The sequence below is a fragment of the Streptomyces sp. R-74717 genome (assembly GCF_047305335.1).
GTDB lineage: Bacteria > Actinomycetota > Actinomycetes > Streptomycetales > Streptomycetaceae > Streptomyces > Streptomyces atratus.
Genome location: NZ_CP102361.1, coordinates 3,902,755 through 3,957,827, shown reverse-complemented (window position 1 = coordinate 3,957,827; position 55,073 = coordinate 3,902,755). Strand labels below are relative to the sequence as shown.

Annotated in this window: 57 protein-coding genes and 3 pseudogenes (2 of these 60 only partly in view); 27 read left to right on the top strand and 33 right to left on the bottom strand. The window is 70.3% G+C overall.

The window, feature by feature from the left end; translation table 11 throughout:
* Window positions 1-285, bottom strand: partial view of a S8 family peptidase gene (locus NRF20_RS17825; RefSeq protein WP_413752878.1) — the beginning only. 3,009 nt of this gene lie to the left of the window's left edge; only the first 285 of its 3,294 coding nucleotides appear in the window; it begins with the start codon at window positions 283-285; its stop codon lies beyond the left edge, outside the window.
* Between the two features lie 328 nt (window positions 286-613).
* Here NRF20_RS17825 and NRF20_RS17820 point away from each other — a divergent pair, with 328 nt between their 5' ends.
* Window positions 614-982 (top strand): STAS domain-containing protein, encoded by a 369-nt coding sequence (locus NRF20_RS17820; protein ID WP_398632082.1) that lies wholly within the window; start codon window positions 614-616, stop codon window positions 980-982.
* A 55-nt stretch (window positions 983-1,037) separates the two neighbouring features.
* Here the strand turns inward: NRF20_RS17820 and NRF20_RS17815 are convergent, their stop codons facing one another.
* The 4 genes from NRF20_RS17815 to NRF20_RS17800 form a co-directional block, all read right to left on the bottom strand.
* Complete coding sequence (locus tag NRF20_RS17815) at window positions 1,038-1,343, bottom strand: hypothetical protein (RefSeq protein WP_398632083.1); 306 nt, start codon at window positions 1,341-1,343, stop codon at window positions 1,038-1,040.
* On the bottom strand, window positions 1,340-2,329 hold the full coding sequence (locus tag NRF20_RS17810) for a sigma-70 family RNA polymerase sigma factor (protein ID WP_398632084.1): 990 nt from the start codon (window positions 2,327-2,329) through the stop codon (window positions 1,340-1,342). Before NRF20_RS17810 ends, NRF20_RS17815 begins: the two co-directional genes overlap by 4 nt.
* Window positions 2,330-2,435: 106 nt before the next feature.
* Window positions 2,436-3,152: a L,D-transpeptidase family protein gene (locus tag NRF20_RS17805; protein WP_398632085.1), complete on the bottom strand. Its 717-nt coding sequence runs from the start codon at window positions 3,150-3,152 to the stop codon at window positions 2,436-2,438.
* Window positions 3,153-3,260: 108 nt separating this feature from the next.
* A complete protein-coding gene (locus tag NRF20_RS17800; RefSeq protein WP_398632086.1) occupies window positions 3,261-4,583 on the bottom strand; it encodes an MFS transporter in 1,323 nt (440 codons plus the stop codon).
* A 62-nt stretch (window positions 4,584-4,645) separates the two neighbouring features.
* Between NRF20_RS17800 and NRF20_RS17795 the strand changes: the two genes are divergently transcribed.
* Window positions 4,646-5,599, top strand: a complete 954-nt coding sequence (locus tag NRF20_RS17795; protein WP_398632087.1) for a LysR family transcriptional regulator — start codon at window positions 4,646-4,648, stop codon at window positions 5,597-5,599.
* Between the two features lie 84 nt (window positions 5,600-5,683).
* On the opposite strand, the gene NRF20_RS17790 is transcribed toward NRF20_RS17795, so the two are convergent.
* The 3 genes from NRF20_RS17790 to NRF20_RS17780 all read right to left on the bottom strand — a co-directional run bounded on the left by NRF20_RS17790 (window position 5,684) and on the right by NRF20_RS17780 (window position 9,798).
* On the bottom strand, window positions 5,684-7,456 hold the full coding sequence (locus NRF20_RS17790) for an RICIN domain-containing protein (protein ID WP_398632088.1): 1,773 nt from the start codon (window positions 7,454-7,456) through the stop codon (window positions 5,684-5,686).
* 283 nt (window positions 7,457-7,739) lie between these two features.
* Window positions 7,740-8,714 (bottom strand): helix-turn-helix domain-containing protein, encoded by a 975-nt coding sequence (locus NRF20_RS17785; protein WP_413754570.1) that lies wholly within the window; start codon window positions 8,712-8,714, stop codon window positions 7,740-7,742.
* A 322-nt stretch (window positions 8,715-9,036) separates the two neighbouring features.
* Entirely contained in the window at window positions 9,037-9,798 is a 762-nt protein-coding gene (locus NRF20_RS17780) for an alpha/beta hydrolase family protein (protein ID WP_398632089.1), read from the bottom strand.
* A 103-nt stretch (window positions 9,799-9,901) separates the two neighbouring features.
* Between NRF20_RS17780 and NRF20_RS17775 the strand changes: the two genes are divergently transcribed.
* Together NRF20_RS17775 and NRF20_RS17770 are read left to right on the top strand one after the other, a co-directional pair.
* Window positions 9,902-11,056, top strand: coding sequence for an adenosine deaminase (locus NRF20_RS17775; protein WP_398632090.1), 1,155 nt, complete (start codon window positions 9,902-9,904; stop codon window positions 11,054-11,056).
* Window positions 11,057-11,192: 136 nt separating this feature from the next.
* Window positions 11,193-11,510, top strand: coding sequence for a hypothetical protein (locus NRF20_RS17770; protein WP_398632091.1), 318 nt, complete (start codon window positions 11,193-11,195; stop codon window positions 11,508-11,510).
* Window positions 11,511-11,585: 75 nt separating this feature from the next.
* Here NRF20_RS17770 and NRF20_RS17765 read toward each other — a convergent pair whose 3' ends face one another.
* The 5 genes from NRF20_RS17765 to afsQ1 form a co-directional block, all read right to left on the bottom strand.
* The gene (locus NRF20_RS17765; protein ID WP_114246256.1) at window positions 11,586-11,786 is read right to left on the bottom strand and encodes a PspC domain-containing protein; all 201 of its coding nucleotides are present in this window, start codon (window positions 11,784-11,786) and stop codon (window positions 11,586-11,588) included.
* A 94-nt stretch (window positions 11,787-11,880) separates the two neighbouring features.
* Window positions 11,881-12,429 (bottom strand): VanZ family protein, encoded by a 549-nt coding sequence (locus NRF20_RS17760; RefSeq protein ID WP_398632092.1) that lies wholly within the window; start codon window positions 12,427-12,429, stop codon window positions 11,881-11,883.
* Between the two features lie 128 nt (window positions 12,430-12,557).
* Window positions 12,558-13,175: a hypothetical protein gene (locus NRF20_RS17755; RefSeq protein WP_398632093.1), complete on the bottom strand. Its 618-nt coding sequence runs from the start codon at window positions 13,173-13,175 to the stop codon at window positions 12,558-12,560.
* Entirely contained in the window at window positions 13,172-14,710 is a 1,539-nt protein-coding gene (locus tag NRF20_RS17750) for an ATP-binding protein (protein WP_398632094.1), read from the bottom strand. Before NRF20_RS17750 ends, NRF20_RS17755 begins: the two co-directional genes overlap by 4 nt.
* Window positions 14,707-15,384, bottom strand: a complete 678-nt coding sequence (gene afsQ1, locus NRF20_RS17745) for a two-component system response regulator AfsQ1 (protein WP_176729344.1) — start codon at window positions 15,382-15,384, stop codon at window positions 14,707-14,709. Before afsQ1 ends, NRF20_RS17750 begins: the two co-directional genes overlap by 4 nt.
* 192 nt (window positions 15,385-15,576) lie before the next feature.
* On the opposite strand from afsQ1, the gene NRF20_RS17740 reads away from it, so the two are divergent.
* The gene (locus NRF20_RS17740; protein ID WP_413752877.1) at window positions 15,577-16,377 is read left to right on the top strand and encodes a SigE family RNA polymerase sigma factor; all 801 of its coding nucleotides are present in this window, start codon (window positions 15,577-15,579) and stop codon (window positions 16,375-16,377) included.
* 197 nt (window positions 16,378-16,574) lie between these two features.
* On the opposite strand, the gene NRF20_RS17735 is transcribed toward NRF20_RS17740, so the two are convergent.
* Window positions 16,575-17,282 carry a uridine kinase gene (locus NRF20_RS17735; RefSeq protein WP_398632096.1) on the bottom strand — a complete coding sequence of 236 codons (708 nt, stop codon included), beginning with the start codon at window positions 17,280-17,282 and terminating at the stop codon, window positions 16,575-16,577.
* A gap of 63 nt (window positions 17,283-17,345) precedes the next feature.
* On the opposite strand from NRF20_RS17735, the gene NRF20_RS17730 reads away from it, so the two are divergent.
* Window positions 17,346-17,762: a hypothetical protein gene (locus NRF20_RS17730; protein WP_398632097.1), complete on the top strand. Its 417-nt coding sequence runs from the start codon at window positions 17,346-17,348 to the stop codon at window positions 17,760-17,762.
* Between the two features lie 86 nt (window positions 17,763-17,848).
* Here NRF20_RS17730 and NRF20_RS17725 read toward each other — a convergent pair whose 3' ends face one another.
* The 3 genes from NRF20_RS17725 to deoC are packed head-to-tail and all read right to left on the bottom strand — an operon-like array spanning window position 17,849 to window position 21,151.
* Complete coding sequence (locus NRF20_RS17725) at window positions 17,849-18,754, bottom strand: aldehyde dehydrogenase family protein (protein ID WP_413752876.1); 906 nt, start codon at window positions 18,752-18,754, stop codon at window positions 17,849-17,851.
* Window positions 18,744-20,183 (bottom strand): aldehyde dehydrogenase family protein, encoded by a 1,440-nt coding sequence (locus NRF20_RS17720; protein WP_382299892.1) that lies wholly within the window; start codon window positions 20,181-20,183, stop codon window positions 18,744-18,746. The genes NRF20_RS17725 and NRF20_RS17720 overlap by 11 nt, the downstream gene beginning before the upstream one ends.
* A 5-nt stretch (window positions 20,184-20,188) precedes the next feature.
* The gene (gene deoC, locus NRF20_RS17715) at window positions 20,189-21,151 is read right to left on the bottom strand and encodes a deoxyribose-phosphate aldolase (protein ID WP_413754569.1); all 963 of its coding nucleotides are present in this window, start codon (window positions 21,149-21,151) and stop codon (window positions 20,189-20,191) included.
* 124 nt (window positions 21,152-21,275) lie between these two features.
* Between deoC and NRF20_RS17710 the strand changes: the two genes are divergently transcribed.
* Window positions 21,276-21,950 carry a PH domain-containing protein gene (locus tag NRF20_RS17710; RefSeq protein ID WP_398632099.1) on the top strand — a complete coding sequence of 225 codons (675 nt, stop codon included), beginning with the start codon at window positions 21,276-21,278 and terminating at the stop codon, window positions 21,948-21,950.
* 34 nt (window positions 21,951-21,984) lie between these two features.
* Here NRF20_RS17710 and NRF20_RS17705 read toward each other — a convergent pair whose 3' ends face one another.
* Complete coding sequence (locus tag NRF20_RS17705) at window positions 21,985-22,581, bottom strand: dihydrofolate reductase family protein (RefSeq protein WP_398632100.1); 597 nt, start codon at window positions 22,579-22,581, stop codon at window positions 21,985-21,987.
* Window positions 22,582-22,706: 125 nt separating this feature from the next.
* Window positions 22,707-22,814: pseudogene (locus NRF20_RS17700) on the bottom strand (N-acetyltransferase); the annotation flags it as partial.
* Between the two features lie 162 nt (window positions 22,815-22,976).
* Here NRF20_RS17700 and NRF20_RS17695 point away from each other — a divergent pair.
* Both NRF20_RS17695 and NRF20_RS17690 read left to right on the top strand, forming a co-directional pair.
* Window positions 22,977-23,570 (top strand): hypothetical protein, encoded by a 594-nt coding sequence (locus NRF20_RS17695; RefSeq protein WP_398632101.1) that lies wholly within the window; start codon window positions 22,977-22,979, stop codon window positions 23,568-23,570.
* A 110-nt stretch (window positions 23,571-23,680) separates the two neighbouring features.
* Window positions 23,681-23,989: pseudogene (locus NRF20_RS17690) on the top strand (TetR family transcriptional regulator); the annotation flags it as partial.
* A gap of 106 nt (window positions 23,990-24,095) precedes the next feature.
* Here NRF20_RS17690 and NRF20_RS17685 read toward each other — a convergent pair.
* Window positions 24,096-24,812 (bottom strand): XRE family transcriptional regulator, encoded by a 717-nt coding sequence (locus tag NRF20_RS17685; RefSeq protein ID WP_413752875.1) that lies wholly within the window; start codon window positions 24,810-24,812, stop codon window positions 24,096-24,098.
* 449 nt (window positions 24,813-25,261) lie between these two features.
* Window positions 25,262-26,056, bottom strand: coding sequence for an AAA family ATPase (locus NRF20_RS17680; protein WP_413752874.1), 795 nt, complete (start codon window positions 26,054-26,056; stop codon window positions 25,262-25,264).
* On the opposite strand from NRF20_RS17680, the gene NRF20_RS17675 reads away from it, so the two are divergent.
* The 3 genes from NRF20_RS17675 to NRF20_RS17665 all read left to right on the top strand — a co-directional run bounded on the left by NRF20_RS17675 (window position 26,010) and on the right by NRF20_RS17665 (window position 27,831).
* Window positions 26,010-26,762: a sensor histidine kinase gene (locus NRF20_RS17675; protein ID WP_413752873.1), complete on the top strand. Its 753-nt coding sequence runs from the start codon at window positions 26,010-26,012 to the stop codon at window positions 26,760-26,762. The genes NRF20_RS17680 and NRF20_RS17675 overlap by 47 nt on opposite strands.
* Entirely contained in the window at window positions 26,759-27,415 is a 657-nt protein-coding gene (locus NRF20_RS17670) for a response regulator (protein WP_413752872.1), read from the top strand. Before NRF20_RS17675 ends, NRF20_RS17670 begins: the two co-directional genes overlap by 4 nt.
* Window positions 27,416-27,594: 179 nt before the next feature.
* A complete protein-coding gene (locus tag NRF20_RS17665; protein ID WP_413752871.1) occupies window positions 27,595-27,831 on the top strand; it encodes a hypothetical protein in 237 nt (78 codons plus the stop codon).
* Window positions 27,832-27,850: 19 nt separating this feature from the next.
* Here the strand turns inward: NRF20_RS17665 and NRF20_RS17660 are convergent, their stop codons facing one another.
* From NRF20_RS17660 to NRF20_RS17650, 3 genes are all read right to left on the bottom strand, one after another.
* Complete coding sequence (locus NRF20_RS17660) at window positions 27,851-29,491, bottom strand: phospho-sugar mutase (protein ID WP_398632106.1); 1,641 nt, start codon at window positions 29,489-29,491, stop codon at window positions 27,851-27,853.
* A gap of 215 nt (window positions 29,492-29,706) precedes the next feature.
* Complete coding sequence (locus tag NRF20_RS17655; RefSeq protein WP_266358490.1) at window positions 29,707-30,531, bottom strand: purine-nucleoside phosphorylase; 825 nt, start codon at window positions 30,529-30,531, stop codon at window positions 29,707-29,709.
* A gap of 102 nt (window positions 30,532-30,633) precedes the next feature.
* Complete coding sequence (locus NRF20_RS17650) at window positions 30,634-31,071, bottom strand: gamma-glutamylcyclotransferase (protein WP_072486709.1); 438 nt, start codon at window positions 31,069-31,071, stop codon at window positions 30,634-30,636.
* A gap of 260 nt (window positions 31,072-31,331) precedes the next feature.
* Here NRF20_RS17650 and NRF20_RS17645 point away from each other — a divergent pair, with 260 nt between their 5' ends.
* Window positions 31,332-32,771 (top strand): NAD(P)H-quinone dehydrogenase, encoded by a 1,440-nt coding sequence (locus tag NRF20_RS17645; RefSeq protein ID WP_398632107.1) that lies wholly within the window; start codon window positions 31,332-31,334, stop codon window positions 32,769-32,771.
* Between the two features lie 186 nt (window positions 32,772-32,957).
* Complete coding sequence (locus NRF20_RS17640) at window positions 32,958-33,932, top strand: DeoR/GlpR family DNA-binding transcription regulator (protein ID WP_189275286.1); 975 nt, start codon at window positions 32,958-32,960, stop codon at window positions 33,930-33,932.
* Window positions 33,933-34,126: 194 nt separating this feature from the next.
* On the opposite strand, the gene NRF20_RS17635 is transcribed toward NRF20_RS17640, so the two are convergent.
* On the bottom strand, window positions 34,127-34,726 hold the full coding sequence (locus NRF20_RS17635; protein WP_413752870.1) for a TetR/AcrR family transcriptional regulator: 600 nt from the start codon (window positions 34,724-34,726) through the stop codon (window positions 34,127-34,129).
* Between the two features lie 115 nt (window positions 34,727-34,841).
* On the opposite strand from NRF20_RS17635, the pseudogene NRF20_RS17630 reads away from it, so the two are divergent.
* Window positions 34,842-35,087: pseudogene (locus NRF20_RS17630) on the top strand (MFS transporter); the annotation flags it as partial.
* Window positions 35,027-36,268, top strand: coding sequence for an MFS transporter (locus NRF20_RS17625; protein ID WP_413754568.1), 1,242 nt, complete (start codon window positions 35,027-35,029; stop codon window positions 36,266-36,268). The pseudogene NRF20_RS17630 and the gene NRF20_RS17625, both read left to right, overlap by 61 nt.
* A gap of 86 nt (window positions 36,269-36,354) precedes the next feature.
* Here the strand turns inward: NRF20_RS17625 and NRF20_RS17620 are convergent, their stop codons facing one another.
* Window positions 36,355-38,109 (bottom strand): acetyl/propionyl/methylcrotonyl-CoA carboxylase subunit alpha, encoded by a 1,755-nt coding sequence (locus tag NRF20_RS17620; protein WP_398632110.1) that lies wholly within the window; start codon window positions 38,107-38,109, stop codon window positions 36,355-36,357.
* A 411-nt stretch (window positions 38,110-38,520) separates the two neighbouring features.
* Between NRF20_RS17620 and NRF20_RS17615 the strand changes: the two genes are divergently transcribed.
* Complete coding sequence (locus NRF20_RS17615; RefSeq protein ID WP_398632111.1) at window positions 38,521-38,970, top strand: hypothetical protein; 450 nt, start codon at window positions 38,521-38,523, stop codon at window positions 38,968-38,970.
* A 17-nt stretch (window positions 38,971-38,987) separates the two neighbouring features.
* On the opposite strand, the gene NRF20_RS17610 is transcribed toward NRF20_RS17615, so the two are convergent.
* The 4 genes from NRF20_RS17610 to NRF20_RS17595 all read right to left on the bottom strand — a co-directional run bounded on the left by NRF20_RS17610 (window position 38,988) and on the right by NRF20_RS17595 (window position 41,819).
* A complete protein-coding gene (locus NRF20_RS17610; RefSeq protein ID WP_398632112.1) occupies window positions 38,988-39,599 on the bottom strand; it encodes a nucleoside triphosphate pyrophosphatase in 612 nt (203 codons plus the stop codon).
* A gap of 126 nt (window positions 39,600-39,725) precedes the next feature.
* The gene (gene mmpB / locus NRF20_RS17605; RefSeq protein WP_413752869.1) at window positions 39,726-39,854 is read right to left on the bottom strand and encodes a morphogenic membrane protein MmpB; all 129 of its coding nucleotides are present in this window, start codon (window positions 39,852-39,854) and stop codon (window positions 39,726-39,728) included.
* Window positions 39,855-40,011: 157 nt separating this feature from the next.
* Window positions 40,012-40,221 (bottom strand): acyl-CoA carboxylase epsilon subunit, encoded by a 210-nt coding sequence (locus NRF20_RS17600; RefSeq protein WP_266358479.1) that lies wholly within the window; start codon window positions 40,219-40,221, stop codon window positions 40,012-40,014.
* Between the two features lie 14 nt (window positions 40,222-40,235).
* A complete protein-coding gene (locus tag NRF20_RS17595; protein ID WP_398632113.1) occupies window positions 40,236-41,819 on the bottom strand; it encodes an acyl-CoA carboxylase subunit beta in 1,584 nt (527 codons plus the stop codon).
* 134 nt (window positions 41,820-41,953) lie between these two features.
* On the opposite strand from NRF20_RS17595, the gene NRF20_RS17590 reads away from it, so the two are divergent.
* From NRF20_RS17590 to hutH, 5 genes are all read left to right on the top strand, one after another.
* Window positions 41,954-42,856 carry a biotin--[acetyl-CoA-carboxylase] ligase gene (locus NRF20_RS17590; RefSeq protein WP_398632114.1) on the top strand — a complete coding sequence of 301 codons (903 nt, stop codon included), beginning with the start codon at window positions 41,954-41,956 and terminating at the stop codon, window positions 42,854-42,856.
* Between the two features lie 612 nt (window positions 42,857-43,468).
* The gene (locus NRF20_RS17585; protein WP_398632115.1) at window positions 43,469-44,641 is read left to right on the top strand and encodes an adenylate/guanylate cyclase domain-containing protein; all 1,173 of its coding nucleotides are present in this window, start codon (window positions 43,469-43,471) and stop codon (window positions 44,639-44,641) included.
* A gap of 75 nt (window positions 44,642-44,716) precedes the next feature.
* Window positions 44,717-45,529, top strand: a complete 813-nt coding sequence (locus NRF20_RS17580; protein WP_413752868.1) for an enoyl-CoA hydratase/isomerase family protein — start codon at window positions 44,717-44,719, stop codon at window positions 45,527-45,529.
* 85 nt (window positions 45,530-45,614) lie between these two features.
* Entirely contained in the window at window positions 45,615-46,784 is a 1,170-nt protein-coding gene (locus tag NRF20_RS17575) for a diguanylate cyclase domain-containing protein (RefSeq protein ID WP_398632116.1), read from the top strand.
* 78 nt (window positions 46,785-46,862) lie between these two features.
* Window positions 46,863-48,413, top strand: coding sequence for a histidine ammonia-lyase (gene hutH / locus NRF20_RS17570; RefSeq protein ID WP_398632117.1), 1,551 nt, complete (start codon window positions 46,863-46,865; stop codon window positions 48,411-48,413).
* A gap of 13 nt (window positions 48,414-48,426) precedes the next feature.
* On the opposite strand, the gene NRF20_RS17565 is transcribed toward hutH, so the two are convergent.
* Window positions 48,427-48,714: a hypothetical protein gene (locus NRF20_RS17565; protein WP_266358468.1), complete on the bottom strand. Its 288-nt coding sequence runs from the start codon at window positions 48,712-48,714 to the stop codon at window positions 48,427-48,429.
* A gap of 108 nt (window positions 48,715-48,822) precedes the next feature.
* On the opposite strand from NRF20_RS17565, the gene NRF20_RS17560 reads away from it, so the two are divergent.
* Both NRF20_RS17560 and NRF20_RS17555 read left to right on the top strand, forming a co-directional pair.
* A complete protein-coding gene (locus NRF20_RS17560) occupies window positions 48,823-49,239 on the top strand; it encodes a hypothetical protein (RefSeq protein ID WP_398632118.1) in 417 nt (138 codons plus the stop codon).
* A gap of 237 nt (window positions 49,240-49,476) precedes the next feature.
* Window positions 49,477-50,736, top strand: coding sequence for a L,D-transpeptidase (locus NRF20_RS17555; protein ID WP_413752867.1), 1,260 nt, complete (start codon window positions 49,477-49,479; stop codon window positions 50,734-50,736).
* 349 nt (window positions 50,737-51,085) lie between these two features.
* Here NRF20_RS17555 and NRF20_RS17550 read toward each other — a convergent pair whose 3' ends face one another.
* On the bottom strand, window positions 51,086-51,544 hold the full coding sequence (locus tag NRF20_RS17550; RefSeq protein WP_398632211.1) for an RDD family protein: 459 nt from the start codon (window positions 51,542-51,544) through the stop codon (window positions 51,086-51,088).
* Between the two features lie 260 nt (window positions 51,545-51,804).
* Between NRF20_RS17550 and NRF20_RS17545 the strand changes: the two genes are divergently transcribed.
* Window positions 51,805-52,317: a hypothetical protein gene (locus NRF20_RS17545; protein ID WP_398632120.1), complete on the top strand. Its 513-nt coding sequence runs from the start codon at window positions 51,805-51,807 to the stop codon at window positions 52,315-52,317.
* Here the strand turns inward: NRF20_RS17545 and NRF20_RS17540 are convergent.
* Window positions 52,307-54,043 carry a hypothetical protein gene (locus NRF20_RS17540; protein WP_413752866.1) on the bottom strand — a complete coding sequence of 579 codons (1,737 nt, stop codon included), beginning with the start codon at window positions 54,041-54,043 and terminating at the stop codon, window positions 52,307-52,309. The two genes, NRF20_RS17545 and NRF20_RS17540, sit on opposite strands and share 11 nt — an antisense overlap.
* A 139-nt stretch (window positions 54,044-54,182) precedes the next feature.
* On the opposite strand from NRF20_RS17540, the gene NRF20_RS17535 reads away from it, so the two are divergent.
* The gene (locus NRF20_RS17535; RefSeq protein ID WP_398632121.1) at window positions 54,183-54,353 is read left to right on the top strand and encodes a hypothetical protein; all 171 of its coding nucleotides are present in this window, start codon (window positions 54,183-54,185) and stop codon (window positions 54,351-54,353) included.
* 203 nt (window positions 54,354-54,556) lie between these two features.
* Window positions 54,557-55,073: the start of an NADP-specific glutamate dehydrogenase gene (gene gdhA / locus NRF20_RS17530; protein ID WP_398632122.1), read on the top strand. It continues 821 nt past the right edge of the window; 517 of the gene's 1,338 nt are visible here — the first part of the coding sequence; its start codon is at window positions 54,557-54,559; its stop codon lies off the right edge, out of view.

Sequence of the window (55,073 nt, the reverse complement as noted above, 5' to 3'; positions counted from 1 at the left end):
CTCGGTGACGTCGAACAGCCGGCGGTCCAGCTTTCCGGAGCTGATCAGCCGGTGTGCGTCGGCCGGGACGAGCAGGGTGTGCCCGTCGCGTATCTGCCGTTGCACGGGTATGTGTTCGCGCCCCTTGGCGGGACGGAAGTTCAGGACCCGGCCCTTGGCGTCGACCGTGACGCGGTCGCCGGTGATGAGCGTCAGCCGGTGCTGGGACAGGGACTTGGCGCCTGTCGGCCGGGCGGTGCCGGGCTGTGCCACGGCCGGGGTGGTCATCCCGGCTGCGAGCGCCACGGCGGCCGCCGTGGCAATGGTCGAAACACACGCGTTTCTCACGTGTCTGCGCAACTCTCCCCCTGGAGAATCAGGCGGCCCCCTGAGGGGCCACTGGTCAGTCGGTACCGATGGGACGCCGGTACCGACCGGTTCACGTACCTAGAGGGGGAATTGAGCGAAAGGGTTCACAGAAACCGCACAGATCAAGGGAGTTGACGGAAGTTGATCCATTGGCTCCTTACCGGCCGGGCGGCCGAGGGGCGGGTGGGAGCAGCTACTGGGCGGGTACGGGAGTGCACCGGGCCGGGGCGCCGGTCGGGCGGCGAGAGTGCGGATGCGGGCAGCGATGAGTTTCGGCCGCCGCTCCGGTCTCCCTGATGTGGAAGCCATGACCCCGATCGTTCTCGTCGTCACCGGCCGCGTCACGCTGGCCGCCGTGCCGGGACTCTGTGCCGAGCTGGAGTCACTGCTCTACGACCCCGTGGGCGCCGTCCGCGACCCGGGCGCCGGGGTGGACTGTGACGTGGGCGGGGTCGTACAGGCGGATCTGGTCCTGGTCGAGGCGATCGCGCGGCTGGGGCTCGTCGCACGCCGTGCGGGCGGCAGGCGGCTGCGGCTGCGCAATGTGCCACCCGAACTGCAGAGCCTGCTCGACCTGGTGGGGCTGGCCGATGTGGTGGACGTGGGGTGCGGGGCTGCGGGGAACGAGGCCTGAAGGGGCGGTGTTTCGGGGAGCGCGCGCCCCCGTCCGTTCCTGCCCCGCCCGACGTTCAGTCCCCGCTCGGGCCCGCCGGGCTCCGTCCCTTCAACCGTGCGCAGACCGATTGTCTGACCACGCCGATGTCCGGGACCGCCGTCGCTGTGGGGAACGGTGACGCCCTGAAGGACAAGGTCGCGTCGTCGCAGCCGTTCTCCGGCTGCGGTCCCGGCTCACCGCCGGGCGCTGTGGTCCGGACGGTCCCGGGCGTGGGCCCGTCGATGGCGACGGGCTCACCCAGCCACTGGGTCAGCCCCCAGCCACCGGCCGCGAGCACCACCCAGCCCGTCACCAGCACGTTCCGTACGCCGCGCCTCATGCCGCGTCGGCGTCGAGATGATCCGGCAGACCGAACAGCGGGAACCAGCGGGGTGTGTCCAGGAAGCAGTGCATCCCCGTGATGGAGCCCTCCGAGACGTCGATGACCTGCACCGCCCACGGCACGAACCCCGGCCCGTCCGGATCCGGCTTGTAGTGCGCGAACGCCGGGGTGCCGTTCGCCGCCGTCGCCACCAGCCGTGAGCCTTCGCAGCTCGCACCGATGGTCCGCATGAAGCCGGTGATGTCGTCGTGCCCCTGGAGCCAGAGGTCGAACGGCGGCATGGTCATCACGGCGTCCTCATGGAGCAGCGCGGTCAGCGCCGCCATGTCGTACCCCTCGAAGGCCGCGACGTACCGATCGAGGAGCTTGCGCTGCTCCTCGTCGAGCGGATCGGCGGTGTCGGCGGTCAGACCTTCATGGTCCGCGAGGGTCGCGCGCGCCCGCTGGAGGGCGCTGTTCACCGAGGCGACCGACGTTTCGAGCAGCTCGGCGACCTCGCTCGCCTTCCAGGCCAGCACCTCGCGCAGGATCAGTACGGCCCGCTGCTTGGGCGGCAGATGCTGCAACGCGGCGACGAACGCGAGTCGCACCGACTCCCGGGCCACCGCGGCCTCCGCCGGGTCGGCCACCGACGGCAGGATCCGCCCGTCCGGCATCGGCTCCAGCCAGGTGTTCTCCGGCAACGGGTTGAGCGCCGCCTGGGCGAGCGGCGTCGGGCCCGTCAGATCGACGGGACGGGCCCGCTTGTTGCCCGCGTTCAGCATGTCCAGACAGACGTTGGTGGCGATGCGGTACAACCAGGACCGCAACGAGGAACGCCCCTCGAACTTCTCGAAGTTGCGCCAGGCACGCACCAGCGTGTCCTGTACCGCGTCCTCCGCCTCGAAGGCCGAGCCGAGCATCCGGTAGCAGTAGCCGGTCAGCTCGACCCGGTGTCCCTCCAGCCGGCTGTCGAGGTCCGCCGTCGCTGTCTGATCACTCATCGCTCCACCCCTGTTGCGCTGTGACGCCACTCATTTCAGCACTTCGGAAGCTACAGCAGGGCACTGACAACGGGGGCGGGAAGTGCCGTAGCGGCACACCTTCCGGTCACGTTCCGGGCTTGCGTCCGTACACGTACACGTCGTCGCCGTTCTTCAGCAGATTCCAGTACGACTTCGCGTCGGCGCCGCGCATGTTGACGCAGCCGTGCGACCCCGGCGGGTTCCACATCTTCAGGCCCACCGAGTGGAACGCCTGTCCGCCGTCGAAGAACTGGGCGTACGGCATCGACACGTGGTAGATCGACGAAACGTGGTTGATGTGCCGCATGTAGATCTTCTTGGACCCGGTGCGGGTCTCGTATCCGTTGCGGCCGCTGCGGATCGGCACCGGACCGAACTTCAGCTTGCTGCCGTCCTGGATCCAGCTCAGCTGCCGGGTCAGGTCCACACACGCGATGCGCCCCTTGTTGGTGGGGCACTTCTTGTCCTTGTTCGGGTTCTTGCCGGCCGCTTTCTGGGCCGTGAGCGTCTTCATCGTGCGCCAGGTGACCGGCCCCGCGTAACCGATGTCCGGGGTGACCCCGTAGGTGCGCTGGAACGACCGGATCGCCTTGCAGTCGGCGGCCGACTGCTTGCCGTCGACCGGCCGGTGCAGATACTTCTCGACCTGCTTCTGGTACGGCCCGGTGGACGTCGTGCAGGACGCCGCCTGCGCGGATCCGCCGGTGCCCAGGACGAGGGCGGGCGCCGCCATCAGACCGGCGACGGACAGCGCGAGTGCGCGCCGCGTCCGGACCCCTCGTATGTTCCCTGCGACTCTCATGTACGCCAACTCCCCTTCGCGCGCCGTGAGGTGCTTCCGCCTGCTAGACGCGCGTCGGGGAGTGGATGGTTGTGCGTCGTATGTCTCAGTTCTGTACGGGCGCCCGGCTCAGTTCTGTACGGACGCCACCGGCACGAGCCGGCGACGCTCGGCGCGTGCGGCTCGCGTGCCGTACAGCGTGATCGAGACGACGCCGAGGACCGCGAGCAGCCCCAGCGATACGGTCCCGGCCCACCCCCCGGCGTGGAAGGCGACCGCGCCGAGCGTGCCGCCCGCGCTGGAGCCCAGGTAGTACGCGGACTGGTAGAGCGCCGACGCCTGGGCACGTCCCTTCGTCGCCGTACGGCTCACGGACGAGGAGGCGACCGCGTGCCCGGCGAAGAAGCCCGCCGTGATCAGGACCAGGCCGAGGAGTACGGCGGCCAGCTGGTCGGCGAGCGAGAGCAGCAGACCGGCGGCCGTGGTGGAGACGGCCAGGTACAGCGCGCCCCGTCGGCCGAGCCGGGCGACCAGCCGGCCGGCCGCGGCGGAGGAGACAGTACCGACGAGATAGACCAGGAAGATCGAGCCGACGACCCCCTGCGGGAGGTTGAACGGCGCCTCCACCAGGCGGTAGCCGATCACCGTGTAGACCGCGCCGAACACCGTCATGAACAGTGCGCCGATCGCGTACAGCCGGCGCAGCAGCGGATCGGCGAGGTGCCCGCCCACGGTCTTCGCGAGTGCCTTCGGGTTCAGCGAACCGGGGGTGAAGTGCCGGGCCCGGGGGATCATGAAGTGGAAGACGACCGCGCAGGCCGCGGCCAGCAGCCCGACCGCGCCGAGCGCCGCCCGCCAGCCCCACAGCTGGGCGACCCAGCCGGTGAGGATACGGCCGCTCATCCCGCCGATGCTGTTGCCCGCCACGAACAGTCCGATCGCGGCGACCAGCGCCTTCGGCCGTACCTCCTCCGCCAGATACGCCATCGCGGATGCGGGCAGTCCGGCCAGCGCCGCGCCCTGGACGGCGCGCAGCGCGATCAGCCAGCCCAGCGAGGGCGCGAACGGCACAAGCAGCCCGACCAGTACGGCGACCGTCAGCGAGGCGGTCATCATCTGCCGCCGCCCGAACCGCTCGGAGAGCGCGCTCATCGGCAGCACACACAGCGCCAGCGCGCCCGTCGCGGCGGAGACCGTCCAGCTGGCCTGTCCGGCCGTGGCGCCGAGGGAGGCGGAGACGGCGGGCAGCAGGGCCTGGGTGGAGTAGAGGAGAGCGAAGGTCGCGACACCGGCGGCGAAGAGCGCGAAGCTCATCCGGCGGTAGCCGGGGCGGCCGGGTTCGAGACGGTCCGGCGCGGCAGGGGCGGCGGTGGGGACAGCGGCGGCGACGGGGGACGGCTGGGGCGAGGCGGCCACGGTGAGGGTGGACGCCCCGGTACTGGCAGGAGGCATGGTTCAAAAGTAGGACTCCCGGTTTCATGCGTCCAATGCATGAACTCGTCATAATCGTTCCCATGGTGCATGAACGCAGCTCACAGCCACGGCTGTCACCCAGTAGTTACGAAGAAGACATTCGCGCAGTCCTCGCGCCGCGGCTGGCACACTTCGAGGCGGTGGCCCGCCACGAGCACGTCACCCGCGCCGCGCACGAGCTCGGCGTCCCGCAGTCGACGCTCTCGCGGTCGATGGTCAGGCTCGAACAGGACCTGGGAGTCGCCCTGTTCGCCCGCAAGGGCCGAACCGTCTCCCTCACCCCCGCGGGCCGCACCTTTCTGGGCTCCGCCGAGCGGGCCCTCGCCGAGGTCGAGAAGGCCGCCGACTCGGTACGGGCAGACGCCGACCCGGCCACCGGCAAGGTCGCCTTCGGCTTTCTGCACACCATGGGGTCCGAGACCGTGCCCGCCCTGATCCGAGCCTTCCGCGTCGACCACCCCCGGGTCCGCTTCCAGCTGGTGCAGAACTACGGCGAGGCGATGATCGAACGCCTCCGGTCCGGCGGCCTCGACCTCTGCCTCACCTCACCCGTCCCGGACGCCCCCGATCTGGTCGCCCGCCGCCTCGACGAACAGCGGCTGCGCCTCGTCGTCCCCGAGGACCACCGCCTCGCCTCGCGCCGCCGCATCCGACTGGCGGAGGCCGCCGACGAAAAGTTCGTCACCCTCGAACCCGGGTACGGCCTGCGGCGGATCACCGACGACCTGTGCGCGGAGGCGGGCTTCGCGCCACGTGTCGCCTTCGAGGGTGAGGAGGCGGAGACCTTGCGCGGCCTGGTCGCGGCCGGCCTCGGCGTGGCCCTGCTGCCACCACCCGCGGTGGCCCGCCCCGGTGTCGTGGAACTCACCGTCACGGCACCGAGGGCGGCCCGCGAGATCGGCGTCGCCTGGCTGGACGGCCACCCGGACACCCCGCCGGTGGCCGCCTTCAAACGCTTTCTGCTGTCGCGCCGGGGCCATCTGCTGCCGGACTGAACGGGGCGGGGCGCTGTACACCATCTCCGGGAACGCGACGGCCCGCCGGGTTTCCCGGCGGGCCGTCAGAGGCGAGTGTTCAAGTCACACGTTGGGGGCGGTCCTGGAGATGGTCCAGCGCTCGTCCTGTGAGCCGTTGCAGGTCCACTGGATGAGCTGGCTGCCCTTTTGGGCAGCGGAGCCCAGGCCCAGGCACTTGCCCGAGTAGACGTTCCGCAGCTCGTGGGTGTCCTGGTCGTACCACCACTTCTCGTCCACCTTGGTATTGCAGGTGTACTGGATCATGCCCTTGCCGTCGGCCAGGCTGTTGCCGGTGCCCAGGCACTTGCCGGAGTGCGTGTTCTGGATGAAGTAGGCGGGGTTGCCGTTGTTGTCCTTGGTCTCCTCGAACACCCAGCGCTCGTCCTGGGCGTTGTTGCAGCCCCACTGGATGACCGGCCTGCTGTTCTCGATCTTGCTGCCGACGCCCGAGCACAGCTTGCTGTAGTCGTTGTACAGGTACTGGTAGTTGTCGGCCATCCGTGGCAGCAGGGAGAAGACGACGCGCTTGCCGTTGCGCTCGTTCATGCCCCACAGGCGGCCCGAGGAGAACGAGAAGGACAGGTTCTGGGTGAGGGGCGGCGTGCGGGTGAGGATCGATACGGGGCCGTTCGGCTTGGCCTGCCAGATGCAGTAGTAGGCGTCTTTGCTCGCGGGGTTGGTGACTCCCATGTGGCCCGTGTCGCACATGGCTGACATGTAGTAGTACGTGCCGTCGGTGGCCACGCCCTGCAAGCCGTGGACAGGAGCGGCGTAGGCGGCCTCCGCCTTGACGGGGGACGTACCGCCCTCACCGAGGTGTTCGATCGGCCAGCGGATCACGTCCACAGGGGGGGTACGTTCGGCATTCCCGTACCGCCCGGAGACCAAGCGCGGCGGTGACGTGCTGCGGTCCAGGCTCAAGGAGCTCAGACACGCTATGGCTCCGTCGCAGTTCATATCGGAGCGATCGGCCGGCTCGGCCGCGTCCTGCTGGGCCTTGGTGCGGTTCGAGTAGCGGGCGACCATGGGCAGGGCCCACTGGTGGTATTCGGCCGAGGACGTGCCGCCCGAGATGCCCGACTTATCGGAGAGGGAGTTCACCTTCCACAGGTGGTCGAGGTCGTAGATCTGCAGTTCGCCGCCGTTGGCCACGAACAGCCTGTTCCCGTACCAGACCATGCCGTCGGCGTGGATGTCGTCGACCGAGGTGAACTGGGGGTTGGCCCGGCTGCCGGTGGGCTGGACGAGCAGGACGTGCCCGTAGGTCCGCTCCGTGCCGGTCGATTCGAGGATGGAGACGCGGGCCTTCTTGTTGCGGTCGTTGTCCCCGTCCCCGACGCCGTAGTACCAGGTCGCCATGTACAGGTGGTGGCCGTCGACCGTGCCGCTCGGGTCCGCGTCGTGGGAGGCGGTGAAGCCCTGCGGATGCCAGCCATTGGCCCAGGCATTGGTCTTGTCGTCCGTCTCGTCCCAGCAGAAGCCGTTGTACTTGAACGTGCCGTTGATGCCGGTCGTGTGGCAGAGGGAGCGGCCGATGTGCTGCTTCGACTGGGCGACGCTCAGCGGGGAGACCCGCGTCACGACGCCCTTCGCCTCGGCCCCCTCGATCACCGAGCGTGCCGTCTGGCCCTCGTCAACACCTGGCATCTCCCGCGGATGGAGAGCGAAGCCGGACGCGTCCTCGCTCTTGAACGGCCTGCCCGCGTCCTCGATCTTGGCGGGGTCGTTGGCGGCGACCGCCTGCTGGGCGCCCGATATCAGCGCCGCCAACGAGGACAGGGCGACCAGCGCCGCTGTGATCCGTCCTCTGCGACGGTCCCGTTGCTTGGCAATCATGTGGCCGTACCCCGATTCATCGGTGAAATCGATGCAAAGTGTGATCGATTTTTCTTGAGTGGATATGTGGTGATAGTTCGTCAGGTCGCGGGATGGTTTGGGGTAAAGGGTGACCGGTGCGGGCTGGGCGGGGTGAACAGTCCGGGTTCGGGTTCGGGCCAGAACGGGTTCGACAACCCAGCGGGACGACCGGGCCCACTTTCCGTCACGGACGTCCTCCAGGATGCCTACGTGAGGCGGCCAGGTCGTTAGCACTGAGTGCACAACTGCGTTCGCAATGGGTTCACTCGCGGTCGTGGAGGGCTTGGTGCCGGTGGTCCTTGGGCGTGGTGCCGTAGGCCGCGCGGTAAGCGCGGCTGAAGTCGGCTGCGCGGGGGAATCCCCAGCGGGCGGCGATGGCGTGGATGGGGGTGGTGCGGAGCGCGGGGTCGGTGAGGTCGCGGTGGGCCGCCTCCAGGCGCAGGCGGCGTATCCACGCGGCGACTGTGGCGTCTGCGTCCTGGAAGAGGCGGTGCAGGTAGCCGGTGGAGATGTGGTGTGCGGCGGCAATGGTGCTCGGGGTGAGATGCGGGTCGTGCAGGTGCTCTCGGATGAACGCCTGGATGCGAAAGGTGAGGGCCCGCTGGTGCGTCTCCGGGGGCAGGCAGTCGTCGGCTTCGAGCAGATGGGCGAAGAGCGCGGCGACCAGCGGGGTCGCGATGGAGGCCAGCCGCGACCGGTCGGAGGGCTGGTACGCGGCCGAGTCCGCGATCAACCGGGTGAGGAACTGTGCCAGCAGGGCACCCATGCCTTCCCGGGCCGACACCGGCGCTCCGACGATCCGGCCGGCCATGTCGCGAGGCAGTGGCAGCAGGGCCTTGGGAACCTCCAGCGCCACAGTCTGGACCAGGTCGCCGGTGCTGTAGACGTCGTTCGGCAGCGACGACGAGTTGATGAACAGGTCGTACGGCTTGTACTCGGTCTCCCGGTGCCGCCACACGCCCGCCCCGCTCCCGCGTACGACGAGTGACAAGTGGTATGCCTCGGGGTCGGACTGCCGGATCAGCTTCGGCGTGCGCCGGAACACCAGCGGCTGGAACGTGGCAGACCACACGGTGACGGCACCGAGGTCCAGCACGCGCTGGGAGGCCTGGAAGTCGTCGGTGTGGTCGCTGCGCAGGTCCATGGGCGCATGGGTACGGCCCAAGAGCTCGGTCCAGTAGTTGAACCGGTCCGCCGCCGACACGTCTTCGCTGCGGAACACCATCTCGTCCAACAACTGTCGTCTCACCGTTCCTGAAACCGCAGGTCAAATGCTCTCCGGGGGATGACGGGGCAGCTGAACGCCCCGGTTCCACTCGCGCCGGGCGGGTGCCGAAGGGTCGCTCACTCACACGACCTGCGGGACACGGCCTGGTGGCTGCCGACATCAGCAGCCCGCCCCACCCCCGTTAGCTGAGCGCAGGTCACGAGTGAGCAGGCCCAGACAGTGCTGCACTGCCTGGGCTCAGCCGACGGGCTGCCGGACAGGCGGTCGCCGTCCAGCCGTCCTTGCGATCACCGCGCACCCGCTCCACGGGCCGGTACCCGCCCCGGCCTCTTCAGTCCCTCAGTGATCTCCCGAACCCCGCGGCCAGCGGCATCCGCAACCCCAGCGGTGGCGGCGCCGCCAGGGCATCGGCGACCGGGCGGGCGTATGCCCGGCCGAAGAGCGATCCGCGGACGAAGTCCGTTGCCAGGGCCACCACTTCGGCCCGGTGCTGGCGCAGACCGTGGCCGTCCGAGTGGACCTCGAAGCGGCAGGTGTCGCGGTTGGCCTTCTTGGCGCGTTCGGCCAGGCGGAAGGAGAGTTCGGGGTCGGTGCGGGCATCGTTCGTACCGTGGACGAGCAGGACCTGCCGGCCGAGCAGATGTTTCACCGGTTCCGGCTCGCTCGTCACGTTCTCGGGCAGCCAAGGGGCCATCGCCAGCACGGAGTTGACCGCCGCGTGGCCGCCCGCGCGGAGGGCGGCGCGGCCGCCCATACCGTGGCCGGCGAGGCAGACGGGCACGTCGCCGTAGCGTCGTACGACCTCGTCCACCGCCCATCGGGCGTCCGCCGCGAGCTGCGCGTCGGTCGCGTTCCAGCCGCGGCAGCGGTAGCGCACGACATGCGCGGTGAGCCCGTCCTCCCGGCCCGCGCGGGCCAGGGTCCGGGCCAGCGGAAGCTGGAGGGCGTACGAGAGGGGGGAGGGGCGGCGATGCGAGTCGGCCTCGCCGTCCGGGAGCAGCAGAACCACGCCGCTGACCGCAGATGGTGCTCCGGCCGTCCTGACGGCCCGTCCCAGCCTCGCAGCAGGCAGGGGGAGTGCGCGCTGTGCCATAACAGAACAGTGTCAGAAGGACAGGTGTACTCCACCCGTATTCGCGGTCACTGTTACGTATCGGCAAGCGACAATCTACGCGCGTAGGCGTTAGAGTGCCCAGATGATGAGCCCGACCCTCCATGTGCCCGGCCAGGATCAGATCCGGCGTGCCCCCAAGGTTCTTCTCCACGACCATCTCGACGGCGGCCTGCGCCCGGGAACGATCGTCGACCTCGCCCTCGCGAGCGGCTACGACGGACTCCCCGAGACCGAGCCCGACAAGCTCGGCATCTGGTTCCGCGAGGCGGCCGACTCCGGATCGCTGGAGCGCTACCTGGAGACGTTCGCCCACACCTGCGCCGTCATGCAGACCCGCGACGCGCTGGTCCGGGTGGCCGCCGAATGCGCCGAGGACCTGGCCGCGGACGGTGTCGTGTACGCCGAGGTGCGGTATGCCCCGGAGCAGCACCTGGAGGCCGGGCTGACCCTCGAAGAGGTCGTCGAGGCGGTCAACGAGGGCTTCCGCAAGGGCGAGCAGCGGGCCCGCCTGGACGGGCACCGCATCCGTATGGGTGCCCTCCTCACCGCGATGCGGCACGCCGCCCGCTCCCTGGAGATCGCCGAGCTCGCCAACCGCTACCGGGACCAGGGTGTCGTCGGCTTCGACATCGCGGGCGCGGAGGCCGGCTTCCCGCCCACCCGGCACCTCGACGCCTTCGAGTACCTCAAGCGCGAGAACAACCACTTCACCATCCACGCGGGCGAGGCCTTCGGCCTGCCGTCGATCTGGCAGGCGCTCCAGTGGTGCGGCGCCGACCGGCTCGGTCACGGCGTCCGCATCATCGACGACATCGAGGTCGCCGAGGACGGCGGTGTGAAGCTCGGCCGCCTCGCCTCCTACGTACGGGACAAGCGCATCCCGCTGGAGCTGTGCCCTACCTCCAACCTCCAGACCGGCGCCGCCGCCTCGTACGCCGACCACCCCATCGGGCTGCTGCGGAAGCTGCATTTCCGGGCCACCGTGAACACGGACAACCGGCTGATGAGCGGTACGAGCATGAGCCATGAATTCGAGAAGCTGACCGAGACTTTCGGATACACGCTCGATGACATGCAGTGGTTCACCGTCAATGCGATGAAGTCGGCATTCATTCCTTTCGATGAACGTCTGGCGATGATCAATGACGTGATCAAGCCCGGATATGCCGAGCTGAAGTCCGAGTGGCTCTTCGAGCAGACCGCTGCGACCAGCGTGCCTTCCTCTTCCGCGGGCTGAACCACACCTCCGCGGGAAACGGCCGGGACTGCGAAACCCCGGCCGTTTTCCGCGTGTCGGCATGTTTGCGGGACGGGCAGTGGGCTGACTACGTTTCAGAGCCGCTCACATCCCCTTCCCCAAGGATGAATTTCACATGAAGCAGTCTGCTGTCAGGACTCTCGGCGTCGCCGCTCTCGGTGCCGCTTTCGCCGCTGCCGCCGCGGGGACCGCATCCGCCACCGTGCTGCCGGCCGACGCCGCGGCCACTGCCCTGCCGGTCGCCGGCTCGGCGGTGGAGAACGCCACCCGGACCCTGCCGGCCCAGGACACGGCCACCAAGCTGCTCGGCACCGGCCGGCAGAAGCTCGTCGGTGACGCCGCCACCCCGGTCAAGGGTCTGATCGGTGGTCTGCCCGCGGGCGGCCTGAGCACCAGCGGCCTGTCGACCAACGGTCTCCCGCTCGGCGGCTGAGCCCCCGTACACACGCCTGTGGGGCGGACACCCGAACCGGGTGTCCGCCCCACAGGCGTGTTGTGCGTACGCGGGTCACCAGGCGGCGGACGGCGTCTTCTCGGACGGGAACAGCACCCACAGCGCCAGGTAGAGCAGGAACTGCGGCCCCGGCAGCAGGCAGGAGACCAGGAAGATGATGCGCATGGTTCCCGCGGAGGTGCCGAAGCGCCTTGCCAGCGCTGCGCACACTCCGCCGATCATGCGTCCGTCACGGGGGCGGGCAAGTGCGGCCATGGTGAGCTCCTTCGCGAACCGTTGCTGAGGGAGCAGCTCCTTCGTGCTCCCGATGCATCCATGGTCGCCCGGCGAACAGGGGCAAAGCGTCGCTCTACGGTGCGATACCGACCCTGGGAATCGTCGGGGTCGATCCCTGAGCCGCCTCGTCCCTGGGGTGGGGCAACGCCCTGACCCGCTGCTGGTTCCTGCGGCGCAGCCGCGCCCGGCCCATGGGCACGACCAGCAGATGGGCGAGCGCCACACCGGTGGTGTTCAGCAGCAGCGAGTCGACGTCGACGACCTGCCCCGGCACCCCGGTCTGCGCCAGTTCGATGGCCAGCGAGATCAGCGCCCCCGCCGCGACGGTACGGGCCAGCGAGGCCCACGGGGAGACGAACAGCCGGCCCCCGGCCACCGGCAGCAGCACACCCAGCGGGGCGAGCAGCAGCAGCCCCTCACCGATCCGGCGGGCGGCCTCGACCGGGCCCAGGGACAGGTCCGCTCTGATACCGGCGAACGGTTGAAGATTCGAGGCGGTCATCCATGGCACATCGAGCGGGCGCAGCGTCAGCCACCCGACAAGCAGCAGATGCGCGAGGAGGAGGGATATCCCGGCCGCGCGGAAGCGGATGACAGCTTGACTGCCCGAACCTTGACGCACGCCCCCCAAGACGCGCCGGGCGGCAGGATCGGTTCCGCCCGGCCCGACGAACCCGGATCTCAGCCGTGACGGCGACAGACCCAGCCGGAAAGACAGCAGAACCGGCCGTCGGGCGCCCCGACCCTCGCTCAGGCCCCGGTCCCCGCCCCCAGCGTCGGTGCCGCCTTCGGCCTGGCCTTCGTCTCCGAGGTGCACAGATACCCACGCGGCGCATAGTTCCCCGGCCCGCCCAGCACCACCGTGCCGTCCGGTGCGAGCGACTCGCTCTCCGCGTACGTACACACGATCTGCGCCAGAGCCTCGGAGGGCAGGTCCTCCGGCTGCTCGCTGAGCCGCAGCGTGCCCTGCCGGTCGCCGTGGCGGGCCGCGCTGATCTGCAGGGTCGCCGGGACGGCCGTGGAGAACCCGGCCTGCCGCTCATCGACGGGCGGCTTCTGCTCCAGCTCGTCCAGGAGCGCCTGCGCGACCTGGACCCGGTCCGACTTCGTATCGCCGACCTGCACCGTACGGTCCACTGTGACCAGCTGCGAGGAACAGACCAGATAGATCTGTACGGGGATGCCCTGGAGGGCCTGGGTGGCGACGTCCTCCGCGGACATCGAGCACGGCACCTGGGACGGCGCGGCCCCGGCGTCCACCGGCACAGAGGTGGTCCTGATCCCGCAGCCCGCGGCCAGCACGGCCGTGATCGCGGCACCGGCCAGCGCCACGGCCGAACGGTGTGCCCGGCGGTTGCTGCCCATCACGTCGCGTCGCCCTCCTCGTCCTGAACCCCCGTGTCGTGATCCCCGGCGGAACGGGTGAGCGGCTCGGCATCGCGCGGCAAGCGCAGTACGAACACCGCGCCGTCGCCGTCCGGCGAGTTCGAGGCCGTGATGTCACCGCCGTGGATGTGTGCGTTCTCCATGGCGATCGACAGACCGAGACCACTGCCCTCGGAGCGCGGCCGGGAGGCGCTGGCCTTGTAGAACCGGTCGAAGACGTGCGGCAGGACGTCCTCGGGGATACCGGGGCCGTGGTCGCGGACCTCGATGACGAGTTCGTCGCCCTCGGTCCGTACCGAGACCCGTACCGGCGAACCGCCGTGCTTGAGCGCGTTGCCGATCAGATTCGCCAGGATCACATCGAGCCGGCGCGGGTCGAGGCGGACCATCATGCCGCGCTCGGCGTCCAGGTCCACCGCGTCCAGCCACGCGCGGGCGTCGATGCAGGCGGTGACCTGGTCGGCGACATCGACCGTGTCGAGGACGAGCCGGGCCGTACCCGCGTCGAAGCGGGTGACCTCCATCAGGTTCTCCACCAGGTCGTTGAGGCGCCGGGTCTCGCTCACCACGAGATGCACCGCGGGCGCGATCATCGGGTCCAGGCTGTCCGCCTCGTCCTCCAGTACTTCGGTGACGGCGGTCAACGCGGTGAGCGGGGTGCGCAGTTCGTGGGACATGTCGGCGACGAACCGCCGGCTCGCCTCGTCCCGCGCGCTCATGTCCGCGACCTTCTTCTCCAGCGAACTCGCGGTTCTGTTGAACGTACGGGAGAGATCGGCGAGTTCATCGGTGCCGGACACCACGAGCCTGGTGTCGAGCTTGCCCTCGCCGAGCTTGCGCGCGGCGTCACCGAGCCGTTGCACGGGCCGCAGCACGGTCGTCGCGGCGGCCTGCGCGAGCAGCGCCGAGCCGACCAGGGCGAGCCCCGTGGCGATCCCCAGCGACCAGGCGAGGGAGTTCAGATCCTGCCGCTCCTGGTCGAGCGACTTCAGCATGTAGCCGGTCGGGCCACCGCCGATGATCTTCGTGCCGCCCACCAGATACGGCGTACCGCGGATGCTGACCCGCTGCCAGAACAGGTGGTACTCGTACTTGTTGCCCGCCTCCACCGGCTGCTTCTTGTTGACCGCCTTCTGCAGCGACAGCGGCACGTTGTCGAGCGTGAAGGTGTCCAGATCGGAGTTGCCGACGATCGGCTTGCCGGTGTCGCGCTCGTCGACCAGCAGCACGCTGTAGCCGGGCGAGCTGCTCGCCATCTGCACGGCGGCGTTCTGCAGATCGTCCTTGGTGGGACGCAGCGGCAGCGAGGCCGCTCGGTTCTGCATCTCCTGGCGGAAGTCCCCGAGCGCGGAGTCCTGGGTACGCGTCAGTACGGCCTCGCGGTTCAGCCAGTACGCGATCCCCGAGGCGGACACTGCGGCGGTCAGCGCCACCAGCGCGAACACGACGACGAGACGCAGGCGCAGACTGGTCCAGCGAAGCCCGGTGAGCAGGCTCCGTTTGGCGGCGTCGCTCACTGAGGCGAATCCAGCCGGTAGCCCACACCCCGAACGGTACGGATCAGGGTCGGTGAGGACGGTACGTCCTCCACCTTGGCGCGCAGCCGCTGCACACAGGCGTCCACGAGCCGGGAGTCACCGAGGTAGTCGTGCTCCCAGACCAGCCGCAGCAGCTGCTGCCGCGACAGGGCCTGGCCCGGCCGGCGGCTCAGCTCCAGGAGGAGTCGCAGCTCGGTGGGCGTGAGCTGCAGATCCTCGCCGTTCTTGGTCACGGTCATCGCGGAGCGGTCGATCACCACGTTTCCGAAGGACGCGGAGTCGGTGGACTCGCGCTCGCCTCGGCGCAGTACCGCCCGGATCCGGGCGTCGAGCACCCGGCCCTGCACGGGTTTCACCACATAGTCGTCGGCACCGGACTCAAGCCCGACCACGACGTCGATGTCGTCGCTGCGCGCGGTCAGCAGAATGATCGGCAGCTGGTCGGTACGCCGGATGCGCCGGCACACCTCGAAACCGTCGATGCCGGGCAGCATCACATCCAGCACGATCAGATCCGGCCGCTGCTCACGCAGCAGTTTCAGGCCGTCCTCTCCCGTCGCCGCGGTGGCCACACGGTGGCCCTGGCGTGACAGCGAGAGTTCGAGGGCCGTGCGGATGGCATCGTCGTCCTCGATCAGCAACAGGAAAGGCACGCTGGTCATTCTGACTCATGGTGGAGCCCCAGTTCGACAGTTGGCGCCGACTCATACATCCGGCGCACCGGCGATGCACAGACGGCAGGCCCTGTGACAGGGCTGTGACAGTCGGGGGACAGGGCGATGAAACTGCCCCGGCAAGCTCGTTGGCACAAGGAACGGACGGACTCCACCGATGGGGGGCGCGAGATGAACGCAACTCACAGCACCACCGCAAGCGCAGTTGTCACGCGTCTCCACGATGTCGGCCGGAGCACCGAGAAGTCCGGCGCCGGAGGGGGAACCTCCCTGCTCGAGCGAAGCCGAGAGCTCGGGGGAGGGCGGGTGTGCGTTCGTGGCGTCGGGCGTCAGCACACGCCGTGCATGACGGTGGTTGACGCGCCTGTGGGGGCCAACGGGGGAAGCAACGGGGGAGCCGCGTACGGGGAGGTCATGGGGGAGCGGAAGTCCCCGGCGCAGGTCGAGGACGCCGAAACGGCGTTCACGGCCTACGTCCGGGAGCGCCGCGCCTCCCTGTACGCAACCGCCTACCACCTGACCGGAGACCGGTTCGAGGCCGAGGATCTGCTGCAGAGCGCCCTCTTCTCGACGTACCGGGCGTGGGACCGGATCAGCGACAAGGCGGCGGTCGGTGGCTATCTGCGCCGCACCATGACCAACCTGCACATCAGCGCCTGGCGCAGGCGCAAACTCAACGAGTACCCGACCGAGGAGCTGCCGGAGACGGCGGGCGACACGGACGCGATGCGCGGCACGGAACTGCGCGCCGTGCTCTGGCAGGCGCTGGCGCGGCTGCCGGAACTCCAGCGCACGATGCTGGTCCTGCGCTACTACGAGGGCCGCACCGACCCGGAGATCGCGGCCATACTCGGCATCAGTGTCGGCACGGTGAAGTCCAGCATCTGGCGGTCGCTCCGCCGGTTGCGCGAGGACGAGGTCCTCAGCTTCGGCCGTGACGAGCAGGAGTCCTTCGGCGAGCTGGTGGCCTGAGACGACGGGGGGATACGGGGGAAAGCGGGGCCGCTGCTTCGGGGGAGGCGGCGGTGCACGGGGGTACGGGGAGTGCTGCGGGGTCGGACGGGCCGGGGGGTCCAGTCCGGCCCCGTCGGCATGTGCGCAAGATCAAGCCCCTCCGGCGATCGAGGAGCGGGGGCCCGGGGGCAGTGCCCCCGGTCACGGGAAGCCCGCTACACCGTCCCCCGCGCCGCGGACGCCCGTCGGCAGCGTCCCGCCGCCGCGGCGGCCAGCCGTCCCAGTGCCTCCTCCTTGCCGCACGGATACGCGCCCAGCGCCGTCTGCCGCGCCACGATGCGCCGCTCCGCCCGCATCAGCCGCCACCCCCGCCGCAGGAGGAACGGCACCGACTTCCGTCCCTCCCGCAGATCCCGCAACAGCCGACGGCGGAACGTCGTCGTCGGACGGCCGCGCAGGCACAGCGCGTCGGCGAGCACGCCCAGCTCCTGGCACCGTTCGACTATGTCCGCCGCGAAGATCCCCTCGGCCACGAACAGCGGTGTGCGCTCGATGTGGAGGGCCTCCCGGTCGACCCGGGAGCTCGTGGCGATGTCGTACACAGGGACGTTCGTACGCCCTGTGCGGCACAGTTCCATGATCGAGGCGACCGCCGCATCGGCATCCCAGGACTGCGCGGAGTCCCAGTCGATGTCCATGCTGCCGGGAACGAGCGGCAGCGTGGGGTCGTCGCCCTCCTTGTAGAAGTCGTCCAGGCGCAGCACCGGCAGGTCGGTGCGGGCGGCGAGGGAGGACTTGCCGGAGCCGGAAGGGCCGGCGAGCAGCACGACACGGGTCGGGATCGGTTGGGAATTCACAGGACACGAGTGTGAGGCATTGACCCGCGCAGGGGATCCCCCGGTGCCTGTGTTGGTATCGAGCATCACACCTCAACTACTCTACGCACTCATACGGTTACTCAATGGTCACGATCAGGTGGGAAATCCATGGCACGTCACGCACTTTCCAAGTCCCGGCGCCGCGCCCTGCTGCGGGCAGGTCTGACCGTCACCGCGGTGGGTGCCGCGCTCGGTGCGGGGGGTGCGGCGGCCCAGGCGGCGCCGCTGCCCCTCGCACCGGCCGCGGGCGCCGACAGCAGCCTCGGCGGGGCCGGTGAGGCGACCGGGAGTGCGGCGACCGGGACGCTCGGGCACTCGCTCGAGAACGGCATCGCACCGGTGACGCATCTGCGCCTCGACCCGCTGGCCGGTACGGGTGTGGACCCGCTGGACAACGCGGTGGCAACGCAGGTCGCCGACTTCAAGCCGGTCTCCACGGCCGCCGTCACCGACCCCGTGACCAGCGGGGGCGCGCTGAAGGACCTGCCGGTGGTGGGGCAGGTGACAGAGGTGCTGCACGGCTGAGACGGACGCGGTCAGGGGTCGCGGACACCGGCACGGATACGGCCCGCTCCTCCGGGATCTCGGAGGAGCGGGCCGTCGTCACACGGTCAGTACGACGATCCCGAGGTGCCCAGTGCGCCCGTCGGGTGCCAGACCGTCTTCGTCTCCAGGAAGGCCGTCAGGCGGTGGGTGCCCGGATCGGCCGACCAGTCGAATGCGCCGCCTTCGTCCACAGGCTGTGGACTGAGAACTCGCTTCAGGTTGTCCGCCGCAGCGATCTCCAGCTCCTTCGCCAGAGCGGCGTCCGCGCCCGTGAGGTCGATGGCGTTCACGTCCTGGTGGGACGCGAGCGGTGCCGCGATCTCCGCCGTCCTCCCGGACAGGATGTTGACCACGCCGCCCGGCAGGTCGGAGGTGGCCAGCACCTCGCCCAGGGACAGGGCCGGCAGCGGGGAGTGGGCCGAGGCGACGACGACCGCCGTGTTACCGGTCGCGATCACCGGGGCGATCACCGAGACCAGGCCCAGGAACGAGGACTTCTGGGGCGCCAGCACCGTGACCACACCGGTCGGCTCGGGCGTGGACAGATTGAAGAACGGGCCCGCGACCGGGTTGGCCCCGCCCACGACCTGGCCGATCTTGTCGGTCCAGCCCGCGTACCAGACCCAGCGGTCGATCGCCGCGTCCACGACGGCCGCCGCCTTGGACTTCGACAGGCCCTCCGCGTCCGCCACTTCCCGTACGAACTGGTCCTTGCGGCCCTCCAGCATCTCCGCGATGCGGTAGAGGATCTGGCCGCGGTTGTACGCCGTCGCGCTGGACCAGCCGCCGAACGCCTTGCGCGCGGCCACGACCGCGTCACGCGCGTCCTTGCGGGAGGACTGGGGGGCGTTCGCCAGCCACTTGCCCTTGGAGTCCGTCACCTCGTACACCCGGCCGCTCTCGGAGCGGGGGAACTTGCCCCCGACGTACAGCTTGTAGGTCTTGAAGACGCTCAGACGGTTATCGGACATCGAGGTACGCCTCCAGGCCGTGACGGCCGCCTTCGCGGCCGAAGCCCGACTCCTTGTAGCCGCCGAAGGGCGAGGTCGGGTCGAACTTGTTGAACGTGTTGGCCCAGACGACGCCGGCCCGGAGCTTGTTCGCCACCGCGAGGATGCGGGAGCCCTTCTCCGTCCAGATGCCGGCCGAGAGGCCGTACTGGCTGTTGTTGGCCTTGGCGACCGCCTCGTCGGGCGTGCGGAACGACAGCACCGACAGCACCGGGCCGAAGATCTCGTCGCGGGCGATGGTGTGTGCCTGGGTGACGTTCGTGAACAGCGTCGGGGCGAACCAGTAGCCGGAAGAGGGGAGTTCGCAGGGGGCGGACCAGCGTTCGGCGCCCTCCGCCTCGCCCGTCTCGACGAGCGCGGTGATCCGGGCGAGCTGCTCCGCGGAGTTGATCGCGCCGATGTCGGTGTTCTTGTCCAGCGGGTCGCCGAGCCGGAGAGTGGACAGCCGGCGCTTCAGGGCGTCCAGCAGCTCGTCCTGGATCGACTCCTGCACGAGCAGGCGCGAGCCCGCGCAGCAGACCTGGCCCTGGTTGAAGAAGATGCCGGTGACGATGCCCTCGACGGCCTGGTCGATCGGGGCGTCGTCGAAGACGATGTTGGCGCCCTTGCCGCCCAGTTCCAGGGTGACCTTCTTGTCCGTACCGGCGATCTGGCGGGCGATGGCCTTGCCGACCGCGGTCGAGCCGGTGAAGGCGACCTTGTTGACGTCCTCGTGCTCGACGAGGGCGGCGCCCGCGTCCCCGTACCCGGTGAGGATGTTCACGACACCCTTCGGCAGGCCCGCCTGGCGGCAGATGTCCGCGAAGAAGAGTGCGGAGAGCGGGGTCGTCTCGGCGGGCTTGAGGACCACCGTGTTGCCGGTGGCGAGCGCCGGGGCGATCTTCCAGGCCAGCATGAGGAGCGGGAAGTTCCACGGGATGATCTGGCCCGCGACGCCGAGCGGGCGGGGGTTCGCGCCGTAGCCGGCGTGGTCGAGCTTGTCGGCCCAGCCCGCGTAGTAGAAGAAGTGTGCCGCGACCAGGGGGAGGTCCGCGTCGCGCGTCTCCTTGATCGGCTTGCCGTTGTCGAGGGTTTCGAGAACGGCGAGCTCGCGGCTGCGCTCCTGGATGATCCGGGCGATCCGGAAGAGGTACTTGGCGCGCTCGGAACCGGGCAGCGCCGACCACTTCTCGAACGCCTTGCGGGCCGCCTTCACGGCCCGGTCGACGTCCGCGGCGCCGGCCTGCGCGACCTCGGAGAGCACCTCTTCGCTGCTCGGCGAGACCGTCTTGAAAACCTTGCCGTCGGCCGCGTCGGTGAACTCGCCGTCGATGAACAGGCCGTACGAGGGCGCGATATCGACGACCGAGCGAGACTCTGGGGCGGGGGCGTACTCGAATGCAGATGCCATGGGGATCAGTCCACCGTCACGTAATCGGGGCCGGAGTAACGGCCGGTGCTGAGCTTCTGGCGCTGCATCAGCAGATCGTTCAGCAGGCTGGAGGCGCCGAAGCGGAACCAGTGGTTGTCCAGCCAGTCCTCGCCCGCGGTCTCGTTCACCAGCACCAGGAACTTGATCGCGTCCTTGGACGTACGGATGCCGCCGGCCGGCTTCACGCCGATCTGTACGCCGGTCTGCGCCCGGAAGTCGCGCACGGCCTCCAGCATCAGCAGGGTGTTCGCGGGCGTGGCGTTGGTGGAGACCTTGCCGGTCGACGTCTTGATGAAGTCGGCGCCCGCCAGCATGCCGAGCCAGGAGGCGCGGCGGATGTTGTCGTACGTGGACAGCTCGCCGGTCTCGAAGATCACCTTCAGCCGGGCGTCGGGGCCGTCGGCCCGCGCGCACTCGGCCTTCACGGCGAGGATCTCCTCGTACACCTTGAGGTAACGGCCGGAGAGGAAGGCGCCCCGGTCGATCACCATGTCGATCTCGTCGGCCCCGGCGGCAACGGCGTCGCGGACATCCGCGAGCTTGACGTCGAGCGCGGCGCGGCCGGCGGGGAAGGCGGTCGCCACGGACGCCACTTTCACGCCGGAACCGGCCAGCGCGGCGACGGCGGTCGCCGCCATGTCGGGGTAGACGCAGACCGCCGCGGTGTGCGGGGTCGTGCGGTCGGTCGGGTCGGGATGGACGGCCTTGGCGGCGAGAGCCCGGACCTTGCCCGGGGTGTCCGCGCCTTCCAGCGTCGTCAGGTCGATCATCGAGATGGCCAGGTCGATGGCGTACGCCTTGGCCGTCGTCTTGATCGAACGGGTTCCGAGGGACGCGGCGCGCGCTTCGAGGCCGACGGCGTCGACGCCGGGCAGCCCGTGCAGGAAGCGGCGCAGCGCACTGTCGGACGCGGTCGCGTCGGAGAATGCGGGAGCAGTGGTGGGCATGGTCACCAGAGGAGCATATCTACGCGCGTAGCGACCTGTACAGGGGGCCTGCGCATCCATGCGTCGCACAGTACCGCGGCGGCCGCCCCGGCGCCCCTTGCGCACGTCAGGCAGAATCGGGCCCATGACGAGCCCCACACCGCCTGCCGAGCCCACTTACGCCGACCGGACCTTCCGGTCGCCCGCCGGGATCGCCGGGGGTGTCCTGCTGCTTCTCCTCATCTGCTGGATCGGCGGGGACGCCGTGTTCCGGGGCGACGGCCGGGTGCCGTGGCTGGCGCTGGCCGGGCTGCTGACCGCGGTGCCGCTGGTCGTCGCGTTCACGCTGCGGCCCGTCGTCCTCGCCAACGAGCAGCGCATCAAGATCCGTAACCCGTTCCGGACGATCACCATGCCGTGGTCGGCGGTCGCGGATCTGCGAGCCGGGTATTCGAGCGAGCTGTTCACCGAGGACGGCGCCAAGTACCAGCTGTGGGCGGTACCCGTGTCGCTGCGCCAGCGGAAGAAGGCGGCCAGGCAGCAGTCCCGGCGGTCGCTGGACGACCCGTACGACCGCACTTCCGTGCATGCGGATGTCCGTGACACCAAATCCCGGACGGCGACGGCCGACCAGACCATGGCGGACCTGCGTGAGCTGATGGAGCGGGCGAAGACGGGGGCAGGTTCCGGGAAGTCGTCGAAATCCGTGGCGACTTCGGACTCTTCGCCGTCCTCGGTCTCGGTGCGCTGGGCGTACGAGGTGATCGCACCGGCGGTGGTGGGCGCGGTGCTGCTGGTGGTGCTGCTCGCGACGGGCTGAGGCCTCAGCCGCAGAGCAGCCCCGTCCTTTCTGCCTACCTCTTGGTGGCCGGCCGGTAGGTGCACACGTGCACGCCCGTGCCGCTGGTGACCGTCGAGACCAGCTCAAGTGTGCGCAGCGCACCGTCGTCGGGGAAGATCGTCTTTCCGCCGCCGAGGATCACCGGCAGGATCATGAGCCGGAGCTCGTCGACCAGGCCCTCGCTCAGGAGGCTGCGTACGAGCGTGGGGCTCCCCATGGCCAGCAGGTCGCCGCCTTCGGACCCGCGCAGCTCCTGGATGCGGGCGACGGCCTTGTCGCCGGGGATACGCGTGGTGTTGTCCCAGGACAGTTCGGAGTCGCCCAGCGTGTCGGACACGACGTACTTCGGGATGGCGTTCATCCGGTCGGCGAACGGGTCCCCGGACCGCTCGGGCCACGCCGCGGCCATCGACTGCCACGTGCGGCGCCCGAACAGCAGCGCTTCGGCCTTGGACAGCGCGTCATCGAAAGCGCCGCCCATCACCTCCGGATCGAAGAACGGGTGCGACCAGCCACCGTGGGCAAAGCCGCCGTCGGTGTCCTCGTCGGGCCCGCCCGGCGCCTGCACGACACCGTCCAAGCTCATGAACTCGCTGATCACAATGCGCATGGGACTCGCTCCTCATTCTCGATCCGGGTGGACCGCACTTCGGGTGTGCGGCAATGGAGACTGCCACGCCGCCCCGAACTCATCGCACGCTCTCGATCGCGACCCGACCCACGGCGATCCAGGATCCCGGCCAACCGCTCTTCCAGCCTCGACCGGCAGTCCGGCCACTCCGCGTCGGTGATCGAGAAGATCGCGGAGTCGCGGAGCCGCCCTTCCTCGCCCGGGACCCACGACAACGCACTTCAGCTCAGCAAACCGACAGCAGCTCACACCCCCTTGCCGCGAGCGGACGGTTCCCATCTGGCAAGATCGTGCGTTCGAACATGCCCCGGCTGTGGGGGCTTTGCCGCCCGGCCGGGCAACGGGAACGTTTCAACGGGGAGATCGAAGAAGATATGCGCACGTGGAATCGTGCTGTGCCGGCGGCGGTCGGCGCCCTGGCGCTGGCCGTGGTGCTGACCGGTTGCAACGACTCGGATTCGGGGAAGGGCGGGCGCAGTTCCAGCTCCTCCTCGTCGGAGGACAAGACGACCTACCGTCTGGGCGAGGCCAGCCCGCCGCAGGAAAGCACCATGCAGAACTCGAAGGGCAGCAAGTTCACGGTCACGCCCACGAAGGTGCAGACCGGAACGAAGGCCGACATGGACAACTCCGGCCTGGAGAAGGACAAGGACGAGGCCCCCAAGGTCCCCGTGTACGTGTGGTCCACCCTCACCCACAAGAGCGGCAAGCCCATGGAGGTCGGCGACATGGACGACGACCTGGTCGTCAAGACGGACAAGGGCGAGCGCACCAAGGCCCTCATCGTCATCATGGGTGACGCCAAGTGGCCGAACTGCCCGGCGCCGGACACCGGGAAGAAGGTGAGCCCGGGACAGTCGGAGAAGATCTGCACCGCCTTCCTCATCCCTGAGGGCCAGAAGGCCGCCGCGGTCGAACTGAGCCAGGGCTTCTACAACGACCCGCTGGAGTGGCCGGTCAAGAACTGACGCTCGGCCGGGGCCCGGCCCAGCCCGACAGCCGGGGCTTCGCTGCTCGACGGGGTGCGCACACCCGAGACGGAGGGTGCGCGCACTCCACCGTCATCCTTGCCGGAGGCGGTGGTGACCACTCGGACCGGGCGCTGCCGGTGGTTCAGCTGATTCTGCGCACCCCCGCCCTGCTCGCCCGTTTCCTGGAGCGCCGGGCACAGTGGTGCGACGACCTGACGGCGGAGCCGGCGCGCCGCCTGGAGTTCGACCCCGGCACCGATCTGTACCCGCAGCTCGCCGCCGGGATGGCGCTGGCCGCCTTCGACGCCGTGCTGCAACGGTGGGGCGGCAGCGACGGCGCCGAGGACCCCGCCGAACTGACCGACCGGGCCTTCGCCCTGATCGCCCCGGCGTTGGACGCCGTCGAGCGACGGTAGCCCTCCGGCTGCTCTCGCCGCCGTTTTCCCGGCTGCTGCCCGGCGGTGCTCGCCTCGGCCGTGGCGGCCTCCCGCGACTCGTGATTGGGCGGACCGGTCTGCCCAATCACGTTCCCGATGCACCGGCCGTGCGGTTGCGGCCCGGCTGGTGCTTCGGGAGCCGGGCCCAGAAGTGGTTGACGATGTCGTCGATGTAGCGTCGCCCGTTTTCGCCGGAGGCGGTGGTGCCGCCGGCTCGGCTGAGGGTGGCGGCCATGAGGGTCTGGTACTCGTGGTGTATGTCGCGCAGGGGGTCTTGCAGGTCGCGGCGTTCCGCGGAGACGAGGCGGGCGATGGCGCGGATGTGGGCCTGCCAGCGGGTGGAGACGGCTTCGGTGAGGAGGCGGGCGAGTTCGTCCTCCATGCCGGTGATGGCGATGAAGTCGCGTGGGGGCAGGTTGAGGAGGGTGCCGAGTTTGGCGGACTGTCGTTTGTCGCCCGTCCATCGGCTGGTTTCTTCCATCTGGTGGTAGGCGTCGAGGGTGAGGCCGGTGGCGCGGGCGACGTCCTCGACGGCCAGTCCGCGGGCGAGACGGTGTTCACGCAGGGTGCGGGGAGCGCCCATGAGTTCGCGGGGGTTGCACCACAGGGCACCGGCCAGGGCGGTGAGTTCGCCGGCGGTGGGCAGTGCGGTGCCGCGTTCCCATGCGGTGATGTGGTCGGGGGTGATGTGGGTCGTGCCGTAGGAGGCGCGCATGCCGTAAGCGACGTGGCCGGGGGCCATCCCGAGTTTCTCGCGCAGGATGCGGGCGGCGCGCGCGTTGAAGGGGAGCGGTGGATGCACGGACCGAGAGTAAGGAGTCACCCGGGGTGAACCCCATGGCTGCTGTCGCCCGCATCCCGGTTTGGCTGGCTGCTCTGGGGCACCGCGGCGCTCTTCCTCGTCTACTTCGCCATCGACCCGCTGGAGCAGTTGCTCAACGTCAAGTAGCCGACGTGGTGGACCCGAAACGGAGCGGGGGACGGCCCAGGACGATCAGCGACGGAGTGTGTGAGCACATCGCGTCCGCCTGACCGCCCGGACGCCCCCCGCCGGCCGGGAGACCACTGCCTGCGTCCGCTGGTGCGACGCCCGCGCCGCCGAAGGCCGGCTCATCAGCTGTCGGCCCGTGGACAGTTCGAGGACCACGGGCACCGGCACCGGGATGTCTCCGTGCATCGCCCGGCGCCAGCGGGCGCGCCTCGCGGCTGGGGGCTGGGCGGTGACTGCGGGGGTTGTCGCGAGAGTGGTCATCAGCCTTCGCTCCTCTGCGGCGCGGATCCGGCGCGGTATTGAACGCTGTCGGCGGTCAGTTCCATGAACGCGTCTTCCAACGTTCCGCCGTGAGCGGTGACTTCGTGGTCCATGACGCGGTGGGTGAAGGCGAGCTCGTTGAGGCCGGCCGCGGTCAGACCGGTGACGCTGAGAACCTCCTGGCCTTCGAGCAGCACCGAGGCGCCCGCATTTCGCAGCACCTCGGTCAGCGTGGCCGGGTCGGGGGTGCGCACGATGATGCCGGCAGTGGCGGACCGGGCGGCGAAGTCGGCAAGCGGCTCGTCGGCGATCAACCTGCCGCCGCCGATGACGATGAGGTGGTCGGCGGTGTGCTCCATCTCGCTCATCAGGTGGCTGGAGACGAAGACGGTGCGGCCCTCGGCGGCCAGACGCCGGAACAGCTCGCGTGCCCAGCGGATGCCCTCGGGGTCCAGACCGTTGATCGGTTCGTCGAAGAGCAACACGGGCGGGTCGCCGAGCAGGGCGGCGGCGATCCCCAAGCGCTGGCGCATGCCGAGGGAGAAACCGCCGATCCGACGACGACCCGCCTCGCCCAGGCCGACCGTCTCCAGGACTTCCTGCACCCGACGTCGAGGCAGACCGTTGCTGCGGGCGAGTGCGGCCAGGTGCGCGTTCGCGGTACGCCCCTGGTGGACGTCACCTGCGTCCAGCAGGGCGCCGACATGGCGCAGGCCGAGGCCGAACTCACGAAAGGGACGGCCGTCGATGGATTTCCTCAGCACCCTGTTGGCAGTCGCGGCGAGCATCGTCATCCCCTGGACGATCGGCAACTCGATCCGCCGGCAACACCTCTACAGCCAGGCCCTACGAGCGCAGGCCGCCACCCAGGCGGTCATAGCCGAACGGCTGCGGATCGCCCGTGAACTGCACGACATGGTCGCCCACAGCATCGGCGTCATCGCGATCCAGGCCGGCGCGGCAAGCCTGGTCATCGACACCCAGCCGGCCGGAGCACGCAAGGCACTGGGCGCCATCGAGACCACCAGCCGCGAAACGCTGGCCGGGTTGCGGCGGATGCTCGTCTCGCTCCGCCATGCCGAAGTCGAGGAGGATCAGCCGGCGAAGGCCGCTGCGGCAGCGGGCCTGGAGGCCGTCGACCGGTTGGCCGAAACCACGGCCGCCGCCGGAGTCCGGGTCGAGGTGCGCCGGCGGGGACGGTGGCGCCCGATGCCCCCCGAGATCGACCTGGCCGCCTTCCGGATCATCCAGGAGTCGGTCACCAACACGGTGCGTCATTCCGGTACCGACCGCTGCCGGGTGTCCGTGGACTACGGGGCCGAGGAGTTGGCCATCGAGATCGTCGACGACGGGCGCGGCCCGTTGCGCGGTGACATGACGGCGGGAACCGGTTTCGGGATCTCCGGGATGCGTGAGCGGGTCGCCCTGCTGAACGGTCGCTTCAGTGCAGGGCCCAGACCCGAGGGCGGTTTCCGGGTGTCGGCGAGGCTACCGGCATGACGATCCGCGTCGTGCTCGCCGACGACCAGGAACTGGTGCGTGCCGGGCTGAGCATGGTCATCGCCGACATCCCCGACATCGAGATCGTGGGCGAGGCCGGAACGGGTGCGCAGGCGGTTGAGCCGGCCGCAGAGCTGCAACCCGACGTCGTGGTGATGGACATCCGCATGCCCGGTACGGACGGCATCGAAGCCACCCTGGCGATCACCGAGACCGCCGCGCCGCCGCGCGTGCTCATGCTCACCACGTTCGACGACGACGACAACGTCTACGCCTCACTGCGAGCCGGCGCGAGCGGCTTCCTGGTCAAGGACATGGCGCTGGTGGACATCATCGCGGCGATCCGCGTCGTGGCCGCCGGCGACGCCCTGATAGCGCCGAGCGTCACCCGCCGCCTCATCGCCGACATCACCAACCGACCCGACCCCTCCCCACCAAGACGGGAGATCACCGGCATCACCGAACGGGAACGCGAGGTACTGACCCTGGTCGGGCGCGGCATGTCCAACGGTGAGATCGCTGCCCACCTCTTCATCGGCCCCGCCACTGCAAAGACCCACGTGGCCCGCCTGCTGACCAAGCTCGATGCCCGCGACCGCGTCCAACTCGTCATTGTCGCCTACGAAGCAGGCCTGGTATCACCGACGGGTTGAGTCCTGGTCCGGCTGGCCGCGGGAACCGCCGAGCCGGAGCGGTCCCAGCCTGTACCGACGCCGAAGCCGCGTCCACGCAGACCGAGGCGGTCACTGACCGCGAACCCGGTTGATTGCGGCAGGGAGCGGCATCCGGGGCCTGAGCGGTAACCGCCTCCGAGGTTCACCACGGTTACAAGATGCGGACGGTGGTGGTCGTCGGCCACGACTACTGCGGGTTCGGACAGTTCGCGGCGCTGCCCGTCGGCACGGTGGTGACCGTCGAGAAGCCGCACGAGGTCCTGCGGTACCGGGTGTATGCGCGCCACCTCACACCGGGCCGCGGCACCCCGGCCCACGGCCTGTACTGGGGTGACCTGACGCTCCAGTCCTGCGTGGGCCCGGACACCGGCTTCACGTACCTGACGCGTACGTGAAGCCGGCGGTCACAGCAGGTCAGATCCCGGCCGCCGCCGCCAGGTCCTGCTTGATCCCGGCGAGCAGCTGCGCACCCCTCGCGCGGGCCGCGGGCAGCTCGTCCGCCGAACCGACCGGCACCACGACCTCCAGGTAGCACTTGAGCTTCGGCTCGGTGCCGCTCGGGCGGACGATCACCCGGGCGCCCTGGAGGTGGTAGCGCAGCCCGTCGGTGGGCGGCAGCTGCTCGGTGCCCTGCGACAGATCCTCGGCCGAGGTGACGGCGAGACCGGCGAGCGCGGTCGGAGGCTGCTCGCGCAGCCGCCGCATGGCGTCCGCGATGACCGACAGGTCCTCCACCCGGACCGACAGCTGGTCGGTGGCGTGCAGCCCGTGCTCGACCGCGATGTCGTCGAGCAGGCCGAGGAGCGTACGCCCCCGCTCCTTGAGTACGGAGGCCAGTTCGGCGACGAGCAGTGCGGCCGTGATGCCGTCCTTGTCGCGTACGCCTTCCGGGTCGACGCAGTAGCCGAGCGCCTCCTCGTACCCGTACCGCAGACCGTCCACGCGGGCGATCCACTTGAAGCCGGTCAGCGTCTCCTCGTAGCCGAGGCCGGCCTTCTCGGCGATCCGGCCGAGCAGCGAGGACGACACGATCGACTCGGCGAAGACACCGGTGACGCCGCGGTTCACCAGATGGGCGGCGAGCAGCGCCCCGACCTCGTCGCCGCGCAGCATCCGCCAGCCGCCGTCGGCGGCGGGATCCGGGACGGCGACGGCGCAGCGGTCGGCGTCCGGGTCGTTGGCGATGACGAGGTCGGGATCCGTACGGCGTGCGGTGGCGAAGGCGAGATCCATCGCGCCGGGCTCTTCCGGGTTGGGGAAGGCGACGGTGGGGAACGCCGGGTCGGGCTCCGCCTGCTCGGCGACGAGCACGGGCTCCGGGAACCCGGCCCGGGCGAAGGCGGCGGTCAGCACGGAGGTGCCGACGCCGTGCATCGCGGTGTACACGACCTGGGCGGTGCGCGGCGATCCGGCGGCGAGCACGGCGTCCGTACGGGCCAGGTAGGCAGCCAGGACCTCGTCACCGAGGGTCTCCCAGCCGTGGTCGGGGCGGGCCACGCCGTCGAGCGGGCCGACCGCGGCGATCGCGGCGGCGATCTCGCCGTCCGCCGGGGGGACGATCTGCGAGCCGTCGCCGAGATAGACCTTGTAGCCGTTGTCACGCGGCGGATTGTGGCTGGCGGTCACCTCGACGCCCGCGACGGCGCCCAGGTGCCGTATGGCGTATGCCAGCACAGGAGTGGGGAGCGGGCGGGGGAGTACCGCCGCGCGCAGGCCCGCGCCGGTCATCACGGCCGCGGTGTCGCGGGCGAAGTCGGCGGACTTGTAGCGGGCGTCGTACCCGATGACGACGAGCCCGACGGTCTGTCCCTCGGCCTTGAGGTAGGCGGCGAGTCCGGCCGCGGCGCGGATGACGACCGCCCGGTTCATCCGCATCGGCCCGGCCCCCAGCTCACCGCGGAGCCCGGCCGTGCCGAACTGCAGCGTGCCGGCGAACCGTGCGGCGAGCTCGTCGAGGTCCTCGGTGTCGATGAGCTTGGCGAGCTCGTCACGGGTCTCGGGATCGGGGTCCTCCGCGAGCCACGCCCTGGCCTGCGCGATGAGGTCCTGCTGCACGGTGTCCGCCTTTCTGCGGGGTGGGGTGGGTTACGGGGGCGCTGCCCCCGGACCCCCGCTCCTCAATCGCCGGAGGGGCCTGCTTTTCGGCCTTGCCGGCGTCCGAGGCGCGGGGATTGGGGCGGTGCCCCGGTTCGGGAAGGGCGGCGCGGGGGACAGGCCGCCGCAGGCGCCACGCGCACCCGGCCCCGCACCCCGCGGCCCTCGCCCCCGGCTCAGATCCGCTCAAGCACCCGTGCCAGCAACGCCCCCATCCGCGTAGCGGAATCCCGCCCCGCCTGCAGCACCTCTTCATGGTTGAGCGGCTCCCCGCTCAGCCCCGCCGCCAGGTTCGTGACCAGCGAAATGCCCAGCACCTCGGCCCCCGCCTCCCGTGCGGCGATCGCCTCCAGCACGGTGGACATGCCGACCAGGTCGCCGCCCATGACACGGACCATGTTGATCTCGGCCGGGGTCTCGTAGTGCGGACCGGGGAACTGCACGTACACACCCTCTTCGAGGGTTTCGTCGACCTCCTTGCACAGCGCGCGCAGCCGCGGCGAGTACAGGTCGGTCAGGTCGACGAAGTTGGCGCCGATGATGGGGGACGCCGCGGTCAGGTTGATGTGGTCGCTGATCAGGACCGGCTGCCCGGGGCGCATGCCCTCGCGCAGACCGCCGCAGCCGTTCGTCAGGACGACGGTCTTGCAGCCGGCGGCGACGGCGGTCCGGACCCCGTGCGCGACGGCGGCGACGCCGCGGCCCTCGTAGAAGTGCGTGCGGCCGAGGAAGACCAGGGCGCGCTTCTCGCCGATCCGGTACGAGCGGATCGTGCCGCCGTGCCCCTGCACGGCGGGCGCCGGGAAACCGGGCAGGTCGGTCACCGGGAACTCGGCCTCAGGAGTGCCGAGCGCATCGCCCGCAGGTGCCCAGCCGGAACCCATCACGAGCGCGACGTCGTGGGTCTCGGCACCGGTCAGCTCGCGCAGGCGGGCGGCGGCGTCGGCGGCGGCGGCGTACGGGTCGCCCTGGATGTTGTCCGGAATAACTGATGCGTTCACGCGGATGAGGGTAGCCGGTGATTCCCTACGCGCGTAGATGCCCATGCATAGAGTCTGCACACGCTTCCTCGTACATTCACACAAAAGCGCTGGTCCGGCGGGTCAGCAGGGACGCTTGCGCAGTTCCATCACATAGTCGTGCGGCGCGCCCGCGGACTCCGCGGCGTCCGCGATCTCGCCCAGATAGCGGGCGGACGGCAGCCCGCCCTCGTACCCGTTCAGCACATACATCCAGGCCGGCTCCTCGCCGTCCAGGGTGTGCACACGTACCCGCATCCGCCGATAGATGTCGAGGCCGACGCCCTCCCACCGGTCCATGGAGTCCTCGTCCATCGGCGCCAGGTCGTACAGCGCCACGAAGACCTGGGAACGGGGGGCCTCCACCACCGTGGCGAGCGCGCCCTCCCAGCCCATCTGCTCGCCGCCGAAGGTCAGCCGCCAGCCGTTGAGCCAGCCGGTGCCGCGCAGCGGGGAATGCGGTGCGCGGCGCGTCATCAGCCGCGCGTCGAGGTTGCCGGCGTACGCGGCGTAGAGCGACATGGGGTCGAGGGTACGGGAGGTGGTGGTCGGAACGGCGATTCCTGTGAGGAAGACCCCTTACGGGGTTCCGTACAGCGTTCCGCTTACCGTCCCGGAACCCCGTCGCGCACGCCCCGGCGCACGTATGGAGGGCCCCGGGGCGAAGCACCTTGGCGCGTGCGGGACAATGAAGTACGTACTGCATTCCCCGGGGCGACCCCCCGGACCCCCGGCCGGGGCAGCAGACGGCCGCGGGATGACACACGCGAGGCGGACTTTTCGTGACCCGGATCGTGATCATCGGCGGCGGACCCGGCGGGTACGAGGCGGCATTGGTGGGCGCCCAGCTCGGCGCGGAGGTGACCGTCGTCGACTGCGACGGCCTCGGCGGCGCGTCCGTGCTCACCGACTGCGTGCCTTCGAAGACCCTGATCGCGACGGCAGAGGTGATGACCACCTTCGACTCTTCGTACGAGGAGTTGGGCATCATCGTCGCCGACGACACGCCGCACATCGAGCAGTCGGCCCGTGTGGTCGGTGTCGACCTCGGCAAGGTCAACCGGCGCGTGAAGCGCCTGGCGCTCGCCCAGTCCCACGACATCACCGCCTCCGTCACCCGTGCGGGGGCGCGTGTGATGCGCGGCCGCGGCCGCCTCGACGGCCTCCAGGCCGCCGACGGCTCCCGCACGGTCGTCGTGACCGCCGCCGACGGTACGGAGGAGAGGCTCACCGCCGACGCCGTACTGATCGCGACCGGTGGCCATCCCCGAGAGATTCCGGATGCGCTCCCCGACGGCGAGCGCATCCTGAACTGGACCCAGGTCTACGACCTCGATGAGCTCCCCGAGGAGCTCATCGTGGTCGGCTCCGGCGTGACGGGTGCCGAGTTCGCGGGCGCGTACCAGGCGCTCGGCTCACGCGTCACCCTCGTTTCGTCCCGTGACCGGGTGCTGCCGGGCGAGGACCCGGACGCGGCCGCCGTCCTGGAGGACGTCTTCCGGCGCCGCGGTATGAACGTCATGGCCCGCTCCCGCGCCCAGGCGGCGAAGCGCGTCGGCGACCGGGTCGAGGTCACCCTCGCCGACGGCCGGGTCATCTCCGGTTCGCACTGCCTGATGGCGGTCGGTGCGATCCCGAACAGTGCGGGCATGGGCCTGGAGGAGGCCGGAGTCAGGCTCAAGGAGTCCGGCCACATCTGGACCGACAAGGTCTCCCGCACCAGCGCCCCCGGCGTGTACGCGGCCGGTGACGTCACCGGGATCTTCGCCCTCGCCTCGGTCGCCGCCATGCAGGGCCGGATCGCGATGTACCACTTCCTCGGCGACGCGGTGGCCCCGCTGAACCTGAAGACGGTCTCCTCGAACGTCTTCACCGACCCCGAGATCGCCACCGTCGGCTACAGCCAGGCCGACGTCGACTGCGGCAAGATAGACGCCCGGGTTGTCAAGCTGCCGCTGCTGCGCAACCCGCGCGCCAAGATGCAGGGCATCCGCGACGGCTTCGTCAAGATCTTCTGCCGGCCCGGCACCGGCATCGTGGTCGGCGGCTGTGTCGTTGCGCCGCGGGCGAGCGAGTTGATTCACCCCATCTCGATCGCGGTCGACAACAATCTGACGGTGGAACAGATCGCAAACGCTTTCACTGTGTATCCGTCCCTGTCGGGATCGATCGCTGAAGTGGCCCGTCAGTTGCACACCCGTAAGCTCACGGGCGAGGCGTAAGCGCCTTCGGGAACCCGGCAATCCCCGGCAACTCCCGGCAACTCGGGGGGTCGGGTGACCGTCTGACGATCGGTACGGAACAACAACGGGGCCACCTATACCACTTGGTGGCCCCTTGCTTGTACAACTTCTGTTATTCGGCGCAAACTGCTGAAAACACTCGGGCGTCACGTTACTGTCAGTTTCGTGTTCGCTGCAGAACGTCGTCAGTTGATCCTCGAAATGGTGCGTGCCAACGGGGCGGTATCGCTCCGTGAGCTCGCCCGCGTCGTCCAGACCTCCGAAGTGACCGTACGGCGGGACGTGCGGGCGCTGGAGGCAGAAGGACTCCTCGACCGCCGGCACGGCGGTGCGGTTTTGCCGGGCGGTTTTACGCGGGAGTCCGGCTTTCCGCAGAAATCCCATCTCGCCACCGCCGAGAAGACGGCCATCGCCGACCTGGCCGCAGGTCTCGTCGAAGAGGGTGAGGCCATCGTCGTCGGTGCCGGTACGACCACGCAGGAGCTGGCCCGCCGGCTCGCGCGGATCCCCGGTCTGACCGTCGTCACCAACTCGCTGCTGGTCGCCCAGGCGTTGGCCCATGCCAACCGGGTGGAAGTGGTGATGACCGGCGGCACCTTGCGCGGCTCCAACTACGCCCTGGTGGGCAGTGGGGCCGAGCAGTCCCTCCAGGGGCTGCGGGTCTCGCGAGCGTTCCTCTCCGGGAGCGGGCTCACCGCGGAACGCGGCCTCTCCACGTCCAACATGCTCTCCGCGAGCGTGGACCGGGCCCTGGTGCAGGCCGCGGCGGAGGTGGTGGTCCTGGCGGACCACACCAAGCTCGGCTCCGACACCATGTTCCAGACGGTGCCGACGGATCTCATCACCCGTCTGGTGACGGACGAACCGCCCGGCCACGACGACCGTGCCGCCACCGAGCTGCAGGCCCTGGCCGACCAGGGGGTGCAGATCGCGGTGGCCGGCGCCGGAAGCGGCCCCGCACCGGCCGAGGCCCTCCCGCCGGGCCGCCAGACCCGCCGCGACATGCCACTGCCCGGGCAGCGCCGTACGCGCGGGGGTGGTCCTGGCGGGCCCGGCCCACAGCCGCTACGGAGCGCTGCGGTACTGGCGGAACAGGGGCAGGGGGATCGGGCGAGGGTGGCGGATCTGCGGCGCCGGTGAGGGAGGGGGGTTACTTTTTTCCGACCCGCCCTTTCCTGAACCGGGCCTCCGCGAAACCAAGCCCGTCCGGTGATTGAGGCCCGGGGCCCGGGGCTGCGCCCCGGTTCGGGAAGGGGTGGGCAGGCGAACAGGCCCCGCGCAGTGGACCCGCAGTGCCCACGGCCACCTGCGCCCGCCGCACGCACCCGCGCCGCTCAACCCCCTTCCGCGTTCGGTCCCTTCAGCCCCTGCAAGGTCAGCATCAGCAGCCGCCCCGCCAAGTCCGGATCATCCGGCGACTGCTCCGCAGCCAGCGCGATCGCGTTCGTCAGCTGCATCAGGTCGTCGATGGACACATCCGCCCGCACGGCCCCACTCGCCTGCGCCCGTGCCAGCAGCACCGCCCCCGCCTCGCGCAGCGGCACATTGCACTGCGAAAGTGCCGAAGTCTCGTCCCGTGACGTCGACATGAGCGCCTGGGCGAGCCCGCGGTACTCACCCGCATGAGTGATGATCGCGCCCAGCCACTCCACCAGGCCCCCGCACGGCTGCTCCGCCCTCGCGAGTTCGCGGGAACGGGTGATCAGGGAGGTGAGGGCCTCCTGGAAGACGGCGTTCATCAGTGCGTGCCGGTTCGGGAAGTGCCTGTACAGCGTGCCGATCCCCACGCCCGCACGTCGCGCGATGTCCTCCAGGGACGCATCGGTGCCGTGTTCCGCGAAGGCGGCGCGGGCCTCACTCAGCAGCCGGTGGTAATTGCGGCGCGCGTCGGCACGCATCGGCCGGGCCGGCGTCTGTGCTGTGCTCATCGCCATTGCGCAGTCCTCCCTTTTTCCGCCCAGGGTCCAGGATGCCATTGCATATCCGGAGGGCTCCTCCGTATCGTTTCGGAGGCCACCTCCGTTTAACCTCCCTGGAGGCAATACCGCCATGCCGCAGACAGCGACAGACACCACGAAGAACACCGACGCCGACACCGCGTTACCGCACCGCCCCGCCTTCGCCCTCGCGCTGATCCTGACCTGCCAGATGATGCTGATCCTGGACGCGACCGTCGTGAACATCGCGCTGCCCGACATGGGCGGGGAACTCGGCTTCGGCCCCGCCGGACTGTCCTGGGTGCTCAACGCGTACACCCTCGCCTTCGGCGGACTGATGCTCATCGGAGGCCGGCTCGGCGACCTCGTCGGCCGTCGCCGCGCACTCACCATCGGCGTGCTCCTCTTCACCGTCGCCTCGCCGACAGCTCGTCGCTGCTGCTCGTCGCCCGTACCGCGCAGGGCGTCGGCGCCGCGCTCGCCGCGCCGTCCACGCTCGCGCTGGTCACCACCACCTTCGCCGCCGGGCCCGAACGCGACCGCGCGCTCGGCCTGTTCACCGGCGTGGCCGCCGCGGGGTCGGCGATCGGGATGATCCTCGGCGGCGTACTCACCGACGTGGGCTCCTGGCGCTGGACCCTCTTCATCAACGTCCCCGTGGGTCTTGCCGTCGTGGCGCTCGCCCCGTTCGCCATCCGCGAGACGCCCCGCATCCGGGGCGCCCGCTTCGACATCGGCGGCGCCCTCACCGGTACGTCGGGGGTGACCGCGCTCGTGTACGCGTTCATCCGTGCCGCCGACCACGGCTGGGGCGACGCCCAGGTGACCTGGTCGTTCGTCGCGGCGACCGTGCTGCTCGGCACGTTCCTCGCCGTGGAGCGCCGGGTGCGGCAGCCCGTCGTTCCGCTCGATCTGTTCGCCGTACGGAACCGTGCCATCGCCTTCATCGGGATGCTGCTGGTGCCCGCCGCGATGTTCGGGGTCTTCTACTTCGACACCCAGTACTTCCAACTGGTCCGCGACTACAGCCCGTTGCGCACCGGGCTCGCCTTCCTGCCGCTCGCGGTCGGCATCTTCGCCTCGTCCATGCTCGCTGCCAGGGCGCTCGCCCGCCACGGTCTGCGGCGCACCGCGGGCGGTGGTCTGGTCCTCGCCGCCGCCGGAATCCTTCTGCAGAGCATGCTCTCCACGGACAGCGGTTACTGGACGGCGCTGTTCGGACCGCTCCTGATCAACGGCCTGGGGCTGGGGTTCGTCTTCATGCCGCTCAGTGTTCTGATCCTCACCAGCGTCACCCCGGACCGGGCCGGTGCCGCGTCCGGGCTGATGCAGACCATGCAGCAGGTCGGCGGCGCACTGGGTCTTTCCGCGCTGGTGACGGTGTACGGGGCCGCGGTCCGGGCGGCGGATCTGCCGGGGCCGGACGGGATGGTCGAGGGCTACGCGACCGGGCTGCTCGCCGGGGCCGGTTTCCTGGCGCTGACCCTGATCCTGCTGCTCGCCACGAGGACGGCCGACGCGTCACCCGCCGGGGAGTGACGCGCCACCGCCGAACGACCGAACGGGGCCCCTGCCGAGTCGAGCGACTTGGCAGGTGCCCCGGCAGAACGTCGGGTGCCGCTCGATCAGTCCTTGATCTCGCAGATCACGGCGCCGGAGGAGACCGAGCTGCCGACCTCGGCGGCGAGTCCCTTGACGGTGCCGGCGCGGTGCGCGTTCAGCGGCTGCTCCATCTTCATGGCCTCCAGGACGACGATGAGGTCGCCCTCGTCGACCTGCTGGCCCTCCTCGACGGCGATCTTGACGATGGTGCCCTGCATCGGGGACGCCAGGGTGTCGCCGGAGACCGCGGAGCCGCTCTTCTTCGCCGCGCGGCGCTTGGGCTTGGCGCCCGCCGCGAGCCCGGTACGGGCCAGGCTCATGCCCAGCGACGAGGGCAGCGAGACCTCAAGACGCTTGCCGCCGACCTCGACGACGACGGTCTCGCGGCCGGTCTCCTCCTCCACCTCCGCATCGGCGGTGGCGGTGAAGGGTTTGATGTCGTTGACGAACTCGGTCTCGATCCAGCGGGTGTGGACCTGGAACGGGTCGCTGGTGAAAGCCGGGTCGGTGACGACGGCGCGGTGGAACGGAATGGCGGTGGCCATGCCCTCGACATTGAACTCGGCCAGCGCGCGCGCCGCCCGCTGCAGCGCCTGCTCACGGGTCGCACCGGTCACGATGAGCTTCGCCAGGAGCGAGTCCCAGGCGGGGCCGATGACGGAACCGGACTCCACGCCCGCGTCGAGGCGGACACCGGGGCCGGTCGGCGGGGCGAACGTGGTCACCGTGCCCGGGGCGGGCAGGAAGCCGCGGCCCGGGTCCTCGCCGTTGATCCGGAACTCGAAGGAGTGGCCGCGCACGGCCGGGTCGTCGTAGCCGAGCTCCTCGCCGTCGGCGATGCGGAACATCTCGCGCACGAGGTCGAGGCCGGTGACCTCCTCGGTGACCGGGTGCTCGACCTGGAGGCGGGTGTTGACCTCCAGGAACGAGATGGTGCCGTCCGTGCCGACGAGGAACTCCACGGTGCCCGCACCGACGTAACCGGCCTCCTTGAGGATGGCCTTCGACGCCGCGTACAGCTCCGCGTTCTGCGCCTCGGAGAGGAACGGCGCGGGGGCCTCCTCGACCAGCTTCTGGTGGCGGCGCTGGAGCGAGCAGTCGCGGGTGGAGACGACGACGACGTTGCCGTGGCTGTCGGCCAGGCACTGCGTCTCGACGTGGCGCGGCTTGTCGAGGTAGCGCTCCACGAAGCATTCCCCGCGGCCGAACGCCGCGACGGCCTCACGGACCGCGGAGTCGTACAGCTCCGGGATCTCCTCCAGCGTGCGCGCCACCTTCAGCCCGCGACCGCCACCACCGAAGGCGGCCTTGATCGCGATCGGCAGCCCGTGCTCCTTCGCGAACGTCACGACCTCGGCGGAGCCCTCGACCGGGTCGGGCGTACCGGCCACCAGCGGGGCGCCGGCGCGCTGCGCGATGTGCCGGGCGGCGACCTTGTCGCCGAGGTCCCGGATCGCCTGCGGCGGCGGGCCGATCCAGGTCAGACCCGCGTCGATGACGGCCTGGGCGAATTCGGCGTTCTCCGACAGGAAGCCGTATCCCGGGTGGATCGCGTCCGCCCCGGAGTCCTTGGCAGCCTGGAGCACCTTGGCCATGTCCAGGTAGCTGGCGGCCGGGGTGTCACCGCCCAGGGCGAATGCCTCGTCGGCCGCACGTACATGCAGAGCGTCGCGGTCCGGGTCGGCGTAGACGGCCACGCTCCCGATTCCGGCATCCCGGCATGCCCGAGCAACGCGGACAGCGATTTCGCCACGGTTGGCGATGAGCACCTTGCGCACGATGGCTCCCTCCTTGAAACAAGCTGAGTTTAGGGACTACCGACACGGCCCTACGACCCGTCCCCATTGGTGAGCTTGCCCACACGGAGTGTGATTCGAGGCTTGTTCAAGTCGCGAAATCCCTTGTGGCACCACGGTACGCCGGGATTCATGACCGCACAGTAGCCACGAGGTGTGGTCCAGGTCTCTGTTAGTGCAAGCAGCTGCGCCCGGTGTTTCTTTGTCGAGTCCCCACTAATGGGCGAACGATTCTTTGCCCGACGCACGAGAGGCGCGACAAGGGGGGTGCGGGGAAAGCGCACGGGTGCGCCTCAGGGGTACGGGGTGAGAGCGAAGGTCGTCCGGACCCTTGTCCGGAGCGTTACCCATTAGTAGGGTCCGCGCTATCGCACGTACTGCAGGTAACAGGGGGTGAGCACCGTGGTGCGCAGACCGGTGGCGTTCGTGACCGCGATCGTGCTGTTCGTGGAGGCCGTGGGCATCGTGGTCATCAACGGCATCCTGGCGACGGTCGTCAAGAACCAGGACATGTCACTGGCCGGGCTGGAATCCGCAGCCATGTCCAACGGCACATGGGCGATGGGCGGCGCCTTCGGCCTGTATCTGCTGCTGTGCGGGCTGGTCCTCCTGCTGGCCGGCATCCGCGACCGGGCCCCGGGCCGTATCGGCCGTATCGCCCTCATCACCTCTGCTGTCGTGCACGGGGTACTGGGTGCGCTGACGGTGGGGCTGGTCGGCTGGGCCGCGTTCGCGTGTCTGATGGTGGTGCTCGGGCTGATCGTGCTGTCGCTGGTGGCGTACGGCCCCGAGGCCGACCGGCCGACGGGCGACGCCGAACCCAGCGCTCCGGCCACGGCCTGACGCAGAACGGGTCCCGCTCAGACCCACAGCTCGGTCACGGAGATCCCCAGCTCGCCCAGCAGCCGGCGCAGCAGCGGCAGTGAGAGCCCGATGACATTGCCGTGGTCGCCCTCGATGGAGTCGACGAACGGCGCCGAACGGCCGTCCAGCGTGAAGGCGCCCGCCACGTGGAGCGGCTCACCCGAGGCCACGTAGGCGGCGATCTCGGCGTCCGTCGGTTCGCCGAAGCGGACGGTCGTGGAGGCGGTCGCCGAGGCCGTACGTCCGGTCGCGGTGTCGATCACGCTGTGGCCGGTCTGCAGCACACCGGCCCGGCCGCGCATGGACTTCCAGCGGGCGATGGCCTCCTCGCTGTCGGCCGGCTTGCCCAGCGCCTCGCCGTCGAGTTCGAGCACCGAGTCGCACCCGATGACCAGGGCGCCCGTCGCCTCCGGCCGCCCGGCCACCGCGGCGGCCTTGGCCTCGGCGAGAACGAGCGCCAGCCCGGCCGGCGTCGGGGCGCTCAGCGCGTCCTCGTCCACCCCGCTGACGATCACCTCGGGCGCGAATCCGGCCTGCCGCAGAAGGCCGAGACGGGCGGGGGAGGCGGAGGCGAGCACGAGACGGCGCTGATCAGTCATACGCGCCATCGTAGAAGGGGCGAGCCGGCATCCGGTCCGCCCGGGCGACAAATCAGCCGCTCCCGAGCCGGCGAGCCGGCCCGTCCGGCGTTGGAGGACCGGGGTCCGGGGCGGAGTCGGAGCCCACCGCACCCCTCACCGCGTCCCGAGCATGAGCATCGCGACCACCATCGCGAGCGCAAGCACCAGCCCCGCGCGCCGCATCATGTCCTGGGCGTCGCGCAGTTCCTTCGGCGGCTTGTTCTCCGGATCGGACCACAGCATGGGACCGATCCTGCTGCGGGGGGCGGATACCGCGCCTGAGTACAGGTACTCAGGCGCCCTGGTGCATACGGACCAGATCGCGCCCGGACGCACCGGAGGCCCGGACCCAAAAGGGGCCAGGGCCTCCGAACGCGTGCGCGAACAGATACTCCTGCGGCTACCCGGGCCAGTACGTCCGCGCCCAGGCCCGCGGCCCCGGCAGACGGCGCTCGCGCCGGGCGATACGCCCCGGGTCGGACCACTGGCCGGGCAGCGTCGGCGCGCCGGACGACGCATCGGACGCCGTGGCCGCGGCACGCGCCCGGACCACCGCCAGTGCGGCAGCCAGCTCCTCAGGGGTCGGGTTGCCCCGTACGACCTTGATCATGGCCAGGACCCTTTCTAGAGGGGGATGTTGCCGTGCTTCTTCGGGGGCAGCGACTCCCGCTTCGTGCGCAGCTGGCGCAGCCCCTTCACGATGTGGGCGCGGGTGTCGGAAGGCATGATCACCGCGTCGACGTAGCCGCGTTCGGCCGCCACGTACGGGTTGAGCAGCGTGTCCTCGTAGTCGGCGATCAGCTCGGCGCGCGTTGCTTCCTGATCCTCGGCGGCGGCGATCGTGCGGCGGTGCAGGATGTTCACGGCGCCCTGCGCGCCCATCACGGCGATCTGCGCGGTCGGCCAGGCGACGTTGATGTCGGCGCCGAGGTGCTTGGAGCCCATGACGTCGTACGCGCCGCCGAAGGCCTTGCGGGTGATCACCGTGATAAGCGGGACGGTCGCTTCCGCGTAGGCATAGATCAGCTTGGCGCCGCGGCGGATGATGCCGCCGTACTCCTGGTCGACGCCGGGCAGGAAGCCGGGGACGTCGACGAAGGTCAGGACGGGCACGTTGAAGGCGTCGCAGGTGCGGACGAACCGCGCGGCCTTCTCGCTCGCGTTGATGTCCAGGCAGCCGGCGAACTGCATCGGCTGGTTGGCGACGATGCCGACCGGGTAGCCCTCGACACGCCCGAAGCCGGTGATGATGTTCGGCGCGAACAGGGCCTGGGTCTCCAGGAATTCGCCGTCGTCCAGCACGTGCTCGATGGCGGTGTGCATGTCGTACGGCTGGTTCGCCGAGTCCGGGATGAGGGTGTCGAGCTTGCGGTCCTCGTCGGTGGTGGCGAGGTCCGCGTCCTCAGGGAAGGCCGGTGCTTCGGAGAGGTTGTTCGAAGGGAGGTACGACAGCAGCGACTTGACGTACTCGATGGCGTCCTTCTCGTCGCCCGCCATGTGATGCGCCACGCCCGAAGTGGTGTTGTGGGTGCGGGCTCCGCCGAGTTCCTCGAAGCCGACGTCCTCGCCGGTGACGGTCTTGATGACGTCGGGGCCGGTGATGAACATGTGCGAGGTCTGGTCGACCATGACGGTGAAGTCGGTGATGGCGGGGGAGTAGACCGCTCCGCCCGCGCACGGTCCGACGATCAGCGAGATCTGCGGGACGACGCCCGAGGCGTGCACATTGCGGCGGAAGATCTCGGCGAACAGGCCGAGCGCGACCACACCCTCCTGGATGCGGGCGCCGCCGCCGTCGTTGATGCCGATGACCGGGCAGCCGGTCTTCAGCGCGAAGTCCATCACCTTGACGATTTTCTCACCGTAGACCTCGCCGAGCGAGCCGCCGAAGATGGTGAAGTCCTGCGAATACACGCAGACGGGGCGGCCGTCGACCGTGCCGTAACCGGTGACGACGCCGTCTCCGTAGGGGCGGTTCTTCTCGATGCCGAAGTTGGTGGAGCGGTGCCGGGCGAATTCGTCGAGCTCCACGAAGGAACCCTCGTCGAGCAGCAGGCCGATCCGCTCGCGGGCGGTCAACTTGCCCTTCGCATGCTGCTTCTCGACCGCGCGCTCGGAGCCCGCGTGCGTTGCTTCGTCGATACGGCGCTGCAGGTCCGCGATCTTGCCCGCGGTGGTGTGGATGTCGATCTCTTCCGGCTCGGACATCGGGTGGCGGCTCCCTGCCTGGTCACGGGGACGACTGTGCTGCTGATCAGGTACTGAAACACCTACTGATCCGTAGGGTATCGGCGCGGATACGGTTCGGCAGTGCGTCGTTTGCCACACCTAGTCTGGCTTGCATGACACCTTCGGATGCGCCTCACAGCCGCTGGTCGGACCTGGACCGACCGCCCCTGAACGTCCCCGCGCTGCGCCGCGGGCTGCTGCGGCCGGGCGGACTGTGGACCTCGCTCGACGTCGTGGAGACCACCGGGTCCACCAACTCCGACCTTGCCCGGCGCGCGGCCGCGGGGCTCGCCGAAGGCACCGTGCTGATCGCCGAGGAACAGACCGCGGGCCGCGGCCGCCTCGACCGCACCTGGACGGCTCCGGCCCGTTCGGGCCTGTTCTTCTCCGTCTTCGTGACGCCGGGCGACATCCCCGTCCAGCGGTGGGGCTGGCTGCCGCTGCTCGCGGGCGTCGCGACGGCGACGGGTCTGGCTCGCGCGGCAGGCGTCGACACGGCACTGAAGTGGCCCAACGACCTCCTCGTGACGATCCCCAAGGACTCCGACAAGCTCCGTCCAGGGGAGACCCCACTGGGCGAGGAACGCAAGGCGGGCGGCATCCTGGCCGAGCGAGCCGGGAACGGGGTCGTCGTGGGCATCGGCCTCAACGTCTCCCTGCGCACCGATGAACTCCCCGCCCCCACGGCCGCCTCGCTGGCCCTGGCCGGAGCGGTCTCCACCGACCGCGAGACGCTGCTGCGGGGCGTACTGCGCTCGCTGGAGCACTGGTACGGCCAGTGGCGCGCGGCGGACGGCGACGCGGCGGCGAGCGGCCTGCAGGAGGCGTACACGGCGGGCTGCGCGACGCTCGGCCGGACGGTACGTGCCCAGCTGCCCGGAGACCGCACGCTCACCGGCGAGGCCGTGGCGATCGACGGCGACGGCCGGCTGATCCTGTCCACCGACGACGGCCTCCAGCCCGTGTCGGCGGGCGACATCGTGCACCTGCGGGGGCTCGGGGGCGGCCTGACGTGAGGGGCGGGTCCACCGCGGTGTGCGTGTGGTTCACCGGGGCCGCCCGAGCCGGGGCCGTTCCGTCCTCGATCGCCGGACGGGCTGGAAATCACCCCGCCCGGCAATCGAGGGGGCCTGCGTGCGGGCGCCGGCCGGGGTCTGCTCCTGCTTCCGCCTCCGGCCTGCCTTGCCACGTACCGGGGCAGAGCCGGGGCCGTTGCGTGTCGGTCGCTCGGGTATGCCTGACCTGCCGAGCCTTCCGGTCCACCCGAACACGTACCGGGGGCATGAATCCTCGCCCTCCTGGAAACCGGCCACCGGCTGTAAGCACCCACGCCCCCGGCCCACCCAGGAACATTCCGGGAAGACTTCATGAGCCCTTGCCCTCCTGGAAGCCCCCACCGGCCGCAACCACCCACGCCCCCGGCCCACCCAGGAACATTCCGGGAAGACTTCATGAGCCCTTGCCCTCCTGGAAGCCCCCACCGGCCGCAACCACCCACGCCCCCGGCCCACCCAGGAACATTCCGGGAAGACTTAGCGACGTGAGCCACGGCACACCTGCCGTATCGTTGAGGCGATCCACCGACAGATCGGCAGGGCAGTGCGCAGGGAACGGGCAGGAGGCGGCTGGTGACCGTCGACGACACGACCTCCGGCGCGGGCGCGGAGCCCCCGTCGGACCCCTCGGTCCACCCGACACCGCATCACGAAGTCGACCATACGGCGGAACCGACCGACGATCCCCTCGCGATCCGGCTGGAACAGCTGATCCTGGGTGCCGACCGGCGCTACACGCCGTTCCAGGCGGCCCGTACCGCCGGCGTCTCGATGGACCTGGCCTCCCGGTTCTGGCGGGCCATGGGCTTCGCCGACATCGGGCAGGCCAGGGCGCTCACCGAGGCCGATGTGCTGGCGCTGCGCCGGCTCGCCGGTCTCGTCGAGGCGGGGCTGCTCAGCGAGCCGATGGCGATCCAGGTGGCGCGGTCCACCGGGCAGACCACCGCCCGGCTGGCGGAGTGGCAGATCGATTCCTTCCTGGAGGGTCTGACCGAACCGCCCGAGCCCGGCATGACCCGGACCGAGGTCACCTACCCGCTGGTCGAGCTGCTCCTCCCGGAGCTGGAGGAGTTTCTGGTGTACGTGTGGCGGCGCCAGCTCGCCGCCGCCACCGGCCGGGTCGTGCAGGCCGCCGACGACGAGGAGATGGTCGACAGGCGCCTGGCCGTCGGCTTCGCCGACCTCGTCGGGTTCACCCGGCTGACCCGGCGGCTGGAGGAGGAGGAGCTCGGCGAGCTGGTCGAGGCGTTCGAGACCACCTGCGCCGACCTGGTCGCCGCCCACGGTGGCCGGCTCATCAAGACCCTCGGCGACGAGGTCCTCTACGCTGCCGACGACGCACGCACCGCGGCCGAGATCGCGCTGCGCCTGATCGAGGCGATGACCCAGGACGAGACCATGCCCGCGCTGCGCGTCGGCATCGCCTTCGGCACGGTCACCACCCGAATGGGCGATGTCTTCGGTACGACGGTGAACCTCGCCAGCCGGCTGACCTCGATAGCGCCGAAGGACGCCGTACTGGTGGACGGGGCGTTCGCGGAGGAGCTGATCCGTACCGGCGACGCTCCGACCTCCGAGGCACAGGCGGCGGAGGAGGCCGCAGCGGCCGAGAAGGAGCGCCAGAACGGCGTGGAGCCGACGTCCGGGCCCAAGTACCGCTACGGGCTGCAGCCGATGTGGCAGCGCCCGGTGCGTGGCCTCGGCGTCGTGGAGCCCTGGCTGCTGGCGCGCCGGGGCACGTCCTGACATCACCCCGGACCGCTGTCCGGGGCGCCCCGTAGGATCCCCCCGGTAACGATCGTTAACCGGAGGGGTGCAGTCATGACCGTCACGTCCGAGCAGCGGTTCGGGGAATTCGTCGTCGTACGGGTCCACGAGGGACAGGAACACGTCGCCGAGCTGGTCCTCGACCGGCCCAAGGTGATGAACGCCGTGTCCACGGACATGGCCCGCTCGATCGCCGCCGCCTGTGCCGCGCTCGCCGCCGACCCGGGCGTACGGGTCGCCGTCCTCACCTCCAGCCATGAGCGGGCCTTCTGTGTGGGCGCGGACCTGAAGGAGCGCAATTCCTTCACCGACGCCGAGCTGCTGCGCCAGCGCCCCACCGCCCGCGCCGCGTACACCGGCGTACTCGAACTGCCGATGCCGACGATCGCGGCCGTGCACGGCTTCGCGCTCGGCGGCGGATTCGAGCTGGCCCTGTCCTGCGATCTGATCGTCGCCGACCACACGGCGGTGGTGGGCCTGCCCGAGGTGTCGGTCGGTGTCATTCCGGGCGGCGGGGGTACGCAGTTGCTGCCGCGGCGGATCGGTGCGGCGCGCGCCGCCGAGCTGGTCTTCACGGCCCGGCGGGTGGAGGCGGCCGAGGCTCGTGATTCGGGGCTGGTCGACGAGCTGGTGGAGGCGGGGCGGGACCGCGAGGCCGCGCTGGCGCTCGCGGGCCGGATCGCCGCCAACTCGCCGGTGGGGCTGCGGGCCGCCAAGCGGGCGCTGCGGCTCGGGCACGGCCTCGATCTCCGGGCCGGACTCGAAGTCGAGGACGCCGCCTGGCATTCGGTGGCCTTCTCCGGCGACCGGGCCGAGGGTGTGGCCGCGTTCAACGAGAAGAGGAAGCCGAACTGGCCCGGCGAGTGACGTTGCGTATGCGCAAGGACACGCAGCGAACGCCGTCGGCGTCCCAAACTGATCAAATCACCACAAAACTACATAAGCTGTAGCGATGGGTGGTGATGATGCGCGGCTGCGGGCCGTGGTTTCGCTTGCACAGACGATGGCGGCGGCACACACCCCGCGGGGGTCGTGGCGAGCGGCTGCGCTGGGGGCGTGCGAGGCGTTGGGTGGCAGTTTCGCCGCGCTCTCGGTCTGGGAGCGCGGGCGCGGGCGGCTGCGCGTGCTGGTCAACGCGGGCGAACGGGCCGAAGGGGAGGAGGAGTTCCCCGAGGAGGAGACGTACCCGGTGCATCAGTTCCCGGAGATCACCGAGTTCCTGCACGAACGGTGGGCCGGGGGCGGTGAGCCGGACGCCTGGGTGGAGACCGCCGACGGCCCGGTGGGTGGCGTACAGGGCGGGGGTGCGGGCGTGCGGGGGTACGGGCATGTGTACTGCCACGAGCGGGTGGCCGCCCTGCGTCGGCGCAGGCGCGGCTGCTGTGTGGTGGCGCCGATCGTGCTGCACGGGCGGGCCTGGGGCGAGCTCTATGTGGCCCGCCCGGTGGGGGAGCCGGTGTTCGGGCGGGAGGACGCGGACTTCGCGACCGTGCTGGCTGCCGTCGTCGCCGCCGGGATCGCCCAGACCGAGCGGCTGGAAGAGGTCCGCAAGCTCGCCTTCACCGATCAGCTCACCGGGCTGGCCAACCGCCGTGCAGTCGATGTGCGGCTCGACGAGGCGGTGGAGCAGCATCGGACGGACGGGGCGGTGGTCAGCCTGGTCGTCTGCGACCTCAACGGTCTGAAGCGGGTCAACGACACCCATGGCCATGCGGTCGGCGACCGCCTGCTGGAACGTTTCGGCTCGGTGCTGTCCCGTTGCGGCGCCATGCTGCCCGGTGCGCTCGCGGCCCGGCTCGGCGGCGATGAGTTCTGCCTGCTCGCGGTGGGCCCCGGGGCGGACGACGTGATCCGGGTGGCCGCCGAACTCTGTGACCGGGCAACCGAGTTGGAGCTCGGCGACGGGGTGGCGTGCGGGATCGCGTCGACCGGTGATCCGATCGGCCCGGTGGTGTCGGCGCGGCGGCTGTTCCGGCTGGCGGACGCGGCCCAGTACCGGGCGAAGGCGGCCCGCTCCATGAAGCCGGTGGTGGCGGGGCGCGACGGCGAGGTGATCCGGCTGGCCGACGCGCCGCCGAAGTCTCCGCACGACCGCCGCCACCTGCGCGGCAGTCGGCCCTGACCGTGTGACCGGATCGGTAAGGGGTCAACCGTACGACCACTAGTGACATGAAGGGATTCAATCCGTACGCTTCTGAATATGGATATGCATACAGTCGTGGTGGGGACGTCCGGTACCACCGCTCAGGACGTCATCGCCGTGGCCCGCGGCAACGCTCGTGTCGAGCTCTCCGCGGCCGCCGTGAGCGCACTCGCCGCCGCCCGCGAGATCGTGGACGCGCTCGCCGCCAAGCCCGAGCCGGTCTACGGCGTCTCCACCGGCTTCGGGGCGCTGGCCAGCCGGCACATCAGCCAGGACCTCCGCGCACAGCTCCAGCGCAACATCGTCCGCTCGCACGCCGCCGGCATGGGCCCGCGGGTCGAGCGCGAGGTCGTCCGCGCCCTGATGTTCCTGCGGCTGAAGACGGTCGCCTCCGGGCACACCGGCGTACGGCCCGAGGTCGCGCAGACCATGGCCGACGTCCTCAACGCGGGCATCACCCCCGTCGTCCACGAGTACGGCTCGCTCGGCTGCTCCGGCGACCTGGCCCCGCTCTCCCACTGCGCCCTGACGCTGATGGGGGAGGGCGACGCGGAGGGCCCCGACGGCACGGTGCGCCCCGCCGGTGAGCTGCTCGCCGCCCATGGCATCACCCCGGTCGAGCTGCGCGAGAAGGAGGGCCTCGCCCTCCTCAACGGGACCGACGGCATGCTCGGCATGCTCGTCATGGCCCTGGCCGACCTGAAGAACCTCTACACCTCCGCCGACATCACCGCCGCCCTCTCCCTGGAGGCACTGCTCGGCACGGACAAGGTGCTCGCCCCGGAACTGCACGCCATCCGCCCGCATCCGGGCCAGGGCGTCAGCGCCGACAACATGCTGCGGGTGCTGGCCGGATCGGGCCTCACCGGCCACCATCAGGACGATGCGCCCCGTGTCCAGGACGCCTACTCCGTGCGCTGCGCGCCCCAGGTCAACGGCGCCGGACGCGACACCCTCGACTATGCCGGGATCGTCGCGGACCGCGAGCTGGCCTCCGCCGTCGACAACCCCGTGGTGCTGCCCGACGGCCGGGTCGAGTCCAACGGGAACTTCCACGGCGCCCCCGTCGCCTACGTGCTCGACTTCCTGGCGATCGTCGCGGCCGACCTCGGTTCGATCACCGAGCGCCGCACCGACCGGCTGCTGGACAAGAACCGTTCGCACGGGCTGCCGCCGTTCCTCGCCGAGGACGCCGGTGTGGACTCGGGCCTGATGATCGCCCAGTACACCCAGGCCGCCCTGGTCAGCGAGATGAAGCGGCTCGCCGTCCCCGCGTCGGCCGACTCGATCCCGTCCTCCGCGATGCAGGAGGACCACGTCTCCATGGGCTGGTCGGCCGCGCGCAAGCTGCGTACCGCCGTCGACAACCTCGCCCGGATCGTCGCCGTCGAGCTGTACGCGGCGACCCGCGCCATCGAACTGCGCGCCGCCCAGGGCCTCACCCCCGCGCCCGCCTCGCAGGCCGCCATCGAGGCGCTGCGCGCGGCAGGTGTCGAGGGCCCGGGACCGGACCGCTTCCTGTCGCCGGACCTGGCCGCGGCGGACGCGTTCGTACGCGCCGGGAAGCTGGTCGCGGCGGTCGAGCCGGTGACCGGACCGCTGGCCTAGGTCCGGCGGAGAGTCAGGCGGACAGGGTGTCGGCGCGGCGTACCGAGTAGGTGACGAACGCTGCGCCGATGCCCAGGAACGCCGTGCCGCCGATCAGATACGGGGTGGTGTCGACCCCGGTCCCGGTGTCGGCGAGCCTCGGACCGGCCGCGGTGTCCACGGCGGCGGTGACCTGTCGGCTCCGTGCGCCCGGTGTGCCGGCCGACTCGTCCGTCGCGTTGGCGGACGGTACGAACCACAGGGCGGCCAGCAAAGTGCCCGCAGCGGTGGCGGTCAGGAGCGGGCGGCGAGCAGCGGCCACGGAATCGATCCTCCTTGTCACAGCCGTGAGTTAGGCCTGTACGCCGATGCTAGTGAAAGCAGCGGGTCGCAGGAAAGTCGGGAGGGCGGGGAGCTTACGCTCCGGCACATGAGCACTTCTGAGACATCACGGTTTGTTCGACTTCAGGTCGAAATGGTGCTGGAGATCACGGACCCCGCCGCCCTCAGCGGTACCGCACTGGAGTCCATCGCCGCCGAGTACGGGGAGCCCGGCGGCGAGTCCGCCGAGGAACGCATGCAGGCCGAGGCGGCCGTACGGCAGGACGGCGCGGAGGCCCTCGCCTCCCTTGTCGACCCGTTCGACCTGGTCGGCGAGGTGCCGGGGGTCGAGCTCGCTCAGGCGTCCTGGAGCAGCGAGATCGTCGACTACGACCCGGACCACCCGGACGGCTGGGACCTCGACGAGGACGAGGACGAGGAAGGGGGCGCCGGCGACGTCCCGCACAATGGTGAGGACGACGGCGAGCACAGCGGCGCGAGCGGCGGTGCGGAGCGGCGGAACTAGCAGGCGGTGAGCCGCGGCCCCGGCCCGCTTTCCGCGGACCGGGGCCGTCGTGCGTACCGGCCGTATATACGCGACCGGCACCGGGAACCACCGCCGACTCGGATGCGTCGATGAGTGTTGTTCCCCACATCTCTCTTGGATGTGGAACGGAAGACCCCTTCCATGGGTTCTAGGAACATTGACGGGTTTCGCCGGTCGTCGGCGGCTCTGCTCGGGGTTTTTGGGGATTAAGCAACGATGGAGAAACGTGTGATGACGGACAGCAAGCGGCGCAAGGGCCTGATGGCCGCGTCCGCACTGCTCGGTGGCGTTCTGGTGCTCACTGCCTGCAACGACAACGGCGCGAGCGCCGAGGGCTCGAAGAAGTCGCAGGCGGCCGAGGTCGACAAGGCGGCCGCCCAGGACGCGTCGGAGGCGCAGATCACCATCGCGCCGAAGAACGGTGCGACCAACGCGAGCATCAACAACGACACCAAGGTCACCGTCACCAAGGGCACGCTGTCCCAGGTCACCATGACCACGACGGCCGGTGCGACCGTCAAGGGCACGCTCGCCGCCGACGGCAAGAGCTGGAAGCCGGACGTCCAGCTGGAGCGCTCGACCACGTACAAGATCAATGCGGCGGCCAAGGACTCCAAGGGCCGCGAGGCGCACGAGAACTCCTCGTTCACCACCGTGTCGCCCGCCAACAGCTTCATAGGCAACTTCACGCCCGAGGACGGCTCCACGGTCGGCGTCGGCATGCCGGTCTCGATCAACTTCAACAAGCCGATCACGGACAAGAAGGCCGTCCAGGACGGAATCACCGTCACGTCCAGCAGCGGTCAGGAAGTCGTCGGCCACTGGTTCAACCCCCAGCGTCTCGACCTGCGCCCCGAGCAGTACTGGCAGGGCGGCTCCACCGTCACGCTGAAGCTCGCGCTGGACGGCGTCGAGGGCGCGGACGGCGTCTTCGGTGTGCAGCAGAAGACGGTCACCTTCAAGGTCGGCCGCAACCAGGTCTCGACGGTCGACGCCGGCGCGAAGACGATGACCGTCACCCAGAACGGCAAGACGATCAAGACCATCCCGATCTCTGCCGGCTCCTCCGCCAACCCCACGTACAACGGGCAGATGGTGATCTCCGAGAAGTTCAAGGAGACCCGGATGAACGGCGCGACGGTCGGCTTCACCGACGACGACGGCAAGGGCGAGTACGACATCAAGGACGTGCCGCACGCCATGCGGCTGTCCACCTCGGGCACCTTCATCCACGGCAACTACTGGGGCGCGCGGTCGGTCTTCGGCAGCGCCAACACCAGCCACGGCTGTGTCGGCCTCGCCGATGTGAAGGGCGCGAACGACGCCAACCAGCCCGCCGCCTGGTTCTACAACAACTCCCTCGTCGGCGACGTGGTGATCGTCAAGAACTCCCCGGACAGGACCATCACCCCCGACAACGGCCTCAACGGCTGGAACATGAGCTGGGCGGAGTGGACGGCGGGCTCCCAGGCCTGACCCGCTCGCACCTCCCCTCCCGCAGTACCGAATCCCCGTACGCAGGCGGCGGCACCCGGATCCCCTCGGATCCGCGGCGCCGCCGCCTTCGGCGTACGCGGACGTTCTCATCCGGCTCTCATCGTGGCCTCAACTCACCATCACACCGCGTCCCTGGCCTTGCGCCATCGCCCGGCGTGCGCCACGGCTGGCGACGATTCGCAAGGGCAAGGGCAAGGGCACGGAGAACGCGGCGGCCTGAGAAGGGCTTCGTGCGGGGCGCCGGTCGGTCCGGCCGACGTCCTGCCGTCGATCGGCATGCGGGTCCGGTCCGGCCTCGGCCGTGGTCCGGTCCGCCTCCCGGGGGTGGTCAGGTCCGGCCCCAGCGGTGTTCGGCTGCGGCGCTCCGGTGGGCCGTGAGGTCGCTGTGGCGGACCTGGCGCAGGCCCACCGGATCGTCGTTCCCGCTGCTCCAGAAGGCGCTCAGGGGAAGGACGCCGGGGCCCGCGAGGTACGAGCGCAGGGCGTACCAGGGTTGCAGCGGCAGCCGGCACAGTCCGTACAACCAGCGCCGCACCAGCCGGCAGGGCCCCGGCCGCCCGGCGTCGGGCAGTCCGATCACCCGTATCCCCATGATCAGCTTGCCCGCGCCGCCCCCGGCGATCGCGGTGAGGGCCACCTGGTTGAGGAACGAGAACGCCAGCGTCGGGCCGAGCAGCAGACCGACGGTCTCGGGGACGCCGGCCGTGTGCACATGCGGCCGGGCCAGTAGGCCGCCGGTGACCAGGCAGAGGTAGCAGTCGAGGCCGACGGCGAGATAGCGGCGCATGTCGCCCACGCGCGGTGGGATCCGGGGCGCGGCGCGCTGCCCGGGGACGGGCGGGAGAGCCGGATGGGCGTACGGCCCGGCGGGTCCCGGGTGCCCCGGTCCGGGCGGTGTGAGGACGGCCGGTAAGGCCGACCCGGAACAGTTTCGGTTACGTCTGTGCCCCGGCGACGTGGTCATGACGGCATCATGTCCGATTGCCTGTCGCCGTGTGCCCGGGACCGCTCTCCTGCTGCCCTGTACGCCGCATTAATCTCGCACTCATGACCGCCGCCATCACCGCCATGATCACCGCAGTAGTCGGGGTGCTCGGCACCCTCTTCTCCCCGGTTCTCGCACAGCGGCTGAACGTACGCCAGCGCGCCGAAGAGGCCCGACTGGTCGGTGAGCAGCGGAAGTTCGAGGAGCGGCGTGCCCAGTACACGGCCATGAACCGGGCCTCCCGGCAGTTCCACACACTCCTCAAGGACGCCCTGCACCGCATCCGTGACGACGTCTACACCGAACAGGAACGTGCCCAGCTCGAAGAGGCCCGCCTCGACCACCGCGACCGCTACGCCGAGGCTCAGATGATCGTCCCGGAGCGGATACTCCAGGCGTCCCGCGACCTCAACCGGGTCCTCGCCGCCGGTGACGCCGCCATCAAGCGCCTCGACCGGGGCCTCGCCCGTGACGGCGAGAGCGTCGAACGGGCCCTGGAGGACCTGAAGGCGGCCGACCCCTGCCTCGACACGATGCGGGAACTGATGCGTCAGGACCTCGGCGTCACCGACTGAACCGCGGCCTCGGCGTCACCGACTGAACCGCGGCCTCGGCGTCACCGACCGAACCGTCCGGCAGCGTCTGCCGGCAAGACCCGAACGGCCACAGCCGGTAGTGCGAGTCCAGCCGGTACTCGCCGCCCCGCTCCACCGTGAGCCGCGTCCACTCGCCGTCCTGCCGTACGCACCCGCCGCCGTCGGCCCGCAGCCAGGGCGAGTACGCGATCCTTACCGTCACCGATCCGGCGGCGGGCATCCGTACCACCAGCGAGGCGTCGTCCCCGCCTACGACGGCGCCCGGCGCGGAGACCAGCGGGACGGCGCCCCGCACCCGGTAGATCCGCCACTCCGCGTCCTGCCACACCGGCTCCAGCCAGTCGGTCCCGCGCCGGACGATCTCCGCCTCCGCCTCGGCCGGGCCGTCCGGCCTGCCGCTGTGCAGCACCACGAGACCCACGCCCCACCGGTCCAGCCAGGCGCGGTACGCCGCCGGGGTCGGCTTCCCCCCGTAGAACAGCCGCCCGCGCTCCACGTCGAGCTGCCGGTTCCAGCCGCGCGCCATGTTCACATGCGGCGCGAGCGCGGACGCCTCCCGGTGATTTCGGGCCGGTACGACCTCCACCCGGGTCCGTTCGGCACCGAGCCTGCGCAGCTCGGCGACCACACCGTCGGTGTGCGCCGCCCAGGCGGGCACGGCGGTGGAGACCCGCAGATCGTCATCGGTCTTGTCGACCAGCCAGCCGGTGTTGAACACCAGCATCCCGACGAGCACGACCACCCGCACCCGCGGCAGCAGGCCGCCCCGCGCCCAGCCCGCCAGGGCGGCCGGTGCCGCCGCGAGCAGCACGGGCGGGCCGGCCACCCCCACCAGCCGTTCCACATTCGTCCCGATGGGCGACGGGATCAGGAAGGTCAGGACGACACCGGCCGCGTACACCACGCTCGCGAACCGGACCACCCGCCAGCCGCCCTCGCGCGGCGCCGCGAGCCACAGGGCCGCGCAGGCGGCCAACGGCATCCACAACTTCCCCGGAGCCATGGGCTGTTCGCCCGTGAACGGAAACAGCGCCGTCGTCGCCGCCACCACCACGAACGGCGGCACGAGGAGCACGGCCGCCCGCCGCCACTGCCGGTCGAGCCCGTACGCCGCACCGGCCACCACCAGGAACAGCCCCGCCACCGGACTCGCCGCCGTCGCCAGCGCCGCGCAGCCCGCGGCGACGCCCGTACGGTGGCGTACGTACAACAGCGCGGCCAGCCCGATCGCCACGCCCATTGCGAACGTGGTACGCCCGGACGCGACATTGCACCAGAGCACCAACGACCCCAGCACCGAGACCGCGACCGGCCACCGCACCCCGGTCCGCACACAGAGCCGCCCCAGCGCCCACGACCCGCAGAGCCCGGCGGCGGCGGTGACGGCCCGCACCCCGAACACCGCCATGAGCGGCGGTGTCAGCAGGCTGTAGTTGGCGGTGTGCGTGCCTCCGTACCAGGAGAGGTTGTACGCGGACCCGGGATGCCGGGACGCGAACCCGGCCCAGGCGAACTGCGCCGCCAGATCACCGCCGCCGGTGGCCAGCACCAGCGCCCACACGAGGTACAACGGCACGACGACCAGCACCGCGAGCCCCGGTACCCACCACCGCGCCGAGTCCGGATCCGTGACCGCTCGGCGCACACCGGCGCCGACCCGCTCGTCTCCCCGCTCGCGCGCCGCAGTTGTCTCGGTGATCCCCACCTCGCAAACCTTAACGGGCCCGTTCGAACCGCATGGTGGTTCAGCTGGCTACACCACGGATGTGGGGGACCGGTCCCTCGTGACGGCGGATACGTGCCGGGAGAATGGATCCATCACCCGACAACGGAAGGCGAAGCTCATGAAAGCACTGCTCTGGATCGTGTTCTTCGCGGCGATCGCCGCGAATGTCTCCCTGAACTTCCTCATGGAGGACAACGCTCTGCACATCGCGCTGAGCGTCGTCTCCGGCGTGGTCGTCCTCGCGTCCGGAGCGGGGCTGTGGATGCTGCGCCGCCCGGCGGAGTCGTAGACGGGCCCAGGATGCGGACGCGGTGAACGACCTTCCGGAGCCACTGGGACAATCGGTATGCCACAACGGTTCTGTACGTCGCTTTCGTGAGCCGCAGAGCGTGCGATGTCTGGGCGACGCCCTCAATGGGGAGGGGGACCGCTGGTGTCCCCGGGACGGGGCACCCACGCGCGCGATGCCGACCCAGGGAAGGTATGACCCACATGAGTGTCATCGAGCCGCTGTACGCGGAGATTCTCCGCCGCAACCAGGGCGAGAAGGAATTCCATCAGGCGGTACGGGAGGTCCTGGAGACCCTCGGCCCCGTCCTCGAACAGCGTCCCGAGTTCGTGGACGCCCGGATCATCGAGCGCATCTGCGAGCCGGAGCGCCAGCTCATCTTCCGGGTGCCGTGGTCCGACGACTCCGGCGACATCCATGTGAACCGCGGCTTCCGGGTCGAGTTCAGCAGCTCGCTCGGACCGTACAAGGGAGGGCTGCGCTTCCACCCCTCGGTCAACCTCGGCATCGTGAAGTTCCTCGGCTTCGAGCAGATCTTCAAGAACGCGCTCACCGGCATGCCCATCGGCGGCGGCAAGGGCGGCGCCGACTTCGATCCGAAGGGCCGCTCCGACGCCGAGATCATGCGGTTCTGCCAGTCGTTCATGACCGAACTCCACCGTCACCTCGGCGAGTACACCGATGTCCCCGCCGGTGACATCGGCGTCGGCGGCCGCGAGA

Bases quoted from the DNA above. Each gene is read 5' to 3' on its own strand.
- NRF20_RS17820 (WP_398632082.1), top strand. From the start codon at position 614: ATGAGTTTCGGCCGCCGCTCCGGTCTCCCTGATGTGGAAGCCATGACC.
- NRF20_RS17815 (WP_398632083.1), bottom strand. From the start codon at position 1,343: ATGAGGCGCGGCGTACGGAACGTGCTGGTGACGGGCTGGGTGGTGCTC.
- NRF20_RS17810 (WP_398632084.1), bottom strand. From the start codon at position 2,329: ATGAGTGATCAGACAGCGACGGCGGACCTCGACAGCCGGCTGGAGGGA.
- NRF20_RS17805 (WP_398632085.1), bottom strand. From the start codon at position 3,152: ATGAGAGTCGCAGGGAACATACGAGGGGTCCGGACGCGGCGCGCACTC.
- NRF20_RS17800 (WP_398632086.1), bottom strand. From the start codon at position 4,583: ATGCCTCCTGCCAGTACCGGGGCGTCCACCCTCACCGTGGCCGCCTCG.
- NRF20_RS17795 (WP_398632087.1), top strand. From the start codon at position 4,646: ATGGTGCATGAACGCAGCTCACAGCCACGGCTGTCACCCAGTAGTTAC.
- NRF20_RS17790 (WP_398632088.1), bottom strand. From the start codon at position 7,456: ATGATTGCCAAGCAACGGGACCGTCGCAGAGGACGGATCACAGCGGCG.
- NRF20_RS17780 (WP_398632089.1), bottom strand. From the start codon at position 9,798: ATGGCACAGCGCGCACTCCCCCTGCCTGCTGCGAGGCTGGGACGGGCC.
- NRF20_RS17775 (WP_398632090.1), top strand. From the start codon at position 9,902: ATGATGAGCCCGACCCTCCATGTGCCCGGCCAGGATCAGATCCGGCGT.
- NRF20_RS17770 (WP_398632091.1), top strand. From the start codon at position 11,193: ATGAAGCAGTCTGCTGTCAGGACTCTCGGCGTCGCCGCTCTCGGTGCC.
- NRF20_RS17765 (WP_114246256.1), bottom strand. From the start codon at position 11,786: ATGGCCGCACTTGCCCGCCCCCGTGACGGACGCATGATCGGCGGAGTG.
- NRF20_RS17740 (WP_413752877.1), top strand. From the start codon at position 15,577: ATGAACGCAACTCACAGCACCACCGCAAGCGCAGTTGTCACGCGTCTC.
- NRF20_RS17735 (WP_398632096.1), bottom strand. From the start codon at position 17,282: ATGCTCGATACCAACACAGGCACCGGGGGATCCCCTGCGCGGGTCAAT.
- NRF20_RS17730 (WP_398632097.1), top strand. From the start codon at position 17,346: ATGGCACGTCACGCACTTTCCAAGTCCCGGCGCCGCGCCCTGCTGCGG.
- NRF20_RS17725 (WP_413752876.1), bottom strand. From the start codon at position 18,754: ATGTCCGATAACCGTCTGAGCGTCTTCAAGACCTACAAGCTGTACGTC.
- NRF20_RS17720 (WP_382299892.1), bottom strand. From the start codon at position 20,183: ATGGCATCTGCATTCGAGTACGCCCCCGCCCCAGAGTCTCGCTCGGTC.
- deoC (WP_413754569.1), bottom strand. From the start codon at position 21,151: ATGCCCACCACTGCTCCCGCATTCTCCGACGCGACCGCGTCCGACAGT.
- NRF20_RS17710 (WP_398632099.1), top strand. From the start codon at position 21,276: ATGACGAGCCCCACACCGCCTGCCGAGCCCACTTACGCCGACCGGACC.
- NRF20_RS17705 (WP_398632100.1), bottom strand. From the start codon at position 22,581: ATGCGCATTGTGATCAGCGAGTTCATGAGCTTGGACGGTGTCGTGCAG.
- NRF20_RS17695 (WP_398632101.1), top strand. From the start codon at position 22,977: ATGCGCACGTGGAATCGTGCTGTGCCGGCGGCGGTCGGCGCCCTGGCG.
- NRF20_RS17675 (WP_413752873.1), top strand. From the start codon at position 26,010: ATGGATTTCCTCAGCACCCTGTTGGCAGTCGCGGCGAGCATCGTCATC.
- NRF20_RS17680 (WP_413752874.1), bottom strand. From the start codon at position 26,056: ATGACGATGCTCGCCGCGACTGCCAACAGGGTGCTGAGGAAATCCATC.
- NRF20_RS17670 (WP_413752872.1), top strand. From the start codon at position 26,759: ATGACGATCCGCGTCGTGCTCGCCGACGACCAGGAACTGGTGCGTGCC.
- NRF20_RS17665 (WP_413752871.1), top strand. From the start codon at position 27,595: ATGCGGACGGTGGTGGTCGTCGGCCACGACTACTGCGGGTTCGGACAG.
- NRF20_RS17650 (WP_072486709.1), bottom strand. From the start codon at position 31,071: ATGTCGCTCTACGCCGCGTACGCCGGCAACCTCGACGCGCGGCTGATG.
- NRF20_RS17635 (WP_413752870.1), bottom strand. From the start codon at position 34,726: ATGGCGATGAGCACAGCACAGACGCCGGCCCGGCCGATGCGTGCCGAC.
- NRF20_RS17610 (WP_398632112.1), bottom strand. From the start codon at position 39,599: ATGGCGCGTATGACTGATCAGCGCCGTCTCGTGCTCGCCTCCGCCTCC.
- mmpB (WP_413752869.1), bottom strand. From the start codon at position 39,854: ATGCTGTGGTCCGATCCGGAGAACAAGCCGCCGAAGGAACTGCGCGAC.
- NRF20_RS17600 (WP_266358479.1), bottom strand. From the start codon at position 40,221: ATGATCAAGGTCGTACGGGGCAACCCGACCCCTGAGGAGCTGGCTGCC.
- NRF20_RS17595 (WP_398632113.1), bottom strand. From the start codon at position 41,819: ATGTCCGAGCCGGAAGAGATCGACATCCACACCACCGCGGGCAAGATC.
- NRF20_RS17590 (WP_398632114.1), top strand. From the start codon at position 41,954: ATGACACCTTCGGATGCGCCTCACAGCCGCTGGTCGGACCTGGACCGA.
- NRF20_RS17580 (WP_413752868.1), top strand. From the start codon at position 44,717: ATGACCGTCACGTCCGAGCAGCGGTTCGGGGAATTCGTCGTCGTACGG.
- NRF20_RS17575 (WP_398632116.1), top strand. From the start codon at position 45,615: ATGGGTGGTGATGATGCGCGGCTGCGGGCCGTGGTTTCGCTTGCACAG.
- hutH (WP_398632117.1), top strand. From the start codon at position 46,863: ATGGATATGCATACAGTCGTGGTGGGGACGTCCGGTACCACCGCTCAG.
- NRF20_RS17560 (WP_398632118.1), top strand. From the start codon at position 48,823: ATGAGCACTTCTGAGACATCACGGTTTGTTCGACTTCAGGTCGAAATG.
- NRF20_RS17555 (WP_413752867.1), top strand. From the start codon at position 49,477: ATGGAGAAACGTGTGATGACGGACAGCAAGCGGCGCAAGGGCCTGATG.
- NRF20_RS17550 (WP_398632211.1), bottom strand. From the start codon at position 51,544: ATGCGCCGCTATCTCGCCGTCGGCCTCGACTGCTACCTCTGCCTGGTC.
- NRF20_RS17545 (WP_398632120.1), top strand. From the start codon at position 51,805: ATGACCGCCGCCATCACCGCCATGATCACCGCAGTAGTCGGGGTGCTC.
- NRF20_RS17535 (WP_398632121.1), top strand. From the start codon at position 54,183: ATGAAAGCACTGCTCTGGATCGTGTTCTTCGCGGCGATCGCCGCGAAT.